The organism is Halomonas denitrificans, from assembly GCA_019800895.1.
Taxonomy (GTDB): Bacteria; Pseudomonadota; Gammaproteobacteria; order Xanthomonadales; family Wenzhouxiangellaceae.
In genome coordinates this window covers 287,191-344,861 of the sequence record JAHVKF010000003.1, presented here as the reverse complement: position 1 = coordinate 344,861, position 57,671 = coordinate 287,191, and the positions used below count along the sequence as shown (strand labels likewise).

The following is a 57,671-nucleotide window of genomic DNA, read 5'->3' as shown; positions in this document are numbered from 1 at the left end:
GTCCAGCGCCGAGCCGACCACCGACGAAAACAGCGGCGGCTGCCACCAGGCGCGGCCACGCAGGCGATCGAAGACCGACACGTCCAGCATCTGCGACGCCAGGAACGCCGCACCCGACGCCAGCGCGATCCGCGGGCTCGCCAGCCAGGCCGAGAGCACGACGGCCAGGGCGAAGCCCGCCCACACGACCCGGCGGGCCGCGAGCGGGCCACGCAGACGGTTGGCGAGATCGGTCACGAAGTAGCTGATCGGGTAGGTCAGGGCTCCCCAGGTCAGCCAGTCGTTGACCGGGTACTGGACCAGCACGTTGGCGCTGGCGACGATCGTCATCATCGCCAGCGTGAGGAAAGCGATCAGTCGCATCCGGACGGCCCGGTGACGGCGGCGTCGGGGTCGAGGTCGGGCCGCGAGGCCGACCGGCTTCCGGGGATCGGCAGATTGTCGGCCGGTCGGTAGGAAAACACCACGGAAAGCTTGCGACGATCGGTCAGGTTGCGGCCGGCGGCGTGAAGCAGACCGGCGTGGAAGAACAGAACGTCGCCGGGCGCCAGGTCGACCTGCACCGCGCGCTCCAACCAGGAACGGTTGGCCGGTGCATCTTCGCGGAAGAAGCGTTGGGCATCGAAACTGTCACTGCCGAACTTCGCCCGGTGCGAGCCGGGAATCACGCGCATTCCGCCGTTGCCCCGGGCTTCGTGGCCGAGCGCGGTCCAGGCATTGACAAGATCCGGACGCCGGTAGGACCAGTAGCGCAGGTCCTGGTGCCACCCGGTGGCGCTGGAAAACTCGGGCAGCTTCGTCATCACGCAGTTGTGGTGGGCGCGCACCACGCGAACCGACGGGGCCCCCAGGAAGGCCTTGACGTACGCCACCAGGTCCGGGGCGCAGGCCCAGTCGGAGAACACCGGGTCGAGGGCCAGCGCGTCGAGCAGGCGACGGATCGTCTCGCTTCCGGGCGCGTGAGCCGAAGGCGCGCCGGGATATCCGACCTCGCGCTCGAGCTCGAACGGCGATGCGCGCCTCGACAGCGCGCGCTCCGCGGCATGGCGCATCGCGGCCACGCGGCCGGCGGGGCAGAGGCCCGGGACCACCCGGTATCCGTCACGTTCGAATTGGTCGTTGGTGGAATCGTTCATGCCGCCGCGGAATGTCGAGCCCCGTCCCGGGGCGGTTGGCTTCGAGTCGTCGGAGCACGACGGTCGGACGACCGGCGATCCGTGCAGGATGCGCTCAGCGGGAACGGAGACCCGGCGTCGGTTCCGGTCGGGCACCCCGGATTGCCGGTCCTCGAGGCTGGCCGCCGGAGGCCCACCCCGGGGCTGCGAATCCCACTAAACTAGACGTCGGCATTCTATCACCGGGGACCGATGACGCCGTTGCTGACGCTGGGACTCGCGCTGCTGCTCGCCCTTGTTCTGTGGCGGGTGTGGCCGTCACCGGTCGCGCGGATCTTCCGTGCCCTTGACAGGCGGCACGGGCGCCTGAAGTCGAGCCGCCTGCGGACCGGAGCGATCGACTGGCACGCGCTGGAGGGCGGGCACGGCGAACCGCTGGTACTCCTCCATGGGTTCAATGCCGATGCCGACCATTTCACCCGGGTCGCCCGCTACCTGTCCCGTCACTTCCGCGTGCTCGCGCCCGACCTCCCCGGGTTCGGAGATACCCGTGTCGACGGCGCGCTCGACTACCGGATCAGCGCCCAGGCCGACCGGGTCATCGAGTGGATGGATGCCGCGGACATCCAGCGCTGCTACCTGGGTGGAAGCTCGATGGGCGGGTACATCGCGGCCGAGGTGGCCCGGCGCGTGCCCGACCGCGTTCGCGCGCTGTGGCTACTGGCGCCCGGCGGCGTGGAGGGTGTACCGCATTCACCGTTGTTCCAGGAAATCTCCGAGGAACGGCACAATCCGCTGATCATCCGCCACCTGGCGGATTTTCATCGCCTGATCGACTACTGCTTCGTGCACCCGCCCTGGATTCCAGGGCCGCTGGCCCGTTTCCTGGCCTCGCGGGCGGCCGGTCGAGCCGTCGACCACCAGCGCGCGTTCGACGCCATCCGCTTCGACTCCGAACCCCTCGAGCGCATCGTCGACGGCCTGCAGGTGCCCGCGCTGGTCGTCTGGGGTCGCTCCGATCAGGTCCTGAATCCGGCCGGCGCCGCGGCCATCGCCGAACGGATGCCGTCGGCCGAGACGCTGCTGCTGCCCGACACCGGCCATCTGCCGATGCTCGAGAACCCCTGTACCGTGGCCGAGGCCTGGACCAGCTACACGGAACGGCTGGCCCGGGCGCGCCTCGACGGCTGAGCCCGCGACCGCGAATCTCCCTGCGGCTGGGCATCGTCCCGGTTCGCCGCTAGAATGGCGGCCAGACAACGAACAGGAGCCGGGGGGCCATGGCAATCACCAGACTCTCGGCCAACCAGCTTCGCTGGAACGTCCGTCCCGACCTGCTCGATGCGCCCGCTGGCGAAGCGCCCGTCGCCACGCTCGGCAGCGAAGACGCGATCGAGTCGCTCGGCAACGCGCTGCGCGGCAACGACGGCGACCAACCCCACCTGTTCCTGCGCGGCCGCCCGGGCACCGGGCGACGCCGGTTGGTGGAACGCGCCCTGGCGAACCGGACGCCCCCGCCGGCGGCCGGCAACGACCTGGTGTTCGTGTACAACTTCGACCACCCGCACCAGCCCCGCCTGCTCCGCCTGCCGGCCGGCATGGGCCGCAAGGTCCGTGCCGAACTGCGATCGGTCATCCGCTTCATCCGGGACCAGCTGGACCCCGCGCTCGAGGCCCGGCCGATCCGCAACCGGCTGCAGGCCCTGCACGATCGTGCCGACGCCGAGATGCGCAAGATCACCGACCCGATGGACGAGCGGCTCCGCCCGGACGGGCTGGTCCTGGTGCGCGAGGAGGTCGGCCGCCTGGTGCGCCTGTCCGTCCACGTCAAGCAGACGGGCCGGGTGATTTCCCAGGACGACCTGGCCAACCTGGTCTCCAAGGGCCAGGTCGACCGCGAGGAATACCGCAAGATCCGCGAGATCATCCGGGACGAGCAGGACGAACTGGCCCGCCTGACGACCCGGGTGAACGAGATCTGGCGTCGCAGCCAGGACCTGGCCAACCGCCTGGTGCAGAGCGAAGCGCGCCGCCTGCTGGCCGGCCTGATGCGCAGCGTCGACGACCAGATCGGCCACCCCGAGGTCGCCCGCCATCTCGAGGCGATCCTCGAGGACGTGCTCGAACACGGCGTCGGCGGTGGCCGGGCGGCGGACCTGGACCTGGAAGGCCGCTACGGCGCCAATCTGCTGATCGCCGTCGACCCCGACGGCACGGCCCCGGTCGTGATCGAGAAACACCCGAGCGCGCGCAACCTGTTCGGTTCGATCGACACCGTCTGGCACGCCGGCCGGGCCGATGCCGTCTCGTTCCAGGGCCTGCGCGCCGGAAGCCTGCTGCAGGCCAACGGCGGACTGTTGATCGTCGATGCCGACGCCCTGCTCGAGCACCCGGAATGCCTGAACCGGCTGCAGCGGACGCTGACCACCGGTGAACTGTCGATCGAATCGATCGACCGCCGTGCACCCGGAGCCTCGCTGAAACCCGATGCGGTGCCGGTCTCGCTGCAGCTGGTCCTGATCGGCTCTTTCGACGCCTGGCGCCAGCTCAACCGCGAGCACGGCGAACTCGCCCGCAGCCTGGACCAGGTCATCGACCTGCCCGACCGGGTCTCGCGCGACGAGCACAACGTCCGCGCCCTGTCCGCACTGCTCGTCAACGAGTGCGAGCGCCTGGAGTTGCCGCCCTTCGACGCCGGTGCGCGGGCCCGCCTGGTCGAAGAAGCCGCCCGGCTGGACGGCCGCGGCGGATTGTCGACCTCCCTGGACCGGCTGCTCGCCCGGGCCCGCGCCGCGGCCAGGCTGGCCCGCCAGGCCGGCGATTCGAAGGTCGAGGCTGCCCACGTCGAGTTCGCGATCGAACAGGCCACCGTGCCCCTGCTGCGCCTGCAGGGCGACGAAGCCCAGGGCAGCGCGGCGTTCCCCGGCGCCCGCTCGATGCCCGGCCAGGTCCACCTGCTGGCCCGCCGCGACGACGGAACACGCGGCGCCGCGCGCGTGCTCCGGCTCCAGTGCGCGAGCCTGCCGGCCCGCCATGCGTCGATCCGCGTCCCGGTCGGGTTGCAGGACCGCGCGGGCACCGAGGACCAGCTCGAAATCCTGCTCGGCTCCCTCCTGGGCCTCGACAACGAGCCCGGCCTGCATGCGGCGCTGGAGCTGATCGCGGCCGACGGCTCGGTGGTCACCGATGCGCCGGGCGAGACGTTTTCCCTGGCGGCGCTGGTCGCCCTGCTCAGCCAGGTCACGCGCACGCCGCTTCGCCAGGACATCGCGCTGATCGGCGACATCGACCTGACCGGCCGGGTGCTGCCCGTGACCGAGCTGAACGAGCGGATCGAGTCGCTGTTCGAGAGCTGCTACCGCAGCGGCCGTCGATCGGGCGGCGGCACCGGTCCATCCGGGGCCGGCGTGGCGATTCCGGCGGTGCAGCGCGACGAACTGATGCTGGGCCCGCGCATCGTGCAGGCCTCCGGTAACGATCTGTTCCAGGTCTTCGCCGTCGGCAGCGTGGCCCAGGCGATCGAGCTGCTGGCCGGCCAGCATCCGGGCAAGCGCATCGACGGCCGATTCCCCGACGGATCCCTGTTCGCCCGCGCCCGCCAGCGCCTCACTCGCTGAGCGGACCGACCGGTCGCGGATCGTCGCCGAACCTCTTGCCCCGGACACGAAACAGCACGTATAATGGCGTGCTTGATTCGTGGTGATCGTGGCTTTTGCACAAAGCCCGCCTGTCCGGTCGGCCCGACGCCGACCGCCGAACCCCGGGTTCGGAGGGGGTTTTCTGGAAAAGCCCGGTCGCCACTCGAAACCATCCGGCCCGGAACGATCCGGACCGAAGTACACACGTGGAGTTTCAGACGAAATGTCTTTGAGCGCAGAACAGAAACAGCAGATCGTTTCGGAATACCAGCTCTCGAGCGGCGATACCGGTTCCCCGGAAGTGCAGATCGCGTTGCTGACCGCACGCATCAAGCACCTCACGGGCCACTTCCAGGACCACAAGGGTGATCACCACTCGCGGCGCGGACTGATCAAGCTGGTCAACCAGCGTCGCTCGCTGCTCGACTACGTCCGCAACAAGGACGTCCAGCGCTACCGCGACATCGTCCAGCGCCTCGGCCTCCGCCGTTAAGCGCGCTTCCCGGCTCATGTGATTCGACGGCATCGGTTGTTGTTCATTCAACAGCCGATGCTTCGTCGTATCCGGAATCGGCGCACGCGCTCCGTCCACCGCTTTTCCAACGATCGACCCTACTTACGTCCCTGGAGTATTCGCAGTGTTCAACAAAGTCACCAAATCGTTCCAGTACGGTGAGCACACCGTCACCCTGGAAACCGGCCACCTCGCCCGCCAGGCGACCGGCGCCGTACTCGTTTCGATGGGCGGCACCGTCGTCCTCGTCACCGCGGTCGCCCGCCCCGAAGCCAAGCCCGGTCAGTCCTTCTTTCCGCTGACGGTCAACTACCAGGAGAAGTTCTACGCGGCGGGAAAGATTCCCGGCGGCTTCTTCAAGCGTGAAGGTCGACCGACGGAGAAGGAAACGCTGACGTCGCGTCTGATCGACCGTCCGCTCCGCCCGCTGTTTCCGAAGGGTTTCCTGAACGAGGTGCAGGTCATCGCGACGGTCATGTCGCTGAATCCGGAAGTCGATGGCGACATCCCGGCCCTGATCGGCGCCTCGGCCGCCCTGGCCATCTCCGGCGCCCCGTTCCAGGGTCCGATCGGTGCGGCCCGCGTCGGCTTCGTCGACGGCGACTACGTGCTCAACCCGAGCGCTTCGCAGCTCGAGAACTCGCGCCTCGACCTGGTGGTCGCGGGAACCGACAAGGCCGTGCTGATGGTCGAGTCGGAAGCCGACCTGATGAGTGAAGACGAGATGCTCGGCGCCGTGACCTTCGGCCACGACCAGATGCAGACCGCGATCAAGGCGATCAACGAACTGGTCGCCGAAGCCGGCAAGCCGAAATGGGACTGGCAGGCGCCGGCCAAGCCGGAAGGCCTGGCCGAGAAGGTCCGCGAGCTCGGCATGAGCGGGCTCGAATCCGCCTACCAGCACACGGACAAGACCCAGCGCCACGAAGCCATCGGCGAAGTGAAGAAGAAGGTCGTCGATGCGCTGTGCCCGGAAGGCGAGGAAACCGTCTGGACCGAAGGCGACGTGAAGGACGCCTTCCATGCCATGGAAAAGGAATTCGTGCGCGGCCAGATCATCGAAGGCAAGCCGCGTATCGACGGCCGCGACCTGACCACGGTCCGTCCGATCGACGTGCAGGTCGGCGCCCTGCCCCGCACCCACGGCTCGGCCATCTTCACCCGCGGTGAAACGCAGGCGATGGTCGTCGCCACCCTCGGTACGGGCCGCGATGCCCAGCTGATCGACGCGATCGAAGGGGAATACAAGGACCCCTTCATGCTGCACTACAACTTCCCGCCCTTCTGCGTGGGCGAGACCAACCACATGCTGGCACCGAAGCGTCGCGAGATCGGTCACGGCCGCCTGGCACGACGCGGCGTGATGGCCGTGGTGCCGAAGCCGGAAGACTTCCCCTACGTGCTGCGCGTGGTCTCGGAAATCACCGAGTCGAACGGCTCGAGCTCCATGGCCTCGGTCTGCGGCACCTCGCTGGCCCTGATGGATGCCGGCGTGCCGGTCAAGGCGCCGGTCGCGGGCATCGCGATGGGCCTGATCAAGGAAGGCGACAAGTTCGCGGTCCTGACCGACATCCTGGGTGACGAGGACCATCTCGGCGACATGGACTTCAAGGTGGCCGGTTCCGATTCCGGCATCACCGCGCTGCAGATGGACATCAAGATCGATGGCATCACCCGCGAGATCATGCATGCCGCGCTGGAGCAGGCCAAGGCCGGCCGCATGCACATCCTCGGCGAGATGAACAAGGTGCTGGACAAGCCGCGCTCGGAAATGAGCGAATACGCACCGCGCCTGTTCACGATGAAGGTCCACCCGGACAAGATCCGCGAAGTGATCGGCAAGGGCGGTTCGACGATCCGCCAGATCACCGAGGAGACCGGCACGACCATCGACATCGCCGACGACGGCACGATCACGATCGCGTCCGCCAACAAGGACGCCGCCGACGACGCGCGCCGTCGGATCGAGCAGATCACGGCCGATGTCGAGGTGGGCAAGATCTACGAAGGCACGGTCCAGAAGATCATGAACTTCGGCGCCTTCGTGCAGATCCTGCCGGGCAAGGACGGTCTGGTCCACATCTCGCAGATCTCGAACGAGCGCGTCGAGAACGTCACCGACGAACTCGCCGAGGGCCAGAAGGTCAAGGTCAAGGTCCTGGAAGTCGACAAGCAGGGCCGGATCCGGCTCAGCATGAAGGAAGTCGAGCAGGACTGATCGCAACCCCGATCGAGCCCGGGGCGCCCCGCGCCCCGGGCTTTTTCATACCCGGAAGATTCGCATGACCAAGACCCTTTCCGTACCCGTTTCCCCCGGCGAACTACTCGACAAGATCTCGATCCTCGAGATCAAGGCCGACCGGATCGCCGATCCCGACAAGCGCTCCAACGTCGAGCGAGAACTCGACCTGCTGACCGGCCTGTGGCACTCCACGTCGCTGGAAACGTCCGAAGTGACCGCCCAGCGCGGCGAGCTGAAGCGGATCAACGAATCGCTGTGGGAGATCGAGGACGCGATCCGCGAATGCGAGCGCCAAGGCCACTTCGGCGACCGCTTTGTCGAACTGGCCCGCTCGGTCTACCGTACCAATGACCGCCGCGCCGAAGTCAAGCGCGAGATCAACCGTCTGCTCGGCTCCAACATCGTCGAAGAGAAGAGTTACCAGCCGTACGATTGACGGCCTTCGTCGCCGACGGGCCACGCCAGCGCCGATCGCGCGGAACGGCCGGTCGTGCCGCAGGAGCGCGCACCGGCGCCTCGACCGGGCGAGCGTAGGTTGCGCGGTTCGCTATCGCCCTCGAGGATCGCCCGCTCGGCCACGACCGATGCGCCCACAGCGGTTCCTGCGGTAACTGACCGACCCGCGTCCCGTCAGCGCGCTGTCGAATCCAACAGGCGCTGGACCAGTCTCCGTTCGGCACCGGACTGCAGCACTGCCGGTCCGGTGTCCGCACGCCCCCGGCAGGCTTCCAGCGCGCTGCGCACCCTCGGTTCCGCGGCCGGGCTCACCTCGATCGCCCGCTGCAGTCGATTCGAACCCTCCTCGGCAGCCCCCCGCAGGCATTCGGCCAGGCCGGACCAGAACAGCGTTTCGGCCACGCGCGGATGCTCGGGACCCAGCGCTCCCGTGCGGAGTTCGAGCGCTGCATCCAGCTCGACCCGCGCCGCCTCGATGCGGTCGAGAACAAGCAGCACCCGGCCCCGATTGGTCTGCTGGAACGCCCGGTCCGGGTGACCGTCGCCCTTGATCGCACGGATGATGCGTTCCGCGTCGTCGTAATACTCGAGCGCCTGCTCCCATGCCTGCTCGTCTTCGGCGACCAGGCCAAGGTTGTTCAGGTTGTTGGCCACGTTCAGGTGGTCCGGACCCAGCGTACCGCGGTTGATCGCCAGCGCCCCTTCGAACGCCGAACGGGCTTCGACGGTTCGCCCGGCGGCCCGTTCGGCCAGCCCGAGATTGTTCAGCACGCCGGCGGCCTGCGGCGAGTCGCCCATGTCGATCCGCTCGAGGATGGCGAGGGCCTCCCCCAGCGTGCTCCGGGCATCCTCGATGCGACCCAGTTCGAAGCGCGCGCCGCCGAGGTGGCTGAGAGAACGGGCCGTCAGGGGATGATCCGCGCCGAGGACGCGGCGACGCAGGCGCACCACCTGCGCGAAGGCGGCCTCCGCTTCCTCCATCCGGCCGAGCGCGAACAGTGCGCTGGCTTCGGCGTCCAGCGCGGTGGCCAGATCCGCGCTCGATCCGTCGCTACGCTCGCGCTGCCAGCGAACCGCTTCGCCGTACGCCGCCAGGGCGTCGCCGAGACGCCCGTTCATCCAGTGCCAGGAGCCGCGGCGAAGCCGGTTCTCGGCCGCGCGGCGCGGGTCCGGCGAAGGCAACCGGTCGAGGCGAGCCATCGCGGCGTCGAAATCGAGCCCGGCCTCGTCCAGCTCGCCCCGCAGCTGCGCGGACGCTCCGCGAGCGTGCAGGAGATCCACGACGAGCGGGGACGGGCCGTCGGCAGAGAGCAGTTCCAGACCGCGTCCGAGCGCTTCGTGTGCTGCCGCAGGGTCCCCGGAGGCCAGCTGTGCACGGCCGACGCGAAGCCATCCCCGGGCTCGATCGACCGCGTGCACCATCCTGTCCGTCGGCTCGAGGCGGGCGAGACTTTCCTTCGCGAGTTCCAGCGCCGCCGGGTAGTCGCCCAGGTTGCGATGCACGTCGGACAGCGTGCGCAGCAGACCGGCGTGCAACCGCGGATCGAGGTCTCCGCGTTCCGCGAGCCGCTGGCGACCCCGCGCGAGCAGTTCGCCGGCGGTCGGTTCCGCGCCTTCGTTCCGGGTCGAATCGGACTGCACGAACAGGTCGCGGAGAAACTGGGCGGTCAGTTCGGCCTGCTCGCGCTGCCGGTCGCTTTCGGCCAACGCGGCCCGGGTTCGGGCGGTTTCCTGCACGATCCCGGTGGCGAGCGTCACGATCACGCCTGCGACCAGCGTCGTCGCCGCCACGGCAGCCCGGTTGCGACGGACGAACTTGCCGATCCGGTAGACCGGGCCGGTGGCTCGCGCGCGTGGGGGGCGGTTTTCGAGAACGGCCCGGATGTCGTCGATCAGCGCATCGACGCCCGGGTAGCGGTCCTCGGCCCGGAAGGCGCATGCGCGGCCGACGATCCAGTCCAGTTCCCGCGGAAGGTCGGGGTCGACCGCGGTGGGACGCGGCGGCCTTCGCCGGCGCTCGAGCGCATCGGCTTCCCCGTCCGGCCCGAACGGCGCCTGGCCGGTGCAGAGTTCGTGCAACAGCAGGCCCAGGGCGTAGACGTCGACGGCGGTTCCCGTGTCGTCGCGGACCAGTTGCTCGGGGCTGGCGTACCCGGGCGTGTTCGGGGCGCCCCGCCCGGCCTGCGTCAGGTCGTCGTCACCGCCGGCTTCCAGCAGCCGCGCGATGCCGAAGTCCAGCAACCGGGGCCGGCCGGAGGGGTCGACCAGGAGGTTGGCCGGCTTGAGGTCGCGGTGCACGATGAGTCGTCGATGGGCGTACGCGACTGCGTCGCAGGCCTGTGCGAACACGCGCAGGCGCCGCTCCAGCGGCCACGCGGATTCGGCGGCTGCCCGGGTGATCGGCTGTCCCTCGACCAGGTCCATCAACAGCCAGGGCCGCCCGTCGTCGGCCTGTCCCGCGTCGATGAGACGGGCGATGCCGGGATGATCCAGCCCGGCCAGGATCCTGCGCTCGCGATCGAAGCGGGCCCGGAACGCGTCGCCTTGGAGCGTTGTGGCAAGCAGCTTCAACGCCGCCTGCTTGTCGTAGCGCCCGTCGGCGCGCTCGACCCGATAGACCTCGCCCATGCCGCCCCTGCCGAGCGGAGCGACGATCCGCCACGGACCCATTCGCGTGCCGGGCGCCAGGGGCTCGGCAGCAGCGACCCCCTCCCGGTCCAGCGGCGTACCGGTGCGCCCGGCGGCTTCGAGCAGCGCGGCCAGCTCGGCGCGAAGAGCAGGGTCGGTACAGTGCTCGTCCAGCCACGCATCGCGCTGCGATGGCGGCAGCGCCAGGGCGGCGTGGAATCGCTCCCACAGGTCGGTCCAGTCGGATCGGCTCATCGCGTCATGGAGTGCAGCCCACGTTCACGGCCCCGGGACGATGGTCGCTCCGGGCCCCTCCCCCGATCATACGTGCATCCTCCCGAGGAGACGCTGCCCGTCGGCCGAAGCCGCCCACTCCCGCTTCGCCGGCATCGATAATGGGACGCACCCTGCACCGCGGCCCGAGGGGACGAGCAGCCATGGACCGGTCGATCGACGACGAGTACCGAACGCTGGTGCGCGCCTTCAACGAGGGCGCGCCCGACGCCTCCGGCGAGCTGTTCGAAGCCCTTTACCACGAACTTCGTGCCATCGCCCGCCGACACCTCGGCCGTGAGCGCGCCGCCGCCACCGTTTCGCCGACGGTCCTGGTCCACGAAGCCTTCCTTCGTTTCACCGGCCGGCCGATCGACCGGATCAACGACAATCGACACTTCCTCGCGCTGATCGCTCGGGTCATGCGCCAGTGGATGGTCGACCGTGCCCGCAGACAGCAGGCCGCCAAGCGCGGCAACCGGCCGCTGATGGCCACCTTTGCCGAAGACCGGATCGCCGGCGACGACGGCCTGGACGCAGCCGACCTGCTCGCCCTCGACGACGCCCTCGCCGCGCTACGCGAGCGCGATCCGGCCATGGCCGATGTCGTCGAGTTCCGCTATTTCGTCGGTTTCACCATTCCCGAAACCGCCTCGGCGCTCGACGTGTCCGAACGCACCGTGGCTCGGCACTGGGAGGCCGCGCGCGCCTGGCTGCTGGTGCGCATGGGGCCTCGCGGGCCTCGCTGACGCACGGCGCTTCGGCTGCGGAAGGGACATCGCTCGGATCGAACCGCCGGCGGCCTCGCGGCCGCGGCCGGATCTCCTGGCGTGGTTCGCGCCGATCGTGCGCATAACTCCTCGAGAGGCCGGCACCGGCCGGCGTTCAGGCCCATCCGACAGGGGAGATCGACATGCTTCGTACAATCCTGACCGCCGCGTTTTTCGCGGCGCTGACGCTGCCCGCCTTCGGGCAGGATCCCGACCTGACGGTCCTGACCGAGACCGAGGCAGGAAGCCTGGCGACCCAGGGTGGACGGCTGATGGGGATATCGGGCAACGGCAGATTTGCCGTGTTCCGGTCCCTGAGCCCGCTCGTCGCCGCCGATTCCACCGGCAACCAGGTCTACCTGCGCGACCTGGAAACCGGCGACCTGGAACTGATCAGTGCGACGCCGGGCGGCAGCGCGTCGTCGGAGGCGCAGCCGGACCCGGACCCGGACGTCTCCAACCGGCGCGTCATCTCCGACGACGGCAGGTTCGTCGCATTTCGCTCTTCGTCGGCCGATCTCGTGCCGGGCGTGGACCCCGGCTCGCTGATCTGGCTGTTCGTGCGCGACCGGCAGACCCAGACCACCACCCTGGTCAGCGTCGATAACGACGACGTGCCGGCGAACCAGAGCGTGACCGAGCGCTACACGCTGGATCCCAGTGGGGTGGCCGTCGCGTTCATGTCCTTCGCCACCAACCTCGATCCGCTGGCGCCGTCCGGAGGCATCTTCCTGCACCGCCTCGATGCGCCGGTCGGAAGCGGCGCGCGCACCCAGGCCGCCTGCCGCGATCGCGACGGCGTGCCCCGACCGGACTCGGCCTGCGGCGGCTTCACGATCTCCTGCGGCGGGGCCATCATGGCGTTCCGCGGCGGCAGCTTCCATCCCTGGGTCGAGGGCGAGGACCTGGCCTTCGGCGAAACCTACACCGATTACTTCGTCGGCAACTCGATCGCCGGCAACTGGGTGCGGGTCGGCGCGGAAGCCGGCCTGCCCCCCGACGACGGAGTTCTCGGCAACAACGCGGGGGGAGCGCCGTCGATCGACTGTTCCGGATCGCGGATCGCGTTCTGGACCCGGAACGAACTCCAGCCGGGCGATAGCGACGACGCGGACCTGTACGTTTTCGACCTGATCGCGCGTCGAATCACCCTGATCGAAGCGCCGGTGGGGACCTCCCTCGAACCACCGGGTTTCGCGTTCGGCCAGGTGCTCAACGAGGTCTCCCTGTCGTCGAACGGCAACCTGATCGCCTTCTCGACCCAGCGGGCCCTTGACCCGAACGATACGAACGGCCTGTCGGACGTCTACACGGTCGAGCTCGAACGCGACCCGATCGCCCCCTTCGATATCCAGTGGGTCAGCCAGGCGCTCGACGTGGCCGGAAACAGCCACGCCTACCAACCCTTCGCCTCGAACACCGGCCGGGTCGCGTTCCGCTCGCCCTCGGACAACCCGCCGTGGCCGGCGCCGAACCTGGGCGAGGGACACCTGTTCGCCCGCGGCCTGGTGCTGGAGGGCGTGTTCTTCGACGGGTTCGAATAGCCCCTCGAGGTCCAAGGGGACCGCGGGGCCTCGATCGAGCGGAGGCGCCGTCTCGCGGAAGGCGTGTCGAGCCGGGCCCGGAATCCGGAGCGGGACTCGGAATCGGGCAGGACCTCCCGACGCGGGTCAGCGCATCGCCCGCCAGGCGATCAATGCGCTGAAGGCGAAGCCGATCATCGCGGGCACGGAGTGCTCGGACAGGAACGGACCGACGTCGAAGGCAGCCATGACGGCCGAGGCGATCAACAGGCCGGCGGTCAGCACGGCGCCGGGCGTGCCGCGGTTGTGGGTCTTCAGCGAAGCCGAGATCGTTTCCAGGTCCTCGCTCTCGAGCCGCGCACGAAACCGGCCGCGGGCCGCGTGCTTCAACGCATCGAGCACGAAACCCGGGACTTCGGGCGCACTGGCCAGCCACGCGGGTACCTCGCGGCCGATCCGGCGCGCGGTGCGCTTGATGCCGTAGCGTTCCCGGAAGATCCGCTCCAGCTCGGGCTTGGCGACGTCCCAGATATTGATCTTCGGGTACAGGTCGCGACCCATGCCTTCGATGTTGAGCAGCGTCTTCTGCAGCATGATGAGCTGCGGCTGCACGGTCAGCTTGAAGCGCCGCGCGACGTTGAACAGGTTGACTACCAGTTCGGCGAAGGAGACTTCTTCCAGGGGCCGGGTGAAGCTCGGTTCGCAGACCGTTCGCGCGGCGGCTTCCATCTCGTCGATCCGGGTATCGGCGGGCACCCACCCGGCCTCGATGTGCAGTTCGGCCACGCGGCGATACTCGCGGTTGAAGATCGCCAGGAAGTTCTCGCCGATGTAGTAGAGGTCCTTCGGCGTCAGGCTGCCGACGATGCCGAAATCCAGCGCGATGTAGGAGGCATTGTCGGGGTCGCTGGTGTCGATCCGGATATTGCCGGGGTGCATGTCGGCGTGGAACAGGTTGTCGCGGAAGACCTGCTGGTAGAACACGCGGATGCCGCGGCGGGCCAGCTTCTCGAGGTCCACGCCGCGGCGCCGCAATTCGTCGACATCGCGCACGGGAACGCCGCCGACCCGCTCCATCGTCAGCACCCGGTCCGCCGTATGCGACCAGTGGATGCGCGGAATGTAGAGGTCGTCGGACTCCTCGAAGTTTCTCCGCAGCAGGCTGGCGTTGGCGCCCTCGCGCTGCATGTCCAGTTCGTCGTAGATGAAGCGCTCGAATTCCTCGACGATTTCGTTCGGCCGGATGCGGTCGCCTTCCGGGTGGTACCGGCGGGCCAGTCGGGCCAGCGCACCGAGCAGCTCCAGGTCGTCCCGGATCCGGTCCTCGATGCCCGGACGCACGACCTTGACCACGACCTGCTCGCCGTCCGGCAGCTCGGCGGCGTGGACCTGGGCGATCGAGGCAGACGCCATCGGTTCGACGTCGAAGCGTGCATACAGCGCATCGATCGGCGCCTTGAGCTGCTGCTCGACGATCGAGCGAGCCTGCTCGCCGGAAAACGGCGGCACGGCATCCTGCAGGTCGGCGAGCTCGTCGGCGATATCGGGCGGCAGCAGATCACGCCGCGTCGAGAGGATCTGGCCGAACTTGACGTAGATCGGGCCGAGTTCTTCCAGCGCCAGCCGGAGGCGACGCCCGCGCGGAAGTTCGCGCACTCGGCGCCGACCCCATGGGACCAGGCGCACGGCGCGGGCGATGCGCAGCGGGGGGAGCTCGACCAGCAGTTCGTCCAGGCGGTACCGCGCGAGCACGACCGCGATGCGCAGCATTCGAAGCGCGCGGCGGATCACGCGTCGAGCCTCCTGCGCACCCTGCCGGCAAACCGGTCCACGGCCTCGCGCAATTCGTCGACGCCGTCCCGGAACGCCCGCCAGTCGGCCGGCGGCGGCACCAGGTCACTCTCCTCGCGCAGCCAGTGCGCGAACTGGTGGCCGCCGCTTCGCGCGGCATGGCCGCCGAAATCGACCGTCTCGCGGACGACCCGATACATCTGCGGCCCGAGCAGCGGGCCGAAGGCATCGGCCAGGCCCTGCTCCAGGTCCGGGTCGATGCGGGTCATGGCCTGCTGGAATTTCTGCGCAAGGCGCGCGTCGCCCTCGATCCGGACACCGCCGGGGCCCGACAGGTCGGGCACGGCCATCGCCAGCAACGCGCCGGGCGTGCCGCTGACCATGGTGTCGGCCTCGAGGTCCGGATCCTCCGGTTCGGCCAGCACCCGCAGGCGCTCCCCCTCGGCACCGACCCACAGGTCGATGCCCAGGCCGTCGAGCTCGAACCGGAGCCAGTGCCCGGCGAGCGGCGCGAGATGCTCGGCCGCCGCGGGGTCCAGGGCGGCAGCGCGGTTGGCGACCAGCTCGCAGGCACGGGCCAGCAGCGCAGGCAGGGGCGTGACGTAGCGCGACATCAGGTGCGCGCGCCCCGGTGGATCGCGGCGATGCCGGCCGACAGGTTCTCGTAGCGAACGCGCTCGAACCCGGCCTCCTGGAGCTGACCCGCGAGCGCTTCCTGGTTCGGGAAACGCCGGATCGATTCGGCCAGGTACTGGTAGCTGTCGCGATCGCCGGCAACCAGGGCCCCGAGCCGTGGCAGGACCTGGAACGACCACAGGTCGTAGGCCTTCGCGACCGGTTCCGGCGCCACGTGCGAGAACTCGAGGATATGGACCTGCCCGCCGGGCTTGAGCACCCGATGCATCTCGGCCAGCGCGGCCGTCTTGTCGGTCACGTTACGCAGGCCGAAGGCGATCGTCAGGTGGTCGAAGGAGCGGTCCGCGAACGGCAGCGATTCGGCGTTGACCTGCAGCCACTCGAAGCCGCCGACGCGGCCTCGATCGTCCATGCGCCGCCGGCCCGCTTCGAGCATGGCCCGGTTGATGTCGGCGACCAGCACCTTGCCGCCGGGCTGGACCCGGCGCCGGACCAGGTCGGCGATATCTCCCGTGCCGCCGGCGAGATCCAGCACCGCCTGGCCGGGACGCAGCGCGCAACCGGCCACGAAGTGGCGCTTCCACAGGCGGTGGATGCCGACCGACATCAGGTCGTTCATCAGGTCGTAACGATCCGCCACGGACGAGAACACGCGGCCGACCAGCTGCGTCTTTTCCTCGGGCGAAACCTCGCGGAATCCGAAATCCGTCATGGTGCAATCCAGCGATTCTGGCCGTTGTAGGCAACGCCGGACAGGGTACCCGATCCGCCGACGCGACCGCGTCGGCGCGCGCTGCACGACGCCCGTTCGAGCCGCGGTCGGGTCAACCGGGGCCGGCCAGCTGTCGAAGGCGGAGATCCGGCGCCGAATCTGCCGCCCAGGCGACGTGGCCGACCAGACCGGGAGCGGTCTCGAGCCTGCGCAAGCTCCATGCGCCCGTTGGCCAATCGCTGGGCAGGGCCGCAGGCCGGTCGCCGGGATCGGCACCGAGCTCGATGCCGGCCACGTTTCCGGCCAGCGTGCGGCCCGCCGCCTTGACCAGCGCCTCGCGCGCGGTCCAGTGATCGAGGAACCGCCGGCAGCCGCCGGACGCGGGGTCGCTGCAGACCGCGTCGGCATCGTGGGCGGGGAAGTAGCGGCGCGCCAACCGTTCCCAACGCGGCCGGCGGTCGCCGGGCTCGATGTCGATGCCGACCGGGACGCCGCCACTGACCGCGATCGCCAGCCAGGCGCCGGCGTGCGACTGGCTGAACGCCAGCCTGCGGGCGTCCTCACCGACCAGCACCGGCTTGCCGGCGGACTCGCGATCGATCGTCACGTCGCGCCCGGGCCGATCGAGATAGGCACCGAGGAGAAGCCGCAGCAGAAAGCGCTGCTGGACCCGTTCGAGTTGCCGCGTGTCGGCCCCTTCCGAGGTCGCGGCCAGCGCACCGAGGCCGGCCAGCGGCAGACGGTCCTGCCGAATCAACCAGACGTCGACGACACGCTCGTCGGGGATGGGCAGCGAGCCCAGCGGCAGGCTCCGATGTTCGATCGCCCCGGCGGGACCGGTCATGGCTCGCCCCAGCCGAACGCGCGGATACCCGCGACCCCGAAGCCGCCCGCGGCGCGTGCTCGACCCCAGTCGTCCGGCTCCATGCCGCCGAGCGCGAGCACCGGCAACGGGGACAGGGCAACGACGCGCTCGAAGTCGCCCCAGCCCATCGGTACGGCGCCCGGGTGGCTGGAGGTGGCGGCGACCGGAGAGAGGGTCACGAAATCGGCGTCGAGGCCGGCGGCCATGTGGATCTCCTCGAGGTCGTGGCAGGACGCGGCCAGCAGCCGGTCGGCGCCGATCGGTCGACGGTGGTTCTCGACCAGCTGGCGGGTGGTCAGGTGAATGCCGTCGCAGGGCCAGTCGACGATGGACTCGAGCGGGCCGGAAGCCAACCACCGGGCGCCGGCGGCCCGCGTTCGCTCGGCGATTGCTCCGATCAGCGCGTCCGCGATCCGCTCATCGGGCCCTGGGCGTAGCCGCAGCAGGCGGAAGCCGGCGTCCAGGCAAGCCTGCCATGCGGCGAGGAATGCATCCGGGGTTTCGAAGCTCGCGGGCGACGGCGAGATCGAATAATGGGCATCGAGCCCCAGCAGGCGGACCAGCGGGCGGTCGGCCTCGGGCATGTCCAGCGCGCGGAGTTCGTCGACCCCCACCCACTTCAGCGCCTGGCCTTCCCGGCCTTCCGGCGTGCCGGCAAAGGAGTGGACCTCGAACAGGCGCAGGCGAACGGTCTTCTCGGGATACGCGTGGGTCACGCTGACCAGCGGACGCATCGGGCCGGTCTCGATGCCGAGTTCCTCGGCCAGTTCCCGGGCCAGCGCCCGGTGCGGGGGCTCACCGTCCTCGATCTTGCCGCCCGGAAACTCCCAGCGCCCCTCGAGGTGCCGGCCGGGCAAGCGCCGGCTGACCAGCACACGCCCATCGCCGTCGCGCAGCACCCCGGCCGCGACGTCGATCCGCGGCCGCGCTGCATCGTCGTGACCGTTCTGCTCGTCGACCGGGCTCACACGCCCTCCTGTCGCTCGGCCAGGAACGCTTCGGCCCAGGTCTCGAGCCGATCGTCCTCGATCGCGGTACGCATCTGGCGCATGATCCACTGGTAGAAGTACAGGTTGTGAATGGTGGCCAGGCGCGCACCCTGGATCTCGTTGCAGCGGTGAAGGTGCTTGATGTAGGCACGCGAATAGTGACTGCAGGTGTAGCACGCACACTGCGGATCGATCGGCCGGGTATCGGCGGTGTAGCGCGCGTTGCGGATCTTGACGTCGCCCTTGCGCGTGAACAGATGGCCGTTGCGTGCATTGCGGGTCGGCATCACGCAATCGAACATGTCGACCCCGCGCAGGACCGAGCGGACCAGGTCCTCGGGACGGCCGACGCCCATCAGGTAGCGCGGACGGTCCTCGGGCAGCACCGGGCAGGTCGTCTCCAGCACCTGGAGCCGTTCTTCCTCGGACTCGCCGACGCTCAGTCCACCGATCGCATAACCATCGAAGCCGATCGCTTTCAGACCCTCGGCCGAGCGGATCCGGAGATCGTCGTACATGCCGCCCTGGACGATGCCGAACAGCGCGGACGGATTCCCCTGGTGGGCCGCCTTCGATCGCTCGGCCCAGCGCAACGATCGCTCCATGGACTCGGCCGCTTGTTCATGCGTGGCCGGATAGGCGGTGCACTCGTCGAAGATCATCACGATGTCCGAGCCGAGCTCGCGCTGCACCGCCATCGACTCCTCGGGCCCCATGAAGATCCTGCTGCCGTCGACCGGAGAAGCAAAGGTCACGCCGTCCTCGGTCAACGTTCGCAGCTCGCTCAGGCTCCATACCTGGAATCCGCCGGAATCGGTCAGGATCGGCCCGTTCCAGTGCATGAAGTCGTGGAGGTCCCCGTGGGCGCGGATCACCTCGGTGCCCGGACGCAGCATCAGGTGGAAGGTGTTGCCGAGAATGATCTCGGCCCCGATGCCGCGAAGCTCCTCCGGCGTCATGCCCTTGACCGTCCCGTAGGTGCCGACCGGCATGAAGGCCGGCGTTTCCACCGAGCTGCGCTCGCCGAAGTCCAGCCGCCCGCGACGGGCCGCGCCGCAGCTATGCAGGCGTTCGAATTCCATCAGCTTCCTCGTGTCAGGACCAGGACCTCGAGGTCGTCTCCGACCTCGAAGCGCGTATCGCGTGGCGGATTGAGGATCAGTTCGTGCGGTGTCTCGCCGGGCCGCCTCAGCCGAACGCCGATCAGCAGGTCCCCGGTCGCGGCCACGGACGCGTCGAGTTCGGCGAAGGTCCTGCCGCCGCGCACCCGGTAGCGAGCGCAGGGATGGAACTCCAGCTCGGGCCCGTCCGGTGCGAACAGCGCATCGAACACCACGCCCAGCTCCGGACGCAGGGCCAGCTGGGCGAGCACGTGGCTCATCAACAGCGGTGGAATCAGGGTCTCCGCCCGCGCGCCCCGGACAAGGCCTTCGTTCGCGGCATCGGCCAGCTCGATGATCCGGTGCGGTTGACGCTCCTGCCCTTCGAGCAGCGCCTCGAGCATCCGGTGACCGACGATGGCCCGGGCGTCGGCTTCTTCCGAGCTGCCCAGGCGATCGCTGGTCAGCAGCACGATGCTCCGGTAGTCCGTCAGCGGCAGTTTTTCCAGGACACCTTCGAGCAGGTAGTCGTCCTCGTGCTGGGTCAGCGACAGCGCGTCTTCCGGCAGCCGGCCTTCCAGCGCGGCCTGACGCTCTTCCAGCGGCACGAAGGACAGCAGGTCGACCTCCCATTGTCGATCGTCGCGCGCGGCCAGCGTCTGAAGCAACACCGGCACGCGGGCGTTCCAGCCCAGCAGCAGCACCCGGTGGGACGGGCGCCCCGCCTTTGACGACGCCGGTCGATCCGGCCGATCCACGGTGCCGACCCGCGCGTTGCCGCTGCGTTCGAACTCGACATCGGCGGAATCCCGGGCCAGCAGAATGATCCGGTCCTGGGCCTCGACCACCGTGTCGCTGGACGGACCGAGCAGCGCGGTCCGCTCTCCGGCCGCGTCGCGAACCAGTCCGACGACCCGGGCCCGGGGCACGCGGGCGGCGATCTCCTTCAGCGGCGCTCCGGCCAGGCGCCCGGCCGGACGCAGGTGGAATTCGTTGCCGTCCAAGGACGTCAGGGTCTCGCGCAGGAACGCGGCCAGGCCGGGGTGAAGGAGGGTCTGCAACAGCAACCGCGAGATCGTCCGGTCGGAGGCGACGGCTTCCAGCGGTCCGCGATAGGCGCGCTGAACCACGTCGAGGCGGCGTGCGTCCTGAACTTCGGCGACGACCCGCGGCGGCGCACTGCCCGCATCGGCCGCGCGCGCATCCATCGACAGCAGCACGCGGATCGTTTCCACGTCGGGGTCGAGGCCGTCGCCGAGGACCTGGCCACGGAAGCCGAAGTCGCTCGGCAGCAGCACCACCGCGGCGTTCAGGCACGCCGCGCGCTGGATGGCTTCTTCCTCCAGCGCGGAGCCGTAGCGCAGGATGATCCGGTTGGCGCTGTGGGCCAGCACGGGATCGCTGCGGAGTTCCTGGGACTGCACCGCCGAGACGTCTTCCGACAGCACCACGGGGGTCAACCGCCGCAACCCGAAGGAGCGCAGGAACCGCCGCTCCGCGCGTTGGGTGCCGACCAGTTCACGGAGCAGCGGGAGCGTCCTGTTGGTCCAGCCGATGATCACGACGTGGTTGGTCAGCGCCACCGGCGTCAGACCGCGCTCGAACTCGCGCATGCGGCCGATCAGCCACTGCGTGAGGATGGCGACCAGCGCACCGAGAAACACCACGTAGCCGCTGATGGTCAGCATCGTGGACACGAAACGCCGCCAACCGCCGACGTCGTCGCCGAGATAGCCCGGGTCGGTCAGTCGGAGGAAGGCCCACCAGACCGCGTCGGGCAACGAGCCTTCGCCACCTCCGAGCAGCACCGCCGCGCCGCCGACGACCGAGATCACGCCGATCAGCGCGGCAACGATCAGCAGCTGGAAGCCGGCGCCCTTGACGAACTGGCGCTCGACGAAGAACTTGACCCGATCGACCAGCGGCAGTCGGATCACGACCAGTCCTTCGCGGTCGCTCCGATCCGGCGCCGGCGCAGCCGCCGGGCGGCCCATTCGGCCAGCTGCGGCCGACGGATCTTGGCGTTGTGCCGGATGTCCGTCGGCAGGTCCTGGCGCATCAGCACGTCGCGGATCATCGCCGTCTCGGCGTGCATCTCGAGCTGGTCATGGACGCTGGCGATCACCGGGCCGGGCTTGACCGTGGGCTCGGGTTCGACGATGACCACCGGGAGTTGGCGGCCCGGTTCCCCGACCCCGACCAGGGCCGACCGGTACACGCCGTGGACGGCATTGACCCGGCCTTCGACGCACTCGGTGTAGAGCGTGCCGTCGGTGGTGATCACGCGCTCGGACTTGCGGCCGCAGTACCATAGTCGGCCGTCGTCGTCGATCCAGCCCAGGTCGCCCATGCGATGCCACACGGCGCCGTCCGGGCCGACCATCTTGGCCAGCCGGGTCTGCGCATCGCGCTGCCAGTACTGCTCGGTCACCGTCGGCCCGCACACGCAGATCTCGCCGATCTCGCCGCGGTCGACCCGGGCCGAATCGGCCAGCTTCTCGATCGGCCGGTCTGTGATCTTGATGACGCGCACCGTATTGGCCGCAAGCGGACGGCCGACGCAGATGCCCCGGCCTTCGCGGTGGGCGTCGGCCAAGCCGTCGAGCAGCTCCCGGCCGGCCACGGTGGCGACCGGCAGAACTTCCGTCGCACCGTAGGGCGTGTGCAGGTCCGCGGTCGGATTCAGCGCCCGGAGCACCCGCTCGACGACCTTCGGCGGCACGGGCGCGCCGGCCGACAGCGCACGCTTGAGCGTCGGCAACTCGATGCCGTTGCCTTCGAGGTGCCGCGACAGCGTGTTCATCAACGCCGGGGAGCCGAACAGGTTGGTCACGCCGTACTGTTCGAGCATGCTGACCAGCATGTCGGGGTCGGCCTTGGCCGGCCGGGTGAAATCCATCTTCGGGATCACCGTGGTCATGCCCAGGGCCGGGTCGAACAGGGCGAACGGCGGGAACGTCGGCAGGTCGACTTCGCCCGGGCTCATGCCGAAGGTTTCGCGCATCAGCCGGACCTGGGCGACGAAATTGCGGTGGCGATAGACCACGCCCTTCGGAATGCCGGTGGAACCGGACGTGAACAGGATCGCCGCGGGTCGCTCCGCGGCTTCGTCGTCATCGAACGGCGGCGGCTGGAAATCGGTCGCATTGCCGGCCAGCAGATCCTTGTACTTCCTCCCGAGGCCGAACGGGCGCGGGCCGATCGTGATCGTCGAGCGGATCGATTCACGACCCCAGCCGAGCAGCAGACGGGCCCACTGCGCGCGGGCCACCCCGATGAAGACCCGGGGCCGGGCCTCGGCCAGGCAGGCCTTGAGCGGTTTCATGCCGATGCCCGGATCGATCAGAACCGGCACCAGGCCGGCCTTGAACAGCGCGAAAAACAGGGCGAAGAATTCCAGCGACGGCGGGACCATGAACGCGACACGGGTGCCGGGCTCGTAACCCTGGGCCTGCAGTCCCGCCGCCAGCCGGTCGCTGAGGTCGTCGAGCTGGCGATAGGTATAGCGCCGGTCCTGCCAGCGGCCGTCGACGCGGCGCGTCGGCACGATCAGGGCCACGGTGTCCGGTCGGGCCCGCGCCTGGCGGGTCAGCGCTTCGGCAATGTTGACGAGTTCGGTCACGGCGGAGGTCGCTTCGGATGGGAACCGGCTGCCCCGAAGTGTAGTACGCCCTCGCCGGTCAGGCGAACTTTACCGGCGGAGCGTCGTGCAGCAGGCGCGCGAATCGCTTGTGCACCTCGCCCAGGCGGACCCGCCCCAGGAACCCGGAATAGGCGAGATAGCTGACCAGGAAACGGCGGTCCTCGGCCCACGACGGCAGGAACTTCGGCGCCGCGACCAGGCCCAGGTCGGCCAGCTCGCAGAGCACCGGCACGTCGTCGAGGTCGAGCTTGCCGCAGAACAGGAGAAGCAGGAGGTCGGCGCGGCCGCCGGCGACCACCGACCGCAGGAAGTCGTGGACCCGGAGCAGCCCGTCGAGGTAGACCACGTCCTTGGTGAATGGCGCACCGCCGGACAGCACCCCGCCCCGGAAGACGCGCCGGGCCTGTTCGAACGCCTCGCGCTCGTCCGAACCGCGATCGCGGAAGTAGCCGTAGACCTCGACGAAGTCGGCACCGTCGATGGCCATCTGGATGGCCAGCACCCGGTCGGTCAGGCGCCCCAGCCGATCGAGGTCCATGCTGCCGGTGATGAACTCGGAAAACACCGCCAGGCCTTCCTGGGTCCGGGTGGTGCCGGGATGGCTCGCGGCGAGGATCGGCAGCGCCTCCTGGTGGCGGCCGTTGAGCGCGGTCGCGACGTGGATGCCGGCCTCGTGGTGGATCAGCTGAGCCACGTCGCGATCGGTGAAGCGCGCCGCGGCGCGGATCTTGATCCGCGACGGGCCGGCCGTGGCATTGGCCGAGAGGGTTTCGACCAGCTCGATCTCGGGCGCCTCGTCACCGAACAGCCTGGCGACCGCGGGACGCATCCGCTCTGCCAGCGCCTCCGCCGTCACCGTGGCGTCCTCGGCCGCGCCGAGATCGATGTGCGACAAGCGATCGAGCAGGCGACGCATGCGACGGGCCAGCTTCAGCGGCGTGGTTCGCGCGTCGGACAGGGTTTCCGACGGTGCGCCGTAGAGCCGCCGCGAATGCTCGAAGAACGGCGCCCGCCCCAGCTGCGTGGTCATGGACGCGGCCTCGTCGAGGCGCTCCGCGATCCGCTCGAACCACGGACGCGCCGGACCGCAGTCCGGGATGACGCGGCGGGCCTCGGCCAGCGCCTGACGGACCGGGCGCGGATCGACCTTCGGGTAGTCGACCCGCGGAAGCCGCCGAGCGCCGCCGGCAAGAAAGGTCCGGCGGACCTCCTGGGGCCAGGCCAGCAGGCCGAGGATGCGCAGCGGCTGCTCGGCGACGCGCAGCGCGGTGGCCGCACGCGTGATCGACTCGGAAAGCCGCGAAGCGGAAGCTGGGTCGGGCATGGGAGGACGTGAACCGGGCGGTGGCGTGATCGACGTATAATACGAGGTTACCTGCCCATAGACCCGCCGCGCGCGGGCCGGAAGCGAGAATGCTGTTCGAAAACGTTGCCATCCAGTCCGTGGTCTCCGTCGACCCGCCGCACAAGGTCTCCAGCGAGGAAGTCCTGGAGCGCCTGGCGCCGACCCTGAAGCGCCTGCGCGTTCGCGGCAACCCGCTGATCGACCTGGCCGGCATCCAGGAACGACGCTACTGGGACGACGGCATGCAACCTTCCGACGCGGCGACGCTGGCCGGCCGCAAGGCCATGGAGCGCGCGGGCATCGAACCCGGTCAGGTCGGCATCCTCATCAACACCTCGGTGTCGCGCGACTTTCTCGAGCCGTCGACGGCCTGCGTGGTGCACAACAACCTCAAGCTTTCGAACACCTGCGAGAGCTTCGATGTGGGCAACGCGTGCCTGGCGTTCATCAACGGCATGAACATTGCCGGCCGGATGCTCGAGCGGGGCGAGATCGACTACGCCCTGATCGTCAACGGCGAGTCGAGCAAGGAACTCAACGAGACCACGATCAATCGGCTGCTGCAGCCGTCGGTCACGCGCAAGCAGTTCAAGAGCGAGTTCGCGTCGCTGACGCTGGGCTCGGGCGCTGCGGCGATGGTCATGACGCGCCGCGACCTGATGCCCGAGGGCCCCGCCTACAAGGGCGGCGTGACGCGTGCCGCGACCCAGTTCAACAACCTTTGCCGCGGTTGGAACCACCAGATGTGGACCGACACGCGCAGCCTGCTGACCGAAGGCATGAAGCTGGCCACGCTGACCTTCACGGCCGCCCGTACCGTGCTCGGTTGGGTGGCCAACGATCTCGACCACATCGTCATCCACCAGGTCTCGAAGGCGCACACGGACATGTTCATCCGCATGTTCGGGGTGGAACCCGAGCGCGTCTACCGCATCTTCCCGCGGCTCGGCAACATCGGCCCGGCGTCGATCCCGACCGTGCTCTCGCGCATCGTCGACGAGAACCGCGTCAACCGGGGCGACAAGATCGCCCTGATGGGCATCGGCTCGGGGCTGAACTGCTCGATGGCCGAGGTGGTCTGGTAAGACCCGCCGAACCGATCGCCGCCTCGTAACTGACCTGATCCGCCGGACCGCCGGAGACCGCCGACCGTGACCGAACTGCCCGGCCTCGACCGTTCGCTGTACCCGTTCGACAGCCATTACCACGCGCTGCCGAGCGGCCACGCCTTGCACTACGTCGACGAGGGTCCGGCATCCGGTCGCCCCGTGGTCATGGTCCACGGCAACCCCACCTGGTCGTTCTACTACCGCAACGTGATCCGGGCGCTGGCGAGCGAGCACCGCTGCCTGGCCCCGGACCACATCGGGATGGGCCTGTCCGACCGCCCCGCGGACGAGAACTACGATTACACGCTCGGTCAGCGCATCGACGACCTCGGCGACTGGCTGGACGCGGTCGAACCGGACCGGACGATCGACATGGTCGTTCACGACTGGGGCGGCGCGATCGGTCTCGGCTGGGCCGCACGCAACCCGGAGCGGATCGGCAAGCTGGTCATCCTGAATACCTGGGCGTTCACGATTCCCGACGATGCCAACCTGCCGAAATCGCTGGCCTTCGCCCGGACCGGGCTCGGCGCGTTCCTGATCAAGGGCTTCAACGCCTTCTCCGGCCTGGCCACGCGGATGGCCACGGCCTCGAAGCTGCCGAGGAATGTCGCCCGCGGCCTGACCGCGCCCTATCGCGGCGGATCGCACCGTCGCCTGGCGACCCTGCGCTTCGTCCAGGACATTCCGCTGACCGAGGCCGACCCGGCCTGGCCGGTGCTGGCCGAGACCGAGCGCCTGCTGCCCGCGCTTGCCGACAAGCCGAAGTTCTTCGGCTGGGGCGCGAAGGACTTCGTCTTCAACGACGAGGTCCTCGACAAGTGGCGCGAGATCTTCCCCGATCCGCGGATCGAGTACTTCGAGGACGCCGGCCACTACGTGCTCGAAGATGCCGCCGATCGCCTGGTCCCGATGATCCGCGACTTTCTCGCAGCGCCCGCCTAGCCTCGATCTTCGACGATGCCGGGCCGCCGCTGAAGCGAGCCGTTCGAGCGTACCGGCTCGACCTTCGAGACAGCCCCCCTACCGACGACGAGGACGACGACCGCGCCGTGCCACGACCGAGCGGCGTCGACGCGTCGCCTGCTCCGGGCCCGGGGCGAGCACGGTCACGATCGCGACGAACCCGACAAGCACCGGCCACAGACCGTATCCCGTGACCGCCAGTGCCTCGAAGATCAGAAGCTGCAGTGCCAGACTCGTCAGCACGAGCGCGCCGGCGACGAACTGGGCGACGCGCAAGCCGATTCGCGCGCTCATGACGAATCAGCCCGCTGACTCTCGGCCCGGGTCCTCTGTCGATCTCGCGGCAGCCGATGCAGTCCATCGAGCGCGACGCGAATCGTCGTGCCGTCCGGAAACGCGATGACGAAACCACCGTTCGAGACTGCAGAACGGTCGGACAGCAGGTTCGCCATCACCTCCCTTGCCGGCCCATCCAGCGCCGCCTCCGCGTCACCGATGATCCCGTTCACGTAGTGCCCGAGCGCATCGCGAAGCGCCGCCCGGTTGCGGCCGGCATCAGTGACCTCCGGCCCCACGAGGTCGATGGCGGAGGGGATTCGTTCGGTCAGCCCGAGATCCTCGATGGAAATACGGCCGAACGCGAAGATCTGTCGGACTTCGTTCGCCGCGCGGAGCCCATCGAGAACCGCTCGTCGCACGGCCGGGTCAGGATCGATCCGCTCGACATCGACCGCACGCAACGCGCGCCGGTCCGAGCGCGGTCGGCCACCCCCTTGCCCGACGGACGGCATCGGCTTCGAATCGGGCTGCTGCCTGATCGAGAATGCGGCCACCGATGCGCCCACGCGATCGACGAGATAGATCTCCTGCGCGACGCGTTCGATCGGGGCGAGGTCCTGCGCCGTCGCTTCGGCCGCCAAGCGCCACTGCATCGCAACACTGCAACCGTCGCAGTAGCCGAGCACCGGCAGTTTCGATGCGCCGAGGACGCCCGTGGGTACGGCGGCGAGCAGCCCTGCCAGAACGATCCACCGGTTGCCTGTCATCCGGCTCATCCACGCCTGCCCATGTGCATCGGCCATCGTCCTCGTCCTGTTCCGTGGACCAACGGTCATCGACAGGTGGTCGATGCCTGGTGGTCCGCAGCTTAACGTCGGATCCTGGGCAGGACCGTACGAAATCGACTTCTGCCCGTGTAGGAAATCGACCCGGTATCGTGTAGGAAATCGGCGCAGGATCGCGTAGGAAATCGCCCCGGGGTCGATCACGAGCGCGCACCAACCGATGCATCGGTACGATCCCGCGAACCTGCCAACGCTGTGGCGAATGCTGAAAAAAGGGGTCAAACTGCTCGTGCAGGGCTAGGGTTCGGCGATCGCCGATCAGGATGGACGATCGGCCGCCTCGATGCGAAGCTTCGGTGTCGGGCCGTCGCCGGGCCGCCCATGCCCGAGCCAGGAGAAACGGAGTCGCTCGGGCCGTCCCAGTCGTTCATCGATCAGCCATGTAGCCGGGGTCGCCCATGCTTCTGAAGCGCATCGCCAACGCACTTCGCCGCCAGGACTGGCTCCCGGTCCTGATCGAGTTCCTGATCGTGGTCGTCGGCATCTTCGTCGGCCTGCAGGTCAGCAACTGGAACGAGGAACGCGTGTTCGCGAACCAGGAGCGGGCCTTCCTCGCGCAGCTCCACGACGAGATCGATGGAAATCTGCGATCGCTGGCATATCGCGAGGCGTTCACCCGCCGCGTGGTCGATGGGGGTGAAGCGGCGCTGGACTGGATCGACGAAAGATCGGACTGCGAACCGTTCTGCGCGGAACGGCTGGTCGACCTGTTCCATGCCTCTCAGGTCTGGGGCACCGCGCACTCGACTGCCACCGCCGAGGAGCTGCAACGGATCGGCCTGCCGCGCGACCTGTCGCTGCGGGAGCGGATCCGGCCGTACTACCAGTATCTCTCGGGTTGGGAGACCGTCAATCAAACGCCACCTCCGTTCCGGGAGCGCTTCCGGGGCCATCTCGATCCGGGTCTCGCCGACCTTCTCTGGCGCGACTGCTATCGCATCAACGAAGGCCAGGTCGAGATCCTGACCCATGACTGTACGGAGGCGGTACGCATGCATCCCGGTCTGTCCGACACGGTCGCGCGGATCATCGGTGACGATGATCTGCCGGACCTGCTGCGGTTCTGGCTGGTGCAGAACATCTATGCCCTGATCCACTACCCCGAGATGGCCGCCCACGGCCGGGCAGCCATGGCCTCCATCGCCCACGCCGTGGAGCGCGATCCTGCCGCAGGGGACTGAGCGGCGGCGAATCGTCGCGGACCCGCCCGGGAATCGGCGTGCACCGGATGCGTTTGCGGCGACACGGCTCGACGAAAGCGCATCGGGCTCGAAGTTTCATGGAACCGATCCGCGACTCGGGCGTCAGAACCTGCTGCCCGAAGTAAAAGCCAATCCAGAACAACAATGATCGCCATGCTCGGCAGCGTTTCCGCATTCCTCGAATCCGCCCTTTCCCGACTGCAGTGCTCCCGCGACGACGGGGGCTCGGTCCGCGCAATCGCGCTCCCCACCTTGCTGCTCGTCGCCCTGCTCCCATGCAGTGCGCCGACCGCCCTGGCCCAGTTTCCCCCGGCCCGGCCCGTGCCCGAGGCCGAATGCACCGACGCCAGCTGCCGCACCACCTTCAACGCCGCGTTCTTCTCGATCTACGCGCCCGTCACCGCGCTGGACATGGTCAACAACCTGCCCGGCTTCAATCTCGACAACGGCGATACCGGCTCACGCGGCTTCGGCGGCGCGGCGGGCAACATCCTGATCAACGGCGAGCGGGTCTCGGCCAAGAGCGAGTCGCCCAGCGACCTGCTGTCGCGAATTCCGGCCGCCGACGTCGAACGCATCGTCGTGATCCGGGGACAGGTCGGAGGCACCGATCTGCGTGGCCAGAGCGTGATCGCCGACGTCATCCGGAAGGACGGCGGCGCCACCGGTGCCTGGTCCGTCCGCGCGTCCACCCAGCAACCGGGCGCCCGGTTTCTCCCCTCCGGGACGATGAGCTATTCCGACACCCGCGGTGCCCTCAGCTACACGGTGGGCGGCGGCGTGCAACGCTCGCAGTTCCAGAGCCAGTCGGAAGAACGGCTGCTCGGCCCCGACGGCGAGGTCCTGGAGTTCCGCGACGAAGAGTACGGCCAGGTGGAAGACGGTTTCGACCTGAGCGCCAACGCCACCTATGCGGGAGATCGGGTCCGCTACGGGTTCAACGCGCAGTACGAATGGGAGGAGCAGGACGGCGGCGAGGTTTCCCTGCGTCGGCCGGCCGCCGATGGGCCGGATCCGGAGTCGGTGCTGCTGCGGCAGGGCTCCGACGAACGGGAAGAGGCCTTCGAGATCGGCGTGGACGCGGAGCGGCCCTGGGGCGAGCACACCAACAGCAAGCTGATTGCGCTGTATCGACGCGAAGAGCGGATGTGGACCGGAGACCTGGTGCGCGGCGCGCCGGACGCACCGGGCATTCGTGAAACCGTGGCCATCACCGACCGGCTCGAGACCGAGAAGATCGTGCGCCTCGAGGCCGACTACTCCGGTGTGACCGGGCACCTCTTCGAAGCGTCGGTCGAGGGAGCGGAAAACCGCCTGGAAAGCGACTTCGAGCTGCGAAGGCGCATCGACGGAAGCCTTCGGCCGGTACCGGTACCGGGAGCACGCACCCAGGTCGAAGAACAGAGGCTCGACGTGTCGGTGGCCGATTCCTTCGCTGCCGGCGCGCTGGCCGTCGACCTCGAACTCGCCGCCGAAGCCTCCGAGATCAGCCAGACCGGTGGCTTTGCCGAACGACGATCGTTCTTCTTCTGGAAGCCCAGCGCCACCCTCACCTACACGCTGGAGAACGACGCGCTGCTCCGGGGGCGACTGCTGCGCAAGGTCGGCCAGCTCGACTTCTCCGACTTCGTCAGCGCCGCCGATCTCGGTGACGACGAGCTCAGCCTCGGCAACCCCTCGCTCAGCCCCGAGACCACGGTGACGATGGACCTCACCTGGGAAACCCGCTTCAACAGCATCGGCCTGTTGAGCCTCACGGCGTTCTACGACTGGATCGACGACGTCGAGGACCTGCTGCCGCTGGAGGACCAGCTCGAAGTTCCCGGCAACATCGGTTCGGGCTGGCGCTACGGGATCCGTGGCGAGCTGACCACGCCGCTGGACCTGTTCGGACTCGACAACGCGCGCCTGGACCTCAACGGCCGATGGCAGGATTCGGGCGTCGACGATCCATTGACCGGACAGGAACGCATCCTGTCCGACGAGCGCGCCTGGCGCGTCGAGGCCGAGTTCCGGCAGGACCTGCCGCAGGCCCGGATGGGTTGGGGACTGAACGGATCCATCAACGACGGCTTCTCCCGGTTCGGCCTCGATGAGCTCGATCGCTACCTCGGGATCGGCAACCTCAGCGCGTATGTCGAGAGCCGGGCCATCGAAGCGCTTCGCATCCGGCTCGGTGTCGACGCCATCCTCAGAAACAACGAGAATCGCGACCGTCGGGTTTTCGAGGGCCCGCGCGACCGCAGCGCCCTCGCGTTCCGCGAACTGCGCGATCGTCAGCGATCGAGGACCCTGTACCTGGAAGTACGTGGCACGTTCTGATCCCCGTTCGGCATGGCCGCCGCATTCCCGCGTGTCCGCAGAAGTCGACTTTCGGAACCGACAACCGGAAGCGAAGGCTGACTCAGGGGAGGTAGCGATGGCATAGTGCAGGCAGCTTGAGGGAAGCTGCCGACACAGCGGGAGGATGCCGAACGCGAATGATCAGCCCCGTCCTGCTCATTCTTGCCGCGCTCTTCTGGGGCCTCGCTGGCGGCCTCGGAGGCCTGCTGCTCGAGCGCGGCTGGGACCCCTTCCTGGTCGCCCTCGTTCGCGGCGCGGTCGGCTGGTTGTTCGTTCTGGCCTGGCTCGCGCTACGTCCCGGGGGGCACGGTTTCGGGCGCCGCTGGTTGTGGATCTGGTCTGGACTGGCCGGGCTCGGTGTCGCAGGCAACTTCGCCTTCTATTTCACGAGCGTTCAGCACGGCAGCGTCGCGGTCGCCGCCACGCTGATGTATTGCGCACCGGTCTTCGTCTTCCTCGTGTCCTTCGCGTTCCGACTGGAACGGCCGAGTGGAGCGAAATGGACTGCCATCGGCTTCGTGCTGCTCGGCGTCTTCCTGGTCACCGGTGCCGGTGATCTGAATGCGACCTCCATCGGGCCGGTGGCCGTCGCGACCGGTCTGCTGGCCGGCCTCTCCTACGCCGGATTCATCTTCGGCTTCAAGTTCGCCTCGAGGCACGGTTCCCCGCAGGCCGTGCTCGCTGTCGCGTTCGCGGTCGTCGTGGTCGGGCTCTTGGCCCTGTCCGGGATCGACCGCTTCGACGCGGTGCTGGTGGAGACTCCCGATCGGTGGCTGTTCCTCGCCCTGGGCGTGCTGGGCGCCGGGGTCTCCTTCGTGCTGTACGTGATCGGACTGCGTCAGACGCCGCCCGCCATCGCGTCGATGATCGCGATGGTCGAACCGGTCGCGGCCGCGCTGTTCGGTGTTCTCGTTCTGAGCGAGACGCTCGCGGCATCCCAGCTGGTGGGCATGGCGATCGTGCTCGCCACCGTTACCGTGCTGAGCCTGCTGAGCCGCGATCACCGCCGCCCGTCGCTAGCGTTTCGACTCGGCCGGAGACTCAAACTTTCCGGCCGCCGCATCGTGAAGCCGATGCAACGGGGTCGCCGCTGAGTTCGCGCCCGGTAAGCTGACGGGAATCACGCCCCGGGACTGCGGCCGAGGCGCCGGCGCTCAAGCAAGTGCTTCAACGCTGGTACTCGACCACCTTCTGTTCGATCGCGCCGAAGTAGCTGTTGCCGTCTTCATCGCTCATGTCGATGCGGACCGTGTCGCCGAACTGCAGGAACGGCGTTTCCGATTCGCCCATCAGCCCGCTGCTTTGGTGTGAGCGCTGATTGAGCCGCAATTGACTTCTCAATTCATATCAACGCCGGCTGTAGGGGTTTATTGATTAAAGCGCTGGGCCAAGAATCGAGCGACTAATAGCTCAGTTATTTTTCCAGCCGCTCGTAGGAAAAAACCCGATTGAAGATCAGGATTTAACGCTACAGAATAGTAAGCGAGTCGCTTAACTTGAGCGTCTCAAATCTAAAGCGTTTGGCATTTTCTTGATCGAAGTAGGAGGATTCAGTGAACAAAGTTTTGATCTTGGCCTTACTTTTTCTGGTTCAACCCGCCAAGGCAAGTTTGGCATGGTGGGAACTGTGCAGCACCTGCAGCTCAGACAACCAATTTCAGGTTGCTGCAATCGATGCTCACGGCGAAGATGAGACAGTTTATGTCTCCAACCCGAACACTCTCGAAACTAGGAAGTACTCTCGATTTTTTACTTGGGAAGACTTTGGCACCGGGCCAGTTCGGATGACCCATGTAGCCGAGGCGTACTTTCCCCAACATGAGAAAGATGCATTCCGCGAGGCTCTCGAGAAATCGCAGATCACGCAGTTCTCGATTGATCAGTCAGAATTGGCGGCCTACAGCGGAGGGCTTTCTCCTTCACCCTCGGCATTATTTGATATTCGAACGGGCTATTTGAGAAACTCGTTCTTTAGCGCTCTACGCGTTGGAATATCGACGAACGGCCTCCTGCCAACCGTAGACTCAACAGGGGCCTCAGCGGGAGTCCAGCTTAGGGGGCTTGGTGCTAACGGCGGGGTCAGCGAGTCATTGCGTGTCGTTCCGTTGACGATTTGGATTCGCTACCCGGACCGTTCAAGAATTGAGGTCACCTATCATCCGGACGGGACCTGGTCAGATATCGTAGTTATCGACCCAGAAGGCAATGCCATAGATGTGCTCGTGAACCCTAACGGACCAAATCCCGTAGATGTGAACACACTTGATGGTGATTATGCCTTTCAGGGGGAGAACATCACCGACGCTGCGAATGATTTCATCGATGCGGTAAACAGCTTCAACTTTAACAACTGCACTTTTAGACAAGTCGAGCCAAATGTTTGGCGACTAAGTTGTCGTCACCCGTAAGACTGGCCGTCAGTCCGCAAACGACCCCCGCCAGCCGGGGGTCGTACTTCTTGGCACCTGTCATTTGCGCAGGAACCGAGTAACGCCTACCGCTCGTACTCGACCACCTTCTGCTCGATCGCGCCGAAGTAGCTGTTGCCGTCTTCATCGCTCATGTCGATGCGGACCGTGTCGCCGAACTGAAGGAACGGCGTTTCCGGCTCGCCGTTTGCGATGATCTCCAGCATCCGCTTCTCGGCCAGACAGCTGGCGCCGCGGCTCGTGTCTTGGTTGGCGATCGTGCCCGAACCGAGGATCGTGCCGGCCGCCAGCGGCCGCGACTTCGCGGCATGCGCCAGCAGCTCGGCGAAGCTGAACTGCATGTCCTCGCCCGCCTCGGGCTGGCCGAACAGCTCGCCGTTCAGGTGCGTGACCAGCGGGCGATGCAGCTTGCTCTCCTTCCAGGCATCGCCCAGCTCGTCCGGCGTCGCGACCACCGGGGCCAGGGCCGAGCGCGGCTTGGACTGCAGGAAACCGAAGCCCTTGGCCAGTTCGCCCGGAATCAGGTTGCGAAGCGACACATCGTTGAGAATCGTGACCAGCTGGATGTGATCGGCGCATTCGGCCGCCGTCGCGCCCATCGGAACATCGTCGCAGATCACTCCGATCTCGGACTCGAAATCGATGCCCCATTCGGTGCTCTCCATCGCGATGTCGTCGCGCGGTCCGAGAAAGCCGTCGCTGACCGCCTGGTACATCAGGGGGTCGGTGAAGAAGCTCTCCGGCACTTCCGCACCGCGTGCCTTGCGCACGCGCTCGACATGAGGCAGGTAGGCGCTTCCGTCGACGAACTGGTAGGCGCGCGGCAGCGGGGACGCCAGGGCGTTCATGTCCAGTTCGAATGCATCGTCGGCGCGCCCTTCCTGCAGGTCCGCGAACAGGCTGTTCAGACGCGGCGCGGCACGGTCCCAGTCGTCCAGCGCGGCCTGCAGCGTCGGTGCGATTCCGTCGGCCTTGACGGCCTTCTTCAGGTCGCGGGAAACGACGATCAGCGTGCCGTCGCGGCCGCCTTCCTTGAGAGTGGCGAGTTTCATGAGATTCGTTCCTGATGCGTTGAGTTTGATTGAATAGCGTGTTCGATTCCTTTTCCCGCGTTTCGATCTCTGCGCCTTTGCGTCTCTGCGAGAAACCGCTTCTCGAGCGTGCCGCTCAGCCTTTCCAGCTGTCGACGTATCCGGTCCACTCGATGGACTCGGCGCCCGGCGTGACCTCCAGCGCGTCGCGCGTGTCGATCATCACCGCCACTTCCTCGGTCGCCTCCGCCTTGGGCGCGAACGCGTTCTTCAGCGCCTTCGGATGCGGGCCGTGGGTGAAGCCGCAGGGATGCAGCGTCATCATTCCCGGATGGATATTGTCGCGCGAGAAGAATTCGCCGGCGTGATAGAAGATCAGTTCGTCGAAATCGTCGTTGTTGTGGAAGAACGGCACCTTCAGCGCGTCCGGGTCCGTCTCGAAGGGACGCGGAACGAAGGTGCAGATGACGAACCGGTTGGCCAGAAAGGTTGTATGCGCCGACGGCGGCAGGTGGTATCGATGGCTCATCAACGGGCGGATGTCGCGCCAGTTGATCTTGACCGGCATCAGGTCGCCGTGCCAGCCCACCGCGTCCAGCGGATTGAACGGGTAGGTGATGGTCGAAATTGCGTTGCGACGCTTGACGTGGACCTTCCATTCGCCCTCGCCCTGCTGGGCCTTGAAGGCGTCGTCGATCCGCGGCGTGTCGAGCATCGCCGGGTCGAAGATGGCGTGCGGTCCGACCAGTCCCTTCTCGGGCAGCATGTAGCTGGAGTTGGTCGCCTCGATCAGCAGGGCTTCGACCGCGTCGCCGCTGGCGATGCGCCACATCGTCCCGCGCGGCAGCATGATGTAGTCGCCGTCGCGGAAGCTCATGCGGCCGTAGTCGCAGAACAGGTCGCCGGCGCCCGCGTGGATGAACAGCATCTCGTCGCCGTCGGAGTTGCGCACGACGTGGTCCATCGTGCCGGTGCTCTTCCATTGCCGGATGCGCACGCTGGCGTTGTGCATCAACGCGGTCGCGTCCCACGGCGAGGCGGTCGAGCCGTCGAGCTTCGTCGTGTCAAAGGCCCGCGGGCGGAGCGGCCCCTCGAAATCGGTCCAGCCGGTCGGCGCGTTCGGGTGATACATGTGCGAGGCCGGGCCGAAGAACCCCTCCTTGCCCAGCTCGCGCTCGTAGGTGCCCTCCGGCAGGTCGCAGTGCGCCTGGCGCGAAGCCCGGCCCTCGACCTTGGGATGCGTGATCCAGTTCTTCATGCTCGGACCCTCGTGGTTCTGGTCTGCAGACGGATCGCCCGGACGCGGCCGCGTCCGTGACGATCAGAGGACGCCACGCTTCTCCTGGTCGCGCTCGATGGCCTCGAACAGCGCCTGGAAGTTGCCTTCGCCGAAGCCTTCGTTGCCCTTTCGCTGAATGATCTCGAAGAAGATCGGACCGATGTTGGTCTGGGTGAAGATCTGCAGCAGCTGCTTGTCGGTCTCGTTCGGGTCGGCATCGATCAGGATCTTGTTCTTGCGCATCCGGCCGACGTCTTCGCCGTGGTTCGGGATGCGGTGATCGATCACGTCGTAGTAGGTATCGGGCGTGTCGAGAAAATCGATGCCGTTGGAGCGCAGTTGCTCGACGGTCTCGTAGATCGACTCCGTATACAGCGCGATGTGCTGCACGCCCTCGCCCTTGTACTCCTCGAGATACTCGTTGATCTGGCTCTTCGGGTCTTCCGACTCGTTGATCGGAATCGAGATCGATCCGGTCGGCGCGGTCATCGCCTTGGACCGGAGTCCGGTCTGCTGGCCCTTGATGTCGAAGTACTTGACTTCGAAGAAGCCGAACAGGTCCTCGTAGAAGCTTGCCCACTGGGCCATGTTGCCGTTGTAGACGTTGTGGGTCAGGTGATCGACGAAGGTCAGGCCCGCGCCCTTCGGCCGGGGATCGACCCCGTCGATGAAGTCGAAGTGCTGTTCGACGTCGGCGACGCCGCCGGTCAGGTACAGGACGCTGCCGCCGATGCCGGAAATCTTCGGACAGTCCAGCGGGATCGAGTCGAGGTCGCCCTCGACGTCCTTCCCGCCGTTGGCCAAGATCGTCTCGTAGGCCGACTCCGGGTCCTCGACGCGAATGCCGAAGCCGACGCAGCACGGGCCGTGCCGCTCCGCGAATTCGCTGGCGAAGGAATCCGGCGTCTCGTTGACCAGGAAATCGATGTTGCCCTGCCGGTAGAGCGTGACCGGCTGGTCCTTGTGGGTCGCCACCTTGACGAAGCCCAGCGCCTCGAACAGCGCGTGCAGTTTCTGCGGTTCGGGCGAAGCGAACTCGATGACTTCGAAGTTCTGGACGCCGAGGGGATTCGGTCGGGGTTCGGTGGACTGGGTCATGGCGGGACTCCTTCGATTCGGACCCGGATTCGCGACGGCTCGAACTGAGGTCGGCCGCCTGGCTTTCGGGCGTTGGTTGCTGATCTCCACGATTTTAGTTACATTTGAAACTATCTGCAAGCCGCCAACCTGCATGCTCGACCTCGAACATTTCCTGCCGTACCGTCTGTCGGTGCTGTCCAACCGGATCAGCCAGGGCATCGCCGCGGCGTACCGCAATCGCTTCGACCTGAGCGTGACCGAGTGGCGCTGTATCGCCATCGTCGGGCGCTATCCGGGCATTTCGGCCACCGAAGTGGCCCAGCGCGCGGCAATGGACAAGGTCGCGGTCAGCCGAGCGGTCAAGAACCTGCTCGCTCGCGAGCTGCTCGAGCGTGAGGACAATGACAGCGACCGACGGGCCAAGCATCTGCATCTGAGCCCCGGCGGGCGGGACATCCACGACCGGATCGTGCCCGCGGCCCGGGCCTACGAACGCCGCCTGGTCGATGCGCTGGACCCGGCGGACCGGGAAGCGCTGGACCGCGTGATCCGACGCCTCGCAGAAGTCGCCGACCCGGCCGATCGAACGATCCCATTCACCGATCCCGAAGCCGACCTTGCCGAGGACCCGAAACCATGACCACCGAACCGAACCGCAAAACTCCGTCGCAGAAATCGAAACCGGTGCTCTACGGGTACTGGCGCTCCTCGGCCAGCTATCGAGTACGGATGGCGCTGAATCTGAAGGGCATCGCCCACGAACATCGTTTCGTCCACCTGGTTCGCGACGGGGGCCAGCAGAAGGCCCCGGATTACCTCGCGCTCAATCCGCAGGGACAGGTGCCGACGCTGGTCCACGGCGAGCGTACGCTGACCCAGTCGCTAGCCATCCTCGAGTACCTCGAAGAGGTGTATCCCGAACCGCGGCTGCTGCCCGGCGACCCCGACGGCCGGGCCCGCGTCCGCGCGCTTTGCGGGGTGATCGCTTGCGATACGCACCCCTTGAACAATCTGGGCGTCCTGAAGTACCTGGTCGGCGATCTGGGCGTCGGCGAGGAGGCCAAGCTCACGTGGTATCGCCACTGGGTTGCTCGCGGCTTGGAGGCCTTCGAAACGCTGCTCTCGCGCTCGGGCGAGACGGGCCGCTTCTGTCACGGGGACCGGCCGACCCTGGCCGACTGCTGCCTGCTCCCTCAGGTCTATAATGCGCGGAGGTTCAACTGCGACGAGTCGAACTGGGCGGAGATCCGACGCATCTGCGCCGAGCTCGAATCGTTGCCTGCCGTTCGCGATGCCGCCCCGGAAAACCAGCCCGATGCCGAATGATCCGATGATGTCCGTTCTTGCCCGTTCCGGTGCCGTCGTGCTGCTGGGCCTTGCCCTGGCCGGCTGCGCCACTACCCCACCGGACCCCGCCCTGCTCCGTCCCGCCGAGGACGCGCTGGCCCTGGCCGAACAGGCCGGGGCCCGCAGTCGTGCCCCGCTCGAGCTCGAGGAAGCCCGCGGGTACTACGAGAACGCGACCGAGGCCCTGGCCGCGGAGGAACCGTCCGCGGTCGCGCGCTGGGTCGAGCTGGCCGAAGTGCAGGCCCGCCTCGCCATCGTCCGCAGCCAGGGCGCCGAGGCACGCGACCGCCTTGCCGAGCGCCGGTCCGAGTACGAGGCGCTGCGCGACGAGCTGATCGATGTGTTCGGCGACGAACTCCAGCTGGAGGACACGCCATGACCGCTCGGATTCTCCTTCGCGGTTCCGGCCTGCGGCGAGTCACCGCCGCCGGTGTGCTGGTCGCCGTGCTGGCCGGCTGTGCCACGCCGGAGCCGCCGCCCGGGCTGATCGACAACCTGCGGGCCGACCTGAACGCCCTTCAGGACAACGCCGAGGTCGTCGAACTCGCGCCGGTTGCCGTGGCCGAAGCGCGCAGCGCCGTGCGCCGCGCTGCGATCGAACAGCTCGACGCCGACGAGCGCCTGCACCGGGTCCAGGTCGCCCGCAAACACCTGGAAATCGCCCGCGCCGAGGCGTTCGCCGAACGTGCCCGCCGGGACGCCGAGGCCGTCGAGGCCGCCCGCACGCGCCTGGTGCTCCAGGCCAGCCGGCTCGAAGTCGCCCAGGCGCGGCGCGAGACCGAGCAGGCGCTGATGCAGTCCACCGCGACGCGGGAAGAGATGCAGCGGGCCCAGGAACAGGCGCTCAGCGCCGAGGAGCGCCGCCAGCTGGCCGCCGAGCAGGCCGCGCGGGCCCGCGAGGAAGCCGCGCAGGCCCGCCGCCTCGCCGAGGCCCAGTCGGAGGAAATCGAGCTGGCGCGTCGCGAGGCCGAGCTCGCCAACCAGGCCGCCGACAGCCTGCGCCGGCGACTCGAGTACATGGAATATCGCGAAACCGATCGCGGCGTGGTGATCACGCTCGGCGACGTGCTGTTCGAGGTCGGCGAGACCTCGCTCTTGCCGGCCGCACAGGAGAACCTGGCCGACGTGATCGAACTGCTTGCCAGCGAACCGGACAACGCGATCCGGATCGAGGGCCACACGGACGCAACCGGTCCGGCCGCGCTGAACCTGAGGATTTCGGAAGAGCGCGCACGGGCGGTCCGTGACGCGTTGGCCGAGCTCGGTGTCGACCCGTCGCGGATGAACGCCGTCGGCATGGGGGAGGACTTTCCCATCGCCAGCAACGAGACCGAAGAGGGGCGCGCCAGCAACCGCCGCGTCGACGTCATCCTCCTGAACGATTGATCGAGGCCATCGAAGGCCGCGTCCACGGCGCGACCGGGTCTCCTCCCCTCCCCAGCGGCGCCTGATCCGCACTGGGCGGCTGCGGCTCGCGCCCTCCGCGGCACCCCCTCGAGGCGCCAGCCACGGGGCCTGCCGGGGGCCGGCTTGCGCCCGTGGTTCGATTGCGTTACAACAGAACCCCGAACTGGTCGGGACAGGATGTGGAAGTACCCGGTTTTTTTCGACGCAGTCATCCCCACCCCGAGCGCACGGGCTCGCCGCTTCGCGCTCTACCCCCTTCTGATGTCCGAATCCTGCTCGCCGGCTCGCACGCTGTCCGCGTGACGTCCTGCCGTGCCCCGGGCCGACCCGTTCCATTCCAGACGCATTCCTGCAAGCAACACCCACCGAACGCAAGGAGAAGTGCCATGTTCGAGAACCGTCGCGATGAGATGGAAGTACTGCTGAAGAACAACGAGACCTTTCGCAGGCTGTACAACCATCATCAGCAACTCGAGAAACGAGTGATTGCGGCCGAGAACGGCACGGCGCCGATGGAGGACCTGGCGCTGAACACGCTGAAGCGCGAGAAACTGCACGCCAAGGACCAGCTCGCGCGGATGCTGGACCGGGCCGAAGCCGCCTGATTCCGGGCCGCACGCCGGCCCGACCCGCGCCGGTCGCCCCGCGGCCGGCGCGCTCACCGCCCCACCCCCGACGCCCCCGTTCCGCCCGGCCCTGCTACGCTAGCCGGGTTCCCGAACGTGATCCCGTCCATGTCCGTCCACGACAACGTCCTGGCGCTGATCGGCAATACGCCGATCGTGCGCATCAATCATCTCGACACCGGCCCGTGCGAACTCTATGCCAAGCTCGAGAGCGCCAACCCCGGGGGCTCGATCAAGGACCGCATCGGCCTGGTCATGATCGAGCAGGCCGAACAGCGCGGCGACCTGAAGCCCGGAGCCACGCTGGTCGAGGGGACCGCGGGCAACACGGGGCTGGGGCTGGCCCTGGTCGCGGCCCAGAAGGGCTACCGGCTGATCCTGGTGATCCCCGACAAGATGAGCCGCGAGAAGATCTCGAACCTCAAGGCGATGGGCGCCGAGGTCGTGATCACCCGATCCGATGTCGGCAAGGGACACCCCGAGTACTACCAGGACCTGGCCAGGAAGATTGCCGACGAGACGCCCGACTCCTATTTCATCAACCAGTTCGGCAATCCGGACAATCCGCTGGCCCACGAAACGCTGACGGGCCCCGAGATCTGGCAGCAGATGGACCACGACCTCGATGCCATGGTCGTCGGCGTCGGGTCCAGCGGCACGATCACCGGGCTGTCGCGCTATTTCGCGGAGGTCGCGCCGGACCTGGAGCTGGTGCTGGCCGACCCCGAGGGTTCGATCCTGGCGGACTACATCGCTACCGGCAAGGTCCGCGACGATGCCGGCGGATGGCTCGTCGAGGGCATCGGCGAAGATTTCCTGCCGACCATCAGCGACTTCAGCCGGGTCGCGAAGGCCTACGCGATCAGCGATCGCGAGAGCTTCCTGACCGCACGAGAACTGCTCTGTCGCGAGGGTCTCCTCGGCGGCTCCTCGACGGGAACGCTGATGGCCGCGGCGCTGAAGTACTGCCGGGAGCAGACCGAGCCCAAGCGCGTGCTCACGCTGGTCTGCGACACGGGCAACAAGTACCTTTCGAAGGTCTACAACGACTACTGGATGCGCGAACAGGGCTTCCTCGACGTCGAGAGCCACGGCGACCTGCGCGACCTGATCGCGCGGCCCGTCGAAACCCATGATGCGATCGTGGTCCGCCCCGACGAGCCGCTCTCGAACGCCTACAAGCGGATGAAGCTGTACGACGTCTCTCAGCTGCCGGTGCTCGAAGGGGAACGGATCGTCGGCATCATCGACGAATCCGACCTGCTGATGGCGATCTACAACCAGGAGGATCGATTCCGGGACCCGATCTCCTCGGCCATGGTCACGGAGCTGGAGTCGGTGCAGGTCGGCGACCCGATCGACGCCCTGCTGCCGACCTTCAACGCCGATCGGGTCGCGATCGTACTGGACGGCGAGAAGTTCCTCGGCCTGATCACCCGGGTCGACCTGCTGAACTACCTGCGCCGCCGGACCGACATGTAGGTCCGCCCGATGACGTTCAGACAGGTCCGGATCGCACTCCTGCTCCTTCTGCTGGTGCTGGTCGTCCACAACGTGTTCAGCGACGCGCGCCGCATTGCCCGCTGGGACGTGCCCCTGTTCGTCGTCATCTACCCCACCAATGCGGACGGAAGCGCGGCCGCGGAGCGCTACATCGAACGGCTGGACGCGGCCGATTTCCAGCCGATCGCCGACTACATGGCCACCGAGGCCCGACGCTACGGCCTGCCCCTGGACCGCCCGATCTACGTCGAACTGGCCGACCCGATCGACGAGCCGCCGCCGCAGCAGCCGACAGCCGGAAACGTGCTCGAGCGGATGGCCTGGGTGGCGCGCCTGCGGTGGTGGCGCTTGTGGTTCGACGAACAGGACCGCGATCCCGATGTGCTCCTGATCGCGCGCTACCACGACCCGGCGCGCGCGACGCGACTGCCGCATTCCACCGGCCTGGAACGTATCCGGGTCGCGTCCGCCCACCTGTTCGCCGGTCGCGCCCAGCGGCGCCAGAACCACGTGGTGCTGGTCCACGAACTGCTGCACACGGTGGGCGCGAGCGACCTCTACGATCTCGGCACGGGCCTGCCGATCTTCCCATCCGGCTACGCGGAACCGAACCGGGCTCCCCTGCTTCCCCAGGTGCGCGCCGAAATCATGGCCGGTCGCATCCCCGTCGCACCGAACCGCGCGATCCAGGCCCCCGGCCTCGATCGCACGCTCATCGGTCCGACCACCGCCGCCGAGCTCGGCTGGATCGATTAGCCGGCGCCGGCAAACGGACGCCCGGAGAATCGACCGGGGCACCCGGGGGCATGAAGACACCTGGAATCGGCGGATCGATTTCCCGCAGAGACGCAGGAATGCAGACAAGCACGTCCGGACGCCGGCCGTTCGGGGGTTCGCCACGCCCACGGGCACGACGCTCGAGGCCGCAATGGGGCCGAAGCGGTACAATTGCAGGATTGTTTCGCTGATACGGGAGCAGCGGTCACGCCATGTGGTGTCCGTTCTGCAATCACACCGATACGCGCGTGGTCGATTCGCGCCTGACCTCCGACGGCTACCAGATCCGCCGGCGGCGTGAATGCGCGGACTGCGGCGCGCGGTTCAACACCTTCGAGGCGCCGGCGCTCAAGGCGCCCAACGTGATCAAGTCCAACGGCTCACGCGAGGCCTTCGACGAAGACAAGCTTCGCCGCGGCATCCAGCGCGCCCTTGAGAAGCGGCCGGTCGAGACCCAGCAGGTCGAGCGCGCGCTGCGCGACCTGCTGCGAAAGATCCGCACGCTCGAGGAGCCCGAGATTCCCAGCCAGGCGATCGGCGAATGGGTCGCTGCCGAACTGGCCAAGCTCGACCAGGTGGCCTACGTCCGCTTCGCGTCGGTCTACAAGCGCTTCGAAGACGTCCAGGCGTTCCGCGAAGAGATCGAGCGCCTCGAGCGCGAACATCCCGGCACGCTGGACACCCGTCAGATCTCGCTGCTCGGCCGACGGGATGACTGACCCGGAGCCCGGCTTCGACGCCACCGACCATCGCCACATGGCCGAAGCCCTGCGCCTGGCAGCGCGCGCCCTGTGGACCGCCCATCCGAACCCGCGGGTCGGCTGCGTGATCGCGCGCGGGGACGACGTGGTCGGGCGCGGTTGGCACGAGCGCGCCGGCCAGCCCCACGCCGAAGTCCACGCCCTCGCCGACGCAGGCGAACGGGCGCGCGGAGCGACCGCCTACGTCACCCTCGAACCCTGCAGCCACCAGGGTCGCACCCCGCCCTGCGCGGACGCGCTGATCGAGGCCGGCGTGGCGCGCGTGGTCGCGGCCCTCGTCGACCCGTTCCCCGACGTCGCCGGACGCGGCCTGGAACGGCTGGCCGCGGCCGGCATTCGGGTCGCGCGGGGCCTGATGGAGGGCGAGGCACGGGCGCTGAACCCGGGTTTCCTGTCCCGGATCGAGCGCGGACGGCCCTACGTGCGACTGAAACTGGCCGGCTCGCTCGACGGCCGTTCGAACGGCCCGGACGGGGCATCGAAGTGGATTACCGGCGACGCGGCACGCCGCGACGGCCACCGCTGGCGAGCGCGCGCGGATGCGATCCTGACCGGCATCGGCACCGTCGTCGCCGACGACCCGGCCATGAACGTCCGGCTCGAGGGGGTCGAGCCCTCCTCGCTTCCGCCGAAGCCCGTGGTGGTGCTCGACCCGCGGGGCCGTCTCCCGGCCAATGCGCGGCTGTTCGATACGGGCAATCCGGTCTGGCGGGTCGGCACGGGCACGGAAGTCGACGATTCCGCCACCTGCGAGCGCCTCGAGGTCGCTGCCGATCCGGCCGGGCGGGCCGATCTCGAGGACCTGCTCCGCGTACTCGCCGCACGGGACATCAACGAGCTTCACGTCGAGGCCGGGCCGACGCTGTCGGGAGCCCTGCTCTGCGCCGGCCTGGTCGACGAACTGCTGGTCTACCAGGCGCCGACGCTGGTCGGCAGCGGATCGCCGACAGCGGCTCTTCCGGGTGTGGAAAAACTCGCCGACCGCCTCCATCTCGTCCGGATCGACACGCGCGCGGTCGGCGACGACCTGCGCATCCGCCTGAGGCCCGCGGAGGCCTCGCGGACCAGCGGCTGATCCTTGCACCGGAAACCGACGAACCACGCAGGAAACGAACGATGTTCACCGGAATCATCCAGGCCCTGGGCCGGGTCAGGCAGCAGCATCCCAGCGGGGCCGGACGGCGTTTCGTGATCGAGGCCGACGCCATCGCCGGGTTCCGCCTGGCGGAGGGCGACAGCGTGGCGGTCAACGGCGTGTGCCTGACCGCGCTGGAACCGACCTCGACGACCTTCGCCGCCGACGTATCGAACGAGACCCTCGCGCTGACCACGCTGGACCGGCTCGATGCCGGCAGTCCGGTCAACCTGGAGCCGGCGCTGCGGGCCGGCGATCCGCTCGGCGGTCACCTGGTCTCGGGTCATGTCGATGGCCTGGCCACGCTGGTCCATGCCGAGGCGGACGGCGACAATCGCGTGATGCGCTTCGAGGCGCCGCCGACACTGTCGCGGTATATTGCGCACAAGGGGTCGGTGACGCTCGACGGCGTCAGCCTGACCGTCAACAAGGTGTCCGAAGACACCTTCGAGCTCAACCTGATTCCACATACGCTGGCGGTGACCACGCTGGGACGTCTTCAAGTCGGCGAGGCGGCCAATCTCGAGGTCGATCAACTCGCTCGCTACATGGAGCGCCTGCTCGAAACCCGCCCGCCCGAAGACGGAACCTCCTGAATGCAGTTCGATTCGATCGAGTCCATCCTGGAAGACATCAAGGCCGGCAAGATGGTCGTGATGCTCGACGACGAGGATCGCGAGAACGAGGGCGACCTGATCATGGCCGGCAGCCTGGTCAAGCCCGACGACATCAACTTCATGGCGCGCTACGGCCGCGGCCTGATCTGCCTGTCGCTGACCCGCGAACGCTGCCGCCAGCTGGGGCTCCAGTTGATGGTGCGCGACACGGACCGTCATCACCAGACCAATTTCACCGTGTCGATCGAGGCCGCCGAAGGCGTGACCACCGGCATCTCGGCCTACGACCGGGCCCACACCATTCGCACCGCGGTGCGCCCGGACGCCACGGCGGCGCACCTCAACCAACCCGGCCACGTCTTCCCGCTGATGGCCCAGCCGGGCGGCGTGCTGGCACGCGCAGGACACACGGAAGCCAGCCTGGACCTCGCCCTGCTGGCCGGGCTCGAGCCGGCCGGCGTGCTGGTCGAGATCCTCAATGAAGACGGCACCATGGCGCGCCGCCCGGAGCTCGAGACCTTCGTCCGCGAGCACGGCCTGAAGATCGGCACCGTGGCCGACCTGATCCGCTACCGGCTCGGCACCGAGCAGAACGTCGAATGCGTGCATCGGCAGACCGTCGGCACCGCCCACGGGCCGTTCGAACTGAAAGTGTTCCGCGACCGCATCCACGGCAAACTCCACTGGGCGCTGCAACGCGGCGCGATTTCTGCCGAAGAGCCCTTCCCGGTTCGCGTCCACGTGCCGGAACTGCTCGGCGATGTGATCGGGATCACCGACCCGGGCTTCGGCATGCCGCTGGACGCCGCCCTGGCCGACATCGCGCGACGCGGAAAGGGGCTCGCCCTGGTGCTGGGCTATGATGAATCCGACACGGACCGCCTGGCCGGATTGATGGGCGCAGGCGCCGAAGCCTCCTCCGACAACAAGGCCGGCGAGGAGACCGGCGGCAAGGACCGCGCCGCGAGCGAGCTTCGCAACTACGGCATCGCCGCTCAGATCATTGCCGAGCTCGGCATCCGCAGGATGCAGGTGTTCGGCGCGCCGAAACGCCTGCATGCGCTCGACGGCTTCGGCCTGGAGATCACCGAGTACGTCGTCCCGGAAGATACCGAATGACGACCCTCCGACGAGAATCCACACAACGATGAACCGGATCGACCCGAACCACGACGGCCAGGGCCTTCGCATCGCGATCGTCGCGGCCCGTTTCAACGAAGAGATCGTCGACCTGCTGATCGACGGCTGCCTGGCCGCGCTCCGCGAGCACGGCGTCGACGACGACGACATCACGCTCGTGCGTGCGCCCGGGGCCTGGGAACTGCCGCTGGCCTGCGCTCACCTGGCCGCGTCCGACGAGTTCAACGCGGTCATTGCGCTCGGCGCCGTAGTCCGCGGCGAGACCGCTCACTTCGACTTCATCAGCGCCGAATGCGCGCGCGGACTCGGCGACGTCGCCCTGGTCACCGGCGTCCCGGTCGCCTTCGGCGTGCTCACGCCCGAAAACGGCGATCAGGCGCGCGACCGCGCGGATCCCGCGCGCAAGAACAAGGGCCGCGAAGCCGCGCTGGCCGCGCTGGAAATGGCCAACCTGGCCGGCATGATCGGCATCGACGCATCCGACGACGACGAGGCGGACGGCGATGGCGGGTAAACGGCGCAAGCAAAGTCCCTACGAGCCGCGCAGGCGCGCACGTCGCCGCGCGCTGCAGGCGCTGTACCAGTGGCAGCTCAACGACGACTCGGCCCACAGCATCATCCAGCAGTTCGTCGAAGAGCAGAACTTCGAGGGCGTCGACAAGGACTACTTCGAACAGCTCGTCCAGGAAGTGATCGCCCAGGGCGACGATCTCGACGAGAAGCTCCGACCACACATCACCCGCATGGACGTCAACCTCGACCAGATGGAGCGGGTGATCCTGCGCATCGGTGCCGCGGAACTGGTCAATCACATCGAGATTCCCTATCGGGTCGTGCTCGACGAAGCCGTCGAACTCGCGCACCGCTTCGGCGCCGAACAGGGCCACACCTTCGTCAACGGCGTGCTCGACCGCCTTGCGCGTGAAACGCGGCCGATCGAGCACGGCCTCGAACAGGAAGGACAGCAAGGGCAGCAGCAGTAAGCCCGGTGGAGCGAGAGGATCGGCCTGCGACCACCGAGGCGGCGGATTCCGGACCGCCTCCTGTTCGCAATCGACCCGCCGCATCGATTCGGCTACCCTCGGACGCTGACGTTTCCGGGCCAACGCCGTGACCGAACGCACGAACCCGCCACCGCCGACCCGGCTGACTCCCTTCTTCCTGGCGCTCGGACCGTTCGCGGCGCTGTCCGTCGGCGCGCTGGGCATCACGTCATGGGAGCTCGAAACGCCGGCAGCCGTCGTCGCAGCGGTGACCGCCTGGTGCGCCGTGTGGTGGCTGACCGAGCCGGTACCCATCCCGGTGACCTCGCTCCTTCCGATGGCGCTGCTGCCGTTGGGCGGCGCGCTGACCCCGACCCACGTCGCGCAGAGCTACGGATCGCCGCTGATCCTGCTGTTGCTCGGAGGCTTCATGCTGTCCGGCGCGCTGGCGAAGTCCGGTGCCCACCGGCGCCTGGCACTGGTCATGATCCACGCCTGCGCGCGCCTCGGCCAGCGCGGCCTCGTACTCGGCTTCATGCTGGCCGCCGCCTTCCTCTCGATGTGGATTTCCAATACCGCGACCACGCTGATGCTGCTTCCGGTGGCGCTGGCCGTGCTGGAGGACAGGCGATTCGTACCGCTGACCGTTCCGCTGCTGCTCGGGATCGCCTACTCGGCGAGTCTCGGGGGCACCGGCACACCGATCGGAACCCCACCGAACCTGGTCTACATGCAGGTGGTACAGGACCGGTTCGGTACCACGACCTCGTTTCCGCTGTGGATGAGCTGGGGCGTGCCCGTGGTCGCCCTGGTCCTGCCGCTGATGTTCCTTTGGTTGACGCGGCGGGTCGAACGCGGGCCCCTGCCCGAGCTCGAACGCCCCGGCGCGTGGAGCGTGCCGGAACTCCGCGTGATGACCGTGTTCGCCGTCACCGCACTGCTCTGGATGACCCGCACGGCGCCGTTCGGCGGCTGGCAGGCCGCGCTGAACCTGCCCTACGCCAACGACGCTGCCGTGGCCATGCTGGCCGTGGTGGCGCTGTGCTGCCTGCCCAGCGGGCGACGCGACGGCGACGGCCGGCCCACGGGAGACCGGTTGCTCGACTGGGAAACCGCCGGAAGCATTCCGTGGGGCGTCCTGATCCTGTTCGCCGGCGGCATCACGATCGCGCGGGGCTTCATCGAGACCGGGCTGAGCGACGCGGTCGCGACCCAGTTGACCACGCTGGCCAGCCTCCCGCCCTGGCTGATGGTCCTGTTCATCGCACTCGGCGTCACCTTTCTGACCGAGATGACCAGCAACACGGCGACCAGTTCCCTCCTGATGCCGGTGCTCGCAGCCACCGCGGTCGCTTCCGGGGTCGCGCCCGAACTGTTGATGGTGCCGGCCGCAATCAGTGCAAGCTGCGCGTTCATGCTGCCGGTCGCCACCGCACCGAATGCCGTGATCTACGGCTCCGGGCGGGTGCCGATCCGGACCATGGCGGCAGAAGGCCTGGTAATCAACCTGATCGCGGCGACCGCGATCACTGCGGTGGTGATGGTCCGGTTCGGCTGACGGGCCTCGAGCCACGCCTGCGCTCCGCGCACACCATGGCGCGCCTGCAGGCGGCTTCGCGTAACCAGGAACAGGCATCCCTGCCCTCGATTCCCGAACCGTGCGAGAAATTCCGATGATCGACTCACGACGTGCTGCACTCCTGCTCCTTTCCATCGGCGTCACCGCCTCCGCCACCGCCTACGCGGACGACGGGCTGCGGGACCGCTACGTCGCCGCCAGCCAGCAGATCGGCGAGACCATGCTCGACGTCATCGAGGACTGCGCACCCGACCTCGATACCAGCGGCATCGATTTCGAATACACCGAACGCATGGTCGCTTCCGTCGAATGCGTGGTCGAGACCCATATCGAGCGCTTCGGCCGGGCCGAGACCGTAGCGCTGGTCGAGGAGGTCGAGGCGATGGCCGACCGCACGTTTTCCTCGCTGCAGGAGATGGCCACCCTGCAGCAGGACTATCCACGCCTGTCGGATCCGGCCATGCTGGAGATCAACCAGGATTGCGGCACCGTAGAGGCCTCGCAGGACCTGCCCTTGAGCGCGCTGATGCAGGACAACATGGCGAAGCTCGCCGGCTGCTTCTCCGCGCCGTAGCCGGTACTCGCCGCCGCAGGTGCATTTCTTTCCTGCCGGGCCGGCTCGAAGATCGTCCGTCCGGGTCGTCACACAAGGCATCGGAGGCGCGCCGCACTGTTTAACGCAGGTTATTTCGAATCCGCGTTCGATTCTTCAGGATTCCGAAGGACATACGACGTACGAGAGAGGCCGATCCCATGCCTTCGGAATGGAGCGACAAGGACGAACGTCAGTACGAAGAAATCAAGAAGGACAAGATGCAGCGCGGCACGGATGAAGATCGCGCCGAGGAGATCGCCGCCCGCACGGTCAACAAGCGCAGGAGAAAGGAAGGCCGCACGGAGAACGAAACCACGAAGGGTTCGGGCAATCCGAACACGCGCCTCGAAGACCGTACGAAGGACGAGCTCGACCAGCGCGCGCAGGAGCTGGACATCGAGGGTCGCAGCAAGATGAACAAGGACGAGCTGATCTCGGCGATCCGCCAGCGGCAATGATTGCCGGCCGGTGCGCGATCGATCCCGCGATCGATCCCGCGCGGGCAGCAGCGGTGTTCAGTCATCAACTCCCTTTCAGCGAGGGGGAGACCTCAGCGGGCGCTCCAGCGCCTGAACTCGACGCGCGTCCCGTCGGGACGTTCGCGAATCCAGTCGGTGAAGCGCGCGATGTCCGGATGCGCGGCCAACGCCTCGACGGTGTTGTAGTCGCGCTCGAGGGACTTGTTGTCCAGCGTGGCGTGGACGTTCGAATGGCAGGGCCTGCACAACAGGGCCAGCCGGTGCTTGACCTCTGCGCGGTCGAAGTCGCGCTTGTTGCGGCGGTTGCTGTGTCGCGTGCGGGGGATCAGGTGGTGGCGGGTCAGTTCGCGGACATGGCGCTCACACAGTTCGCACCGCCCGCCGCCCCGGATTCGGCGTCCATCGGTCATGGAAGGATGATGCGTCGATCCGCGCAGACAGGGCGTCAAGGAATCAACGCTTGAAGCCCTCGGGTCGACCGCCCTGGAACGGAGAACACGGCACCTTCGGGGCGAGGGATCCGCGCGCCGTTCCCATTGCAGGGCACCTGCGCACATAACAAAACCCCGGTCTTCTGGAACCGGGGCTTGTCCGCGGATAATTTGAGATTGGAGCGCTAGCGCTGGTCTCCTGATGCTCGACAAACATGGCTCCTGCGAGCAGTGTCCAAGCTTGCCGCCAGATCTCGATGGATCGAGCCTTCTAGCGCCGCTTCACCCTTGTGAGGCTTCCGCGTCGAGTTCAGTTGTACGCCTGTGGAGCGGGGCTGTCAACGGTTTTCCGAAGAAAATTTCGAATTATTTTCATAACTTTCAACATCTTGCGGACTTGCTCCGCTTTTTTGAAATCCCGGTCAAGAAGGTGCTGCAGGTCGTTGATTTGCGCTAGCGCCAACAGCCCGGAAGCGCAAGGTGAGTTGCCCTTCGTCAGCGGCGCCCGCCCGACCGCCGCCGAAGGTCGTCGATTCCCTGGCGCTCGGTCGCCAGTGCAGGATCGCTGCCGGCTTCAGTCCGACCCGTCCGGCAGGCGGATTCGATCGGCGTCGATGGAGTAGGTGTCGCAGATCGCAGCGATGCGATCGGTCAGCGCCAGGAACCGCGCTCGGCTGCAGACGCCGGGGGCCGCGAACAACGAGTCGAACCACGTGCTGTCCATGAACCAGCGCTCCGGATCACGAATCGTCGACAGCGACAGGTACTGGAACTCGTAGGCAACCCGCAGCAGGTGGGTCAGGGCCTGCTCCGGTGCGTAGTCGAGCAGCCGCGCGCCGACGTTGTTGCGCACGTAGGTGTCCATCTCGTCGGCGCTCAGGTAGTGCCGCGCCAGCAGGTTGGCCATGTAGTCGTCGATCCGCCTGAGCAGGCCGGCCAGCATCGTCTCGCCCGGGCTCCGATCGGCATCCCCGGCGCGCCCGAGGGCCCCGGTCAGCGGACGATGCAGCCCGGCGGGCAACGCGTCCACGAGCTGGTCGAGCGATTCGACCAGTGCACGCTCCCGGGCCTTGCGTTCTTCGACCCGTTCCGGATCGACCCGGACCCAGCCCGACTCGGCCGCCTGGTGGCCCCACTCGTGCACCGTCCGTGCAGCGAGCATCCATCGCTCGTAGGGCGGGCTGGCGTGGCGCAGGCGTTCCGGGTCGTCGGTCAGGGAATAGGCGATGCGAAGCGTATCGCCGTGGATGTAGCTCAGCCCGCCCGCGGTCATCCAGCTCGCCGGCCGGGCCAGGGCAGCGGGATCGGCGAGGCTGTCGAGAAACGCCCGGCTCCGGCGATCGATCACCTCGAGGTCGGCCAGGATGGACGCTTCCGCTTCGGGCGTCGCTCCGGCGAGTACGGACGCCAGGGTCGGGCTGCCCGTGCCGGCCGCGCGCCAGAGCACTTCGCCCTGCTCGCCCGTGACCACCAGATGCGGATTCTCGTCATCCAGCCAGTCGACCAGGGACCGGCCCGCTCGGGCCGCGGGCCGTCGTACCGTGTTTCGATGCGCCGCGACCACCGCCTCGATCGCCTGCATCCAGTCCCGCTGCAGACGCTCCAGAACCTGCTGCTGGCCCGCATCGGCGATCAGGCCGTTGGCCAGGCGCTGCGCGCCGGATACGGCCACCGTCGGCCGCCGGAACACTTCGTGATGCATCGTTCGCAGCTCGGGCAGTGCGTCGGCCAACGCACGGTAGCCGGCCGCGTCCGGCCGGGCGCTCTTCCGGCAACCGTCGATGAAATCCGCGAGCTGGTCGTCATCGAGGATCAGGAGGTACGGAAGGTTGGTCAGGAGGCTGGCGCCGATCTGCTGCTGGAGAACCTGGCGCTCGGCCTGGAACAGCAGGAAGATCGAGAATTCCAGGCTGGAGGTATCCGGGGCGACGTCCTCCCGATAGAGCAGCCAGCTGCTGGCGTGGAAGGGCTGGAAGTAGGGTCGCGTCCGGACCCCGTCGGTGACCAGGCAGAGGTGCTGGACCCGGGGTGGAAACCACTGGCGCGAAGCGCGTCCGAGCTTGGCGGCCCGTTCGCAGTACTTGCGGATCATCGTATCGATCCGCTCGCACTCCGTGTTCGAAAGCAGGCCGCGCGCAGCATAGGCTTCGGCCGCCACGGGATCGAGACCGTCCGCGGACAGCACGTCGATGGGCACGACCAGCATCCCCGGCTGGGCCGCGCAGTAATCGAGCAATGCGTCCATCATCACCGCATCGGACTCAGCGCTCGTGCAGGAGGTCGATCGCCCGCTCCAGCACGACATCGCGTTCTGCCTGGAGATCGCTCCGCGTCGGACCGACGGCCACGTCGGGCTCGATGCCCTGCGCGTGGAATGGCGAGCCGTCGGGCCCCAGCACGCGCATGCCGGTGAAGGAGGCCGTGAAGCCGCCGGGCAGCACGAGCGGGATGACATTGCCGTTGGCGCCCGCGGTCGGCGCACCGACGATCGGACCGATGCCGTGGCGCTTGATCACGCCGACCAGGGACTCGGCGTAGCTCAATGCGCGGTGATCGGCCAGGAAGACCGTCGGCGTGTTCACTCGCGGCTCGGCAACCGGAAGGGCGAACTGGTCCTGGATCGAGGCAACGAGGTCGCCATCGGGTGCACGGGCCAGAAGAACCTGGAGCCATGCGGTCCAGTCATCGGGCGCATCGAGGAAATGGCCGAGGAACTCTGCCGGCACGAACGTCGGGTTCGGGTACCCGCGCAGGTCGAACACGATGCCCTCGGCGTCCATCAAGCGCGGAATCAGCGACGCGACCCCCTCCTGCCGGATCGCGGGCAGGAAGACGTGGACGATGCCTTCGCCGAGCTCGCGGAGGACCGGGTAGTCGATCGACCGCACGGGACCCGGAGCCGAAAACTCCAGCGTCGCATCGAAGCGAGAGCCGTCGCGCTCGAGGCTCAACATCCGCTGTTCGCCGGCCGGGCCGAGCAGCAGATCCTCGATCGCGCGAAAGGTCCGCCACTGCAGCGAGCCGCTCTCGTGGACCAGGGCCCGGGCCATCCAGGTTTCGATCGCTTCTCCGTCCACGCCCAGCACGAGGTCGCCCGGACGGACTGCTTGCGACTCGTTCGACACGGCGACCACCAGCCCCTCGGGAACCCGCTCGACGGCCAGCGGAAGGAAGGCCTGCGGCGCCTCGGCCGCCGGGTCGGTTTCATACACGCTGACGTGTCCATCGTCGATATGGTGCAGCAGGCGCTGAAGCAGCCGGAGATGGTGGTCCCGATCTTCGACCGCGCGTGACTCGATCAGCGCCGCTCTCAACGCCTGCGGCCAGTCGTCCAGCATGGAACGGTACGGATAGAAATGCTGCATGACGCCCCAGGTAGCGGCCACGTCCAGCTTCGCCTGCTCCGACGGCGACAGGCGATCGACGGCGCCGCCCGGATAGCGCTGCCACAAGCGTTCGCGGTCCCGGGCCTCGAGCTCGGCAATCTCCGGACACAGGGCAAGAGGAACGCGAAGGAACGAGCCGTCGACCAGCTCGACGGTCCAATCGACCGGCGCGCCGTCCTGCAGTTCCTGCACGATCTCGGACTCCGGTTCGTCGGCCGGCGCGATCGTCACGCGAATGGCGATTCCATCCTCGCGCTGCACGACCTGGTGGACATGACGCTGCGAATCGGACGTTACCCTCCAGGTGCCCGGATCCTCGATCAGGGACTCGCCGACGGGCTGATCGGCCTGCTCATCGAACACGCGCAGCTGCAATTGATCGAACTCGGCGGGGACGGTGCCGTAGACGACGGTCCCGAAATGCACGTCCACGGCGCGATCGGGTATCGGAACGACCAGGCCCTTGGCCGACCATTCCGGGCCGGTGACGGGTCGATCGTACATGTTGTCGTAGAACAGCTGCTCCCGATCGGGTCCATCGACGCGGATCCACAGCACACCCTCGCCCCCGGCGGGCATCCGGATCCGCCCCGTGTAGGCCAGCTCCTTTCCGCGCAAGGGGGCGGCATCGATCCACTTGGTGAACACGACGTGGTCGTAGGGGTGGCCGCCGGTCTCGTGGCCGCTGCGTCGGCTCCGGTATACGCGGGCCAGGGGAACGGCCGGATCGGCGGTGACGCCCTCGTGCACCCAGCGAACGGGTCGCTCCCCATCCCGGCAGGCGCCCACCGTTCGCTGCGTCGACGCATCGTCCGCTGCAACGCGCGCGATATCGCGCCCGATCGGCGCCAACCAGCGCCTGAGAGAACGTGCGAATTCCTCGTCGGTGGTGTCCGCCGCGGCCAGTTCGAACCCTCGATGGAGGACGTGGTTCCAGTCGACACGCGTCACGGCTTCGTGGGGGTGGAAGTAACGTACGACGCCTACGGCACGAACGACATCGATCTCGCGATCGACGATCGGCGCCTGCTGATCTTCGCTGCTCGCGAAGGCCGCTCCGGCGAGGACGACGAACACCGATGTGATGAAGCAACGATTTCGATTGCAACGCGCCATGGCCAACTCCCTGATGCCGATCCAGCCCCTGGAGCGAGAGTAGCCAAGTGCCGGACGAAGGTCCAGCGCCGGAAGCGCGTGCGAGTTGCTTGTCGTGCGGGCGACACGGCGGATGCGGTCTCGGACGTTTCTTCCCGACCGCGACATCCTTTTTGACAGAACGCCCGGCCTGGTATAGCGTTTGCGGCGCCCGATGCCGTTCTCGGCCCAGGCGAACATGTCGACCTTCTCGCGAGCATGCCATGAACCCGCAATCCCGAACCCCCTGGATCCGGTCAGCCGGCCGACGCATTGCAGTGACCGCATCGCTGATCGTGATCGTGACGCTGGCGTGGGTCGTCCTGCTGTTCCGGACCGACCTCCCGCTGCTGGCCATGATCGGAATCGGAGTGGTGAGCCTGCTGCTTCTTTCTGTCGCTGTGGCCTGGGCCGCGATGGCCGTCCCGCGGCGTCCGCGTTCGGACGACGACTCGACTTCGTAGCCGGCTCGCCGACGCAGCGCGCGCACCCGTAGCTGCATCTGACCGGCAATCGCGACAAGGACCGCGACGCCGTTCGCGATCGCCGGTCCTGCCGTGCTGCCGTCAGTCGTCCTCGCTCTGCTCCAGGATCAGTCGATGCGCGGTCAGGCGAATGGCGTTGATGCGGATGAAGCCGCGGGCGTCTTCCTGATCGTAGCCACCGGCCACGTCCATCGAACTCATGTCCGCGTCGTAGAGCGAACTCGGGCTCGACCGGCCCTCGACGATGACGTTCCCCTTGAACAGGCTCAGGCGCACTTCTCCGTCGATCAGCTCCGAGGACTTGCGGAACGCCGCCTCGATGAAATCCATCTCCGGGGAAAACCAGAAGCCGTTGTAGATGATCTCGGCGAAGCGCGGCGAGAGCATGTCGCGCAGGCGGCGCACCTCGCGATCCATCGCGATGCCCTCGAGGTCGCGTAGTGCAGCATGCAGGATCGTTCCACCGGGTGTTTCGTACACGCCCCGGGACTTGATGCCGACAAAGCGGTTCTCGACGATGTCGATGCGACCGATGCCGTGTCGGCCGCCGAGGTCGTTCAAGTACGTCAGCAGGTCGACCGGGTCTTCGATCCGGGTGCCGTCGCCGAGATGCTCCACCCCCGTCGGCATCGCATCCTTGAACCGGATCACGATGCGCTCCGGTTCGTCCGGTGTGTCCTTCAGCGCGCGGGTCAGCTTGTACATGTCTTCGGGCGCTGTGGCATCGGGGTCTTCGAGGAGACCGGCCTCGTAGGAGCGATGCATCACGTTCTCGTCGCTGGAATACGGCTTCTCCGCCGTCGCCTCGACCGGAATGTCGTGCTCGGCGGCGAAGGCCAGCAGGTCGCGGCGTCCCTGGAAACGCGCAAGGAAGTCCGGGTCCTTCCACGGCGCGATGATCTCGAGATCCGGCGCGAGGGCGGCGAAGGCCAGTTCGAAGCGGACCTGGTCGTTGCCCTTGCCGGTCGCGCCGTGGGCCACGGCCGTTGCGCCCACCTTGCGCGCGATTTCCACGTGGCGCTTGGCGATCACGGGACGCGCCAGTGCCGTTCCGAGCAGGTAGCGATGTTCGTAGACCGCCTTGCCGGCGATCGCCGGCCAGATGAAGTCGGTGACGAACTCGTGCTGCAGGTCCTCGACGAATACTTCGCTCGCCCCCGTGGCGCGGGCGCGGCGCTCGATGTCGTCGAAATCCTCGAGCTGGCCGACATTGGCAACGTAGGCCACGACCTCGTGGCCCTGCTGGATCAGGGTCTTGAGGATGCAGGCCGTGTCCAGGCCACCGCTGTAGGCGAGTACGACTTTCTTGTGGGTCATGGGCGCAGGTGCTTTAGGAATCGCCTACAGGATAGGACAGTCCTGCCAACGGCGTCGGAACGCCAGCTTACCTATTCGGAAAAATTTCCGATTTCTGCATCCATATCGGGCCGGCCGGCGAATATCAGTCCGAACGCGCAATTCGGCGCGTCGCTTTCTGCCCCGAACGCAACGAGGACATCGTCATGAAACTCATCGTCAAGCTTCTGTTCCTGTTTTCGCTTCCGATCGCACTGGCCGGTCTGACCCAGGAGACCGCGCACGCGGGTCACCACGGTGAATGCGGCAACATCGTCGAAACCGCCGCCGACGCCGGCCAGTTCGAAACGCTGCTGGCTGCGGCCACCGCGGCCGGACTGGCTCCTGCCCTGTCCGATGACGGGCCCTTCACGGTCTTCGCCCCGACCGACGAAGCCTTCGGCACGCTGCCGGCCGGCACGGTCGAGACGCTGCTGAAGCCGGAGAACAAGGACCGGCTCGCCAACATCCTGAAGTTCCACGTCGTGTCCGGACGCGTCGGCAGCGATGCGCTGGAGGACGGCGCGACGCTCGATACGCTGGCCGGTCCGCGCGTCACGTTCACCGCAACGGAACAGGGCTTCTCGATCGAAGGTGCACGGATCGTCGCCACCGACATCGACGCATCGAACGGCATCGTGCACGTCATCGACCGCGTGATCCTGCCGCCGGAGACCATGAACGAGTCCATGAGCCGCGAAGACGCCGCTCGCTCGATCGACCGGGCCATCGCACGGGGTGTGCCGATGTTCAACCACGGCAACCCGACCGGCACGGTCCGCGTCTACGACAACGCGGTGCGCGCGGTCCTCGCCTCGGCCCCGCTGAGCACCAGCGAACGCAATCGGCTCGAGCGCGCGCTGCGTGCGAGCGATCATTCCGGGTCCGCCCGAGACAGTGCCTGGCAGCTGCGCTACGCCATGGACGACGTTCGCGAATCGCTGCGTCGTTCGAGTGATATGGTGGCCAGCGCTGCATCGATGCGTCGTTGAGTACGGCGTCGCCGATCGAAGCCTGCGGCGTCCGGGACCTCCCGGCCGCCGCCTCTTCGTTCCTGGCCGCGCCACGATCGATTTCTCCGGCTAGTGGGCCATGCGGCCAATTGGGTAACACTCAGCCGTCGCACCAGCGTCGTGTGCAAGGCGCGC

General features: G+C 67.7%; 52 protein-coding genes (1 of these 52 running past the window's edge). 31 read left to right on the top strand and 21 right to left on the bottom strand.

All coding sequences use genetic code 11. The features are described from left to right. Together KUV67_10125 and KUV67_10120 are read right to left on the bottom strand one after the other, a co-directional pair. Positions 1-363 carry the 5' portion of a queuosine precursor transporter gene (locus KUV67_10125; GenBank protein MBY6205238.1) on the bottom strand. The gene continues 177 nt to the left of window position 1, outside the view, so 363 of the gene's 540 nt are visible here — the first part of the coding sequence; it begins with the start codon at positions 361-363; the stop codon falls past the left edge of the window. Beyond that, entirely contained in the window at positions 354-1,136 is a 783-nt protein-coding gene (locus tag KUV67_10120; protein ID MBY6205237.1) for a phytanoyl-CoA dioxygenase family protein, read from the bottom strand. Before KUV67_10120 ends, KUV67_10125 begins: the two co-directional genes overlap by 10 nt. Positions 1,137-1,367: 231 nt before the next feature. Between KUV67_10120 and KUV67_10115 the strand changes: the two genes are divergently transcribed. From KUV67_10115 to KUV67_10095, 5 genes are all read left to right on the top strand, one after another. Continuing rightward, positions 1,368-2,306, top strand: coding sequence for an alpha/beta fold hydrolase (locus tag KUV67_10115; protein MBY6205236.1), 939 nt, complete (start codon positions 1,368-1,370; stop codon positions 2,304-2,306). An 89-nt stretch (positions 2,307-2,395) separates the two neighbouring features. Next, on the top strand, positions 2,396-4,732 hold the full coding sequence (locus KUV67_10110; protein MBY6205235.1) for an AAA family ATPase: 2,337 nt from the start codon (positions 2,396-2,398) through the stop codon (positions 4,730-4,732). Between the two features lie 244 nt (positions 4,733-4,976). Beyond that, positions 4,977-5,246, top strand: a complete 270-nt coding sequence (gene rpsO, locus KUV67_10105; GenBank protein MBY6205234.1) for a 30S ribosomal protein S15 — start codon at positions 4,977-4,979, stop codon at positions 5,244-5,246. 145 nt (positions 5,247-5,391) lie between these two features. Beyond that, positions 5,392-7,485: a polyribonucleotide nucleotidyltransferase gene (gene pnp, locus KUV67_10100; GenBank protein ID MBY6205233.1), complete on the top strand. Its 2,094-nt coding sequence runs from the start codon at positions 5,392-5,394 to the stop codon at positions 7,483-7,485. Positions 7,486-7,549: 64 nt separating this feature from the next. Continuing rightward, a complete protein-coding gene (locus KUV67_10095) occupies positions 7,550-7,945 on the top strand; it encodes a hypothetical protein (GenBank protein MBY6205232.1) in 396 nt (131 codons plus the stop codon). Positions 7,946-8,139: 194 nt separating this feature from the next. Here KUV67_10095 and KUV67_10090 read toward each other — a convergent pair whose 3' ends face one another. Further along, entirely contained in the window at positions 8,140-10,848 is a 2,709-nt protein-coding gene (locus KUV67_10090; protein MBY6205231.1) for a serine/threonine-protein kinase, read from the bottom strand. Positions 10,849-11,030: 182 nt separating this feature from the next. Here KUV67_10090 and KUV67_10085 point away from each other — a divergent pair, with 182 nt between their 5' ends. Together KUV67_10085 and KUV67_10080 are read left to right on the top strand one after the other, a co-directional pair. Continuing rightward, on the top strand, positions 11,031-11,615 hold the full coding sequence (locus KUV67_10085) for a sigma-70 family RNA polymerase sigma factor (GenBank protein ID MBY6205230.1): 585 nt from the start codon (positions 11,031-11,033) through the stop codon (positions 11,613-11,615). 164 nt (positions 11,616-11,779) lie between these two features. Next, positions 11,780-13,180, top strand: a complete 1,401-nt coding sequence (locus tag KUV67_10080; protein ID MBY6205229.1) for a hypothetical protein — start codon at positions 11,780-11,782, stop codon at positions 13,178-13,180. 126 nt (positions 13,181-13,306) lie between these two features. Here the strand turns inward: KUV67_10080 and ubiB are convergent, their stop codons facing one another. The 9 genes from ubiB to KUV67_10035 form a co-directional block, all read right to left on the bottom strand. Continuing rightward, entirely contained in the window at positions 13,307-14,950 is a 1,644-nt protein-coding gene (gene ubiB / locus KUV67_10075) for a ubiquinone biosynthesis regulatory protein kinase UbiB (protein ID MBY6205228.1), read from the bottom strand. Further along, on the bottom strand, positions 14,947-15,564 hold the full coding sequence (locus tag KUV67_10070) for an SCP2 sterol-binding domain-containing protein (protein ID MBY6205227.1): 618 nt from the start codon (positions 15,562-15,564) through the stop codon (positions 14,947-14,949). Before KUV67_10070 ends, ubiB begins: the two co-directional genes overlap by 4 nt. Continuing rightward, the gene (ubiE, locus tag KUV67_10065; protein MBY6205226.1) at positions 15,564-16,298 is read right to left on the bottom strand and encodes a bifunctional demethylmenaquinone methyltransferase/2-methoxy-6-polyprenyl-1,4-benzoquinol methylase UbiE; all 735 of its coding nucleotides are present in this window, start codon (positions 16,296-16,298) and stop codon (positions 15,564-15,566) included. Before ubiE ends, KUV67_10070 begins: the two co-directional genes overlap by 1 nt. A 112-nt stretch (positions 16,299-16,410) precedes the next feature. After that, positions 16,411-17,142, bottom strand: a complete 732-nt coding sequence (locus tag KUV67_10060; GenBank protein MBY6205225.1) for a 4'-phosphopantetheinyl transferase superfamily protein — start codon at positions 17,140-17,142, stop codon at positions 16,411-16,413. After that, a complete protein-coding gene (locus KUV67_10055; GenBank protein ID MBY6205224.1) occupies positions 17,139-18,131 on the bottom strand; it encodes a Nudix family hydrolase in 993 nt (330 codons plus the stop codon). Before KUV67_10055 ends, KUV67_10060 begins: the two co-directional genes overlap by 4 nt. Further along, positions 18,128-19,234, bottom strand: coding sequence for a tRNA guanosine(34) transglycosylase Tgt (tgt, locus tag KUV67_10050; protein ID MBY6205223.1), 1,107 nt, complete (start codon positions 19,232-19,234; stop codon positions 18,128-18,130). The genes KUV67_10055 and tgt overlap by 4 nt, the downstream gene beginning before the upstream one ends. Next, the gene (locus KUV67_10045) at positions 19,234-21,189 is read right to left on the bottom strand and encodes a hypothetical protein (GenBank protein ID MBY6205222.1); all 1,956 of its coding nucleotides are present in this window, start codon (positions 21,187-21,189) and stop codon (positions 19,234-19,236) included. The genes tgt and KUV67_10045 overlap by 1 nt, the downstream gene beginning before the upstream one ends. Then, positions 21,186-22,874, bottom strand: coding sequence for an AMP-binding protein (locus KUV67_10040; GenBank protein ID MBY6205221.1), 1,689 nt, complete (start codon positions 22,872-22,874; stop codon positions 21,186-21,188). The genes KUV67_10045 and KUV67_10040 overlap by 4 nt, the downstream gene beginning before the upstream one ends. Positions 22,875-22,932: 58 nt before the next feature. Then, positions 22,933-24,219: a flavohemoglobin expression-modulating QEGLA motif protein gene (locus tag KUV67_10035; GenBank protein ID MBY6205220.1), complete on the bottom strand. Its 1,287-nt coding sequence runs from the start codon at positions 24,217-24,219 to the stop codon at positions 22,933-22,935. An 89-nt stretch (positions 24,220-24,308) separates the two neighbouring features. On the opposite strand from KUV67_10035, the gene KUV67_10030 reads away from it, so the two are divergent. Both KUV67_10030 and KUV67_10025 read left to right on the top strand, forming a co-directional pair. Further along, positions 24,309-25,325, top strand: coding sequence for a 3-oxoacyl-ACP synthase III (locus KUV67_10030; GenBank protein MBY6205219.1), 1,017 nt, complete (start codon positions 24,309-24,311; stop codon positions 25,323-25,325). A gap of 66 nt (positions 25,326-25,391) precedes the next feature. Beyond that, a complete protein-coding gene (locus KUV67_10025) occupies positions 25,392-26,294 on the top strand; it encodes an alpha/beta fold hydrolase (protein MBY6205218.1) in 903 nt (300 codons plus the stop codon). 78 nt (positions 26,295-26,372) lie between these two features. Here KUV67_10025 and KUV67_10020 read toward each other — a convergent pair whose 3' ends face one another. After that, on the bottom strand, positions 26,373-26,609 hold the full coding sequence (locus KUV67_10020; protein MBY6205217.1) for a hypothetical protein: 237 nt from the start codon (positions 26,607-26,609) through the stop codon (positions 26,373-26,375). After that, positions 26,606-27,397 carry a hypothetical protein gene (locus KUV67_10015; GenBank protein ID MBY6205216.1) on the bottom strand — a complete coding sequence of 264 codons (792 nt, stop codon included), beginning with the start codon at positions 27,395-27,397 and terminating at the stop codon, positions 26,606-26,608. The genes KUV67_10020 and KUV67_10015 overlap by 4 nt, the downstream gene beginning before the upstream one ends. Before the next feature lie 440 nt (positions 27,398-27,837). Here KUV67_10015 and KUV67_10010 point away from each other — a divergent pair, with 440 nt between their 5' ends. The 4 genes from KUV67_10010 to KUV67_09995 all read left to right on the top strand — a co-directional run bounded on the left by KUV67_10010 (position 27,838) and on the right by KUV67_09995 (position 33,392). After that, on the top strand, positions 27,838-28,620 hold the full coding sequence (locus tag KUV67_10010; GenBank protein MBY6205215.1) for a hypothetical protein: 783 nt from the start codon (positions 27,838-27,840) through the stop codon (positions 28,618-28,620). A 165-nt stretch (positions 28,621-28,785) separates the two neighbouring features. Next, on the top strand, positions 28,786-30,963 hold the full coding sequence (locus KUV67_10005) for a TonB-dependent receptor (GenBank protein ID MBY6205214.1): 2,178 nt from the start codon (positions 28,786-28,788) through the stop codon (positions 30,961-30,963). Between the two features lie 158 nt (positions 30,964-31,121). Beyond that, positions 31,122-32,078 (top strand): DMT family transporter, encoded by a 957-nt coding sequence (locus KUV67_10000; GenBank protein MBY6205213.1) that lies wholly within the window; start codon positions 31,122-31,124, stop codon positions 32,076-32,078. Positions 32,079-32,537: 459 nt separating this feature from the next. Next, the gene (locus KUV67_09995; protein ID MBY6205212.1) at positions 32,538-33,392 is read left to right on the top strand and encodes a hypothetical protein; all 855 of its coding nucleotides are present in this window, start codon (positions 32,538-32,540) and stop codon (positions 33,390-33,392) included. An 86-nt stretch (positions 33,393-33,478) separates the two neighbouring features. On the opposite strand, the gene KUV67_09990 is transcribed toward KUV67_09995, so the two are convergent. From KUV67_09990 to hppD, 3 genes are all read right to left on the bottom strand, one after another. Next, positions 33,479-34,465, bottom strand: a complete 987-nt coding sequence (locus tag KUV67_09990; protein MBY6205211.1) for a fumarylacetoacetate hydrolase family protein — start codon at positions 34,463-34,465, stop codon at positions 33,479-33,481. Positions 34,466-34,580: 115 nt separating this feature from the next. Continuing rightward, positions 34,581-35,702 carry a homogentisate 1,2-dioxygenase gene (locus KUV67_09985; protein MBY6205210.1) on the bottom strand — a complete coding sequence of 374 codons (1,122 nt, stop codon included), beginning with the start codon at positions 35,700-35,702 and terminating at the stop codon, positions 34,581-34,583. 63 nt (positions 35,703-35,765) lie between these two features. Next, positions 35,766-36,821 (bottom strand): 4-hydroxyphenylpyruvate dioxygenase, encoded by a 1,056-nt coding sequence (hppD, locus tag KUV67_09980; GenBank protein ID MBY6205209.1) that lies wholly within the window; start codon positions 36,819-36,821, stop codon positions 35,766-35,768. Between the two features lie 133 nt (positions 36,822-36,954). Between hppD and KUV67_09975 the strand changes: the two genes are divergently transcribed. The 16 genes from KUV67_09975 to KUV67_09900 all read left to right on the top strand — a co-directional run bounded on the left by KUV67_09975 (position 36,955) and on the right by KUV67_09900 (position 49,731). Beyond that, the gene (locus KUV67_09975; GenBank protein MBY6205208.1) at positions 36,955-37,443 is read left to right on the top strand and encodes a MarR family transcriptional regulator; all 489 of its coding nucleotides are present in this window, start codon (positions 36,955-36,957) and stop codon (positions 37,441-37,443) included. Next, positions 37,440-38,129, top strand: coding sequence for a maleylacetoacetate isomerase (maiA, locus tag KUV67_09970; protein MBY6205207.1), 690 nt, complete (start codon positions 37,440-37,442; stop codon positions 38,127-38,129). Before KUV67_09975 ends, maiA begins: the two co-directional genes overlap by 4 nt. Continuing rightward, on the top strand, positions 38,119-38,529 hold the full coding sequence (locus KUV67_09965) for a DUF4398 domain-containing protein (protein MBY6205206.1): 411 nt from the start codon (positions 38,119-38,121) through the stop codon (positions 38,527-38,529). Before maiA ends, KUV67_09965 begins: the two co-directional genes overlap by 11 nt. Further along, positions 38,526-39,536: an OmpA family protein gene (locus KUV67_09960; protein MBY6205205.1), complete on the top strand. Its 1,011-nt coding sequence runs from the start codon at positions 38,526-38,528 to the stop codon at positions 39,534-39,536. Before KUV67_09965 ends, KUV67_09960 begins: the two co-directional genes overlap by 4 nt. A gap of 407 nt (positions 39,537-39,943) precedes the next feature. After that, complete coding sequence (locus KUV67_09955; GenBank protein MBY6205204.1) at positions 39,944-40,162, top strand: YdcH family protein; 219 nt, start codon at positions 39,944-39,946, stop codon at positions 40,160-40,162. A 129-nt stretch (positions 40,163-40,291) separates the two neighbouring features. After that, positions 40,292-41,665, top strand: a complete 1,374-nt coding sequence (locus KUV67_09950) for a pyridoxal-phosphate dependent enzyme (protein MBY6205203.1) — start codon at positions 40,292-40,294, stop codon at positions 41,663-41,665. Positions 41,666-41,674: 9 nt separating this feature from the next. Next, a complete protein-coding gene (locus KUV67_09945; GenBank protein ID MBY6205202.1) occupies positions 41,675-42,442 on the top strand; it encodes a hypothetical protein in 768 nt (255 codons plus the stop codon). Between the two features lie 233 nt (positions 42,443-42,675). After that, positions 42,676-43,182, top strand: coding sequence for a transcriptional regulator NrdR (nrdR, locus tag KUV67_09940; GenBank protein ID MBY6205201.1), 507 nt, complete (start codon positions 42,676-42,678; stop codon positions 43,180-43,182). 37 nt (positions 43,183-43,219) lie between these two features. Then, positions 43,220-44,299, top strand: a complete 1,080-nt coding sequence (ribD, locus tag KUV67_09935) for a bifunctional diaminohydroxyphosphoribosylaminopyrimidine deaminase/5-amino-6-(5-phosphoribosylamino)uracil reductase RibD (GenBank protein ID MBY6205200.1) — start codon at positions 43,220-43,222, stop codon at positions 44,297-44,299. Between the two features lie 41 nt (positions 44,300-44,340). Continuing rightward, positions 44,341-44,955 carry a riboflavin synthase gene (locus KUV67_09930; GenBank protein ID MBY6205199.1) on the top strand — a complete coding sequence of 205 codons (615 nt, stop codon included), beginning with the start codon at positions 44,341-44,343 and terminating at the stop codon, positions 44,953-44,955. After that, positions 44,956-46,095, top strand: a complete 1,140-nt coding sequence (gene ribB, locus KUV67_09925; protein MBY6205198.1) for a 3,4-dihydroxy-2-butanone-4-phosphate synthase — start codon at positions 44,956-44,958, stop codon at positions 46,093-46,095. A 28-nt stretch (positions 46,096-46,123) separates the two neighbouring features. Next, on the top strand, positions 46,124-46,630 hold the full coding sequence (ribH, locus tag KUV67_09920) for a 6,7-dimethyl-8-ribityllumazine synthase (protein ID MBY6205197.1): 507 nt from the start codon (positions 46,124-46,126) through the stop codon (positions 46,628-46,630). Next, positions 46,620-47,099 carry a transcription antitermination factor NusB gene (gene nusB / locus KUV67_09915; GenBank protein ID MBY6205196.1) on the top strand — a complete coding sequence of 160 codons (480 nt, stop codon included), beginning with the start codon at positions 46,620-46,622 and terminating at the stop codon, positions 47,097-47,099. Before ribH ends, nusB begins: the two co-directional genes overlap by 11 nt. Before the next feature lie 127 nt (positions 47,100-47,226). After that, positions 47,227-48,657 (top strand): SLC13 family permease, encoded by a 1,431-nt coding sequence (locus KUV67_09910; protein MBY6205195.1) that lies wholly within the window; start codon positions 47,227-47,229, stop codon positions 48,655-48,657. Between the two features lie 115 nt (positions 48,658-48,772). Beyond that, positions 48,773-49,252 carry a hypothetical protein gene (locus tag KUV67_09905; protein ID MBY6205194.1) on the top strand — a complete coding sequence of 160 codons (480 nt, stop codon included), beginning with the start codon at positions 48,773-48,775 and terminating at the stop codon, positions 49,250-49,252. A gap of 179 nt (positions 49,253-49,431) precedes the next feature. After that, on the top strand, positions 49,432-49,731 hold the full coding sequence (locus KUV67_09900; GenBank protein ID MBY6205193.1) for a Rho termination factor N-terminal domain-containing protein: 300 nt from the start codon (positions 49,432-49,434) through the stop codon (positions 49,729-49,731). A 92-nt stretch (positions 49,732-49,823) separates the two neighbouring features. Here the strand turns inward: KUV67_09900 and KUV67_09895 are convergent, their stop codons facing one another. The 3 genes from KUV67_09895 to KUV67_09885 all read right to left on the bottom strand — a co-directional run bounded on the left by KUV67_09895 (position 49,824) and on the right by KUV67_09885 (position 54,685). Continuing rightward, positions 49,824-50,162, bottom strand: coding sequence for a hypothetical protein (locus KUV67_09895; GenBank protein ID MBY6205192.1), 339 nt, complete (start codon positions 50,160-50,162; stop codon positions 49,824-49,826). Positions 50,163-50,757: 595 nt separating this feature from the next. Continuing rightward, on the bottom strand, positions 50,758-52,431 hold the full coding sequence (locus tag KUV67_09890; protein ID MBY6205191.1) for a hypothetical protein: 1,674 nt from the start codon (positions 52,429-52,431) through the stop codon (positions 50,758-50,760). A gap of 13 nt (positions 52,432-52,444) precedes the next feature. Continuing rightward, a complete protein-coding gene (locus KUV67_09885; GenBank protein ID MBY6205190.1) occupies positions 52,445-54,685 on the bottom strand; it encodes a hypothetical protein in 2,241 nt (746 codons plus the stop codon). Positions 54,686-54,927: 242 nt separating this feature from the next. Between KUV67_09885 and KUV67_09880 the strand changes: the two genes are divergently transcribed. Then, positions 54,928-55,167, top strand: a complete 240-nt coding sequence (locus tag KUV67_09880; protein MBY6205189.1) for a hypothetical protein — start codon at positions 54,928-54,930, stop codon at positions 55,165-55,167. Positions 55,168-55,269: 102 nt separating this feature from the next. Here the strand turns inward: KUV67_09880 and KUV67_09875 are convergent, their stop codons facing one another. Then, the gene (locus tag KUV67_09875; GenBank protein ID MBY6205188.1) at positions 55,270-56,505 is read right to left on the bottom strand and encodes an argininosuccinate synthase; all 1,236 of its coding nucleotides are present in this window, start codon (positions 56,503-56,505) and stop codon (positions 55,270-55,272) included. A gap of 185 nt (positions 56,506-56,690) precedes the next feature. On the opposite strand from KUV67_09875, the gene KUV67_09870 reads away from it, so the two are divergent. Then, on the top strand, positions 56,691-57,515 hold the full coding sequence (locus KUV67_09870) for a fasciclin domain-containing protein (GenBank protein MBY6205187.1): 825 nt from the start codon (positions 56,691-56,693) through the stop codon (positions 57,513-57,515). Positions 57,516-57,671 lie beyond the last annotated feature (156 nt).

Coding starts and splice junctions, on each gene's coding strand:
- KUV67_10120 (MBY6205237.1), bottom strand. CDS start 1,136: ATGAACGATTCCACCAACGACCAATTCGAACGTGACGGATACCGGGTG.
- KUV67_10115 (MBY6205236.1), top strand. CDS start 1,368: ATGACGCCGTTGCTGACGCTGGGACTCGCGCTGCTGCTCGCCCTTGTT.
- KUV67_10110 (MBY6205235.1), top strand. CDS start 2,396: ATGGCAATCACCAGACTCTCGGCCAACCAGCTTCGCTGGAACGTCCGT.
- rpsO (MBY6205234.1), top strand. CDS start 4,977: ATGTCTTTGAGCGCAGAACAGAAACAGCAGATCGTTTCGGAATACCAG.
- KUV67_10095 (MBY6205232.1), top strand. CDS start 7,550: ATGACCAAGACCCTTTCCGTACCCGTTTCCCCCGGCGAACTACTCGAC.
- KUV67_10090 (MBY6205231.1), bottom strand. CDS start 10,848: ATGAGCCGATCCGACTGGACCGACCTGTGGGAGCGATTCCACGCCGCC.
- KUV67_10085 (MBY6205230.1), top strand. CDS start 11,031: ATGGACCGGTCGATCGACGACGAGTACCGAACGCTGGTGCGCGCCTTC.
- KUV67_10080 (MBY6205229.1), top strand. CDS start 11,780: ATGCTTCGTACAATCCTGACCGCCGCGTTTTTCGCGGCGCTGACGCTG.
- KUV67_10070 (MBY6205227.1), bottom strand. CDS start 15,564: ATGTCGCGCTACGTCACGCCCCTGCCTGCGCTGCTGGCCCGTGCCTGC.
- ubiE (MBY6205226.1), bottom strand. CDS start 16,298: ATGACGGATTTCGGATTCCGCGAGGTTTCGCCCGAGGAAAAGACGCAG.
- KUV67_10060 (MBY6205225.1), bottom strand. CDS start 17,142: ATGACCGGTCCCGCCGGGGCGATCGAACATCGGAGCCTGCCGCTGGGC.
- tgt (MBY6205223.1), bottom strand. CDS start 19,234: ATGGAATTCGAACGCCTGCATAGCTGCGGCGCGGCCCGTCGCGGGCGG.
- KUV67_10035 (MBY6205220.1), bottom strand. CDS start 24,219: ATGCCCGACCCAGCTTCCGCTTCGCGGCTTTCCGAGTCGATCACGCGT.
- KUV67_10030 (MBY6205219.1), top strand. CDS start 24,309: ATGCTGTTCGAAAACGTTGCCATCCAGTCCGTGGTCTCCGTCGACCCG.
- KUV67_10020 (MBY6205217.1), bottom strand. CDS start 26,609: ATGAGCGCGCGAATCGGCTTGCGCGTCGCCCAGTTCGTCGCCGGCGCG.
- KUV67_10015 (MBY6205216.1), bottom strand. CDS start 27,397: ATGGCCGATGCACATGGGCAGGCGTGGATGAGCCGGATGACAGGCAAC.
- KUV67_10010 (MBY6205215.1), top strand. CDS start 27,838: ATGCTTCTGAAGCGCATCGCCAACGCACTTCGCCGCCAGGACTGGCTC.
- KUV67_10005 (MBY6205214.1), top strand. CDS start 28,786: ATGATCGCCATGCTCGGCAGCGTTTCCGCATTCCTCGAATCCGCCCTT.
- KUV67_10000 (MBY6205213.1), top strand. CDS start 31,122: ATGATCAGCCCCGTCCTGCTCATTCTTGCCGCGCTCTTCTGGGGCCTC.
- KUV67_09990 (MBY6205211.1), bottom strand. CDS start 34,465: ATGAAACTCGCCACTCTCAAGGAAGGCGGCCGCGACGGCACGCTGATC.
- KUV67_09985 (MBY6205210.1), bottom strand. CDS start 35,702: ATGAAGAACTGGATCACGCATCCCAAGGTCGAGGGCCGGGCTTCGCGC.
- hppD (MBY6205209.1), bottom strand. CDS start 36,821: ATGACCCAGTCCACCGAACCCCGACCGAATCCCCTCGGCGTCCAGAAC.
- KUV67_09975 (MBY6205208.1), top strand. CDS start 36,955: ATGCTCGACCTCGAACATTTCCTGCCGTACCGTCTGTCGGTGCTGTCC.
- maiA (MBY6205207.1), top strand. CDS start 37,440: ATGACCACCGAACCGAACCGCAAAACTCCGTCGCAGAAATCGAAACCG.
- KUV67_09965 (MBY6205206.1), top strand. CDS start 38,119: ATGCCGAATGATCCGATGATGTCCGTTCTTGCCCGTTCCGGTGCCGTC.
- KUV67_09960 (MBY6205205.1), top strand. CDS start 38,526: ATGACCGCTCGGATTCTCCTTCGCGGTTCCGGCCTGCGGCGAGTCACC.
- KUV67_09955 (MBY6205204.1), top strand. CDS start 39,944: ATGTTCGAGAACCGTCGCGATGAGATGGAAGTACTGCTGAAGAACAAC.
- KUV67_09950 (MBY6205203.1), top strand. CDS start 40,292: ATGTCCGTCCACGACAACGTCCTGGCGCTGATCGGCAATACGCCGATC.
- KUV67_09945 (MBY6205202.1), top strand. CDS start 41,675: ATGACGTTCAGACAGGTCCGGATCGCACTCCTGCTCCTTCTGCTGGTG.
- nrdR (MBY6205201.1), top strand. CDS start 42,676: ATGTGGTGTCCGTTCTGCAATCACACCGATACGCGCGTGGTCGATTCG.
- ribD (MBY6205200.1), top strand. CDS start 43,220: ATGGCCGAAGCCCTGCGCCTGGCAGCGCGCGCCCTGTGGACCGCCCAT.
- KUV67_09930 (MBY6205199.1), top strand. CDS start 44,341: ATGTTCACCGGAATCATCCAGGCCCTGGGCCGGGTCAGGCAGCAGCAT.
- ribB (MBY6205198.1), top strand. CDS start 44,956: ATGCAGTTCGATTCGATCGAGTCCATCCTGGAAGACATCAAGGCCGGC.
- ribH (MBY6205197.1), top strand. CDS start 46,124: ATGAACCGGATCGACCCGAACCACGACGGCCAGGGCCTTCGCATCGCG.
- nusB (MBY6205196.1), top strand. CDS start 46,620: ATGGCGGGTAAACGGCGCAAGCAAAGTCCCTACGAGCCGCGCAGGCGC.
- KUV67_09905 (MBY6205194.1), top strand. CDS start 48,773: ATGATCGACTCACGACGTGCTGCACTCCTGCTCCTTTCCATCGGCGTC.
- KUV67_09900 (MBY6205193.1), top strand. CDS start 49,432: ATGCCTTCGGAATGGAGCGACAAGGACGAACGTCAGTACGAAGAAATC.
- KUV67_09895 (MBY6205192.1), bottom strand. CDS start 50,162: ATGACCGATGGACGCCGAATCCGGGGCGGCGGGCGGTGCGAACTGTGT.
- KUV67_09890 (MBY6205191.1), bottom strand. CDS start 52,431: ATGATGGACGCATTGCTCGATTACTGCGCGGCCCAGCCGGGGATGCTG.
- KUV67_09885 (MBY6205190.1), bottom strand. CDS start 54,685: ATGGCGCGTTGCAATCGAAATCGTTGCTTCATCACATCGGTGTTCGTC.
- KUV67_09880 (MBY6205189.1), top strand. CDS start 54,928: ATGAACCCGCAATCCCGAACCCCCTGGATCCGGTCAGCCGGCCGACGC.
- KUV67_09875 (MBY6205188.1), bottom strand. CDS start 56,505: ATGACCCACAAGAAAGTCGTACTCGCCTACAGCGGTGGCCTGGACACG.
- KUV67_09870 (MBY6205187.1), top strand. CDS start 56,691: ATGAAACTCATCGTCAAGCTTCTGTTCCTGTTTTCGCTTCCGATCGCA.